The organism is Zymomonas mobilis subsp. mobilis ATCC 10988 (assembly GCF_000175255.2).
GTDB classification, from domain to species: Bacteria; Pseudomonadota; Alphaproteobacteria; order Sphingomonadales; family Sphingomonadaceae; genus Zymomonas; species Zymomonas mobilis.
In genome coordinates this window covers 1,038,087-1,095,757 of sequence record NC_017262.1, presented here as the reverse complement: position 1 = coordinate 1,095,757, position 57,671 = coordinate 1,038,087, and the positions used below count along the sequence as shown (strand labels likewise).

At 46.2% G+C, this 57,671-nt stretch carries 44 protein-coding genes and 1 tRNA gene (2 of these 45 cut by a window edge); 8 read left to right on the top strand and 37 right to left on the bottom strand.

Translation table 11 applies throughout. From position 1 onward, the window contains the following. The 10 genes from ZMOB_RS04800 to ZMOB_RS04755 form a co-directional block, all read right to left on the bottom strand. Window positions 1–116: the beginning of a phage adaptor protein gene (locus ZMOB_RS04800; RefSeq protein ID WP_014500785.1), read on the bottom strand. It extends 544 nt beyond the left edge of the window; only the first 116 of its 660 coding nucleotides appear in the window; the start codon lies at window positions 114–116; its stop codon lies off the left edge, out of view. A 9-nt stretch (window positions 117–125) separates the two neighbouring features. Beyond that, complete coding sequence (locus ZMOB_RS04795; RefSeq protein ID WP_224452989.1) at window positions 126–455, bottom strand: hypothetical protein; 330 nt, start codon at window positions 453–455, stop codon at window positions 126–128. Between the two features lie 150 nt (window positions 456–605). Next, window positions 606–1,496, bottom strand: a complete 891-nt coding sequence (locus ZMOB_RS04790) for a DUF5309 domain-containing protein (protein ID WP_260432240.1) — start codon at window positions 1,494–1,496, stop codon at window positions 606–608. 356 nt (window positions 1,497–1,852) lie between these two features. Next, complete coding sequence (locus ZMOB_RS04785; protein ID WP_011240303.1) at window positions 1,853–1,960, bottom strand: hypothetical protein; 108 nt, start codon at window positions 1,958–1,960, stop codon at window positions 1,853–1,855. Window positions 1,961–1,985: 25 nt separating this feature from the next. Next, the gene (locus tag ZMOB_RS04780; protein ID WP_012817348.1) at window positions 1,986–2,837 is read right to left on the bottom strand and encodes a hypothetical protein; all 852 of its coding nucleotides are present in this window, start codon (window positions 2,835–2,837) and stop codon (window positions 1,986–1,988) included. 122 nt (window positions 2,838–2,959) lie between these two features. After that, complete coding sequence (locus ZMOB_RS04775; protein ID WP_011240301.1) at window positions 2,960–3,259, bottom strand: hypothetical protein; 300 nt, start codon at window positions 3,257–3,259, stop codon at window positions 2,960–2,962. Then, on the bottom strand, window positions 3,259–5,448 hold the full coding sequence (locus ZMOB_RS04770; protein ID WP_014500782.1) for a portal protein: 2,190 nt from the start codon (window positions 5,446–5,448) through the stop codon (window positions 3,259–3,261). Before ZMOB_RS04770 ends, ZMOB_RS04775 begins: the two co-directional genes overlap by 1 nt. A gap of 42 nt (window positions 5,449–5,490) precedes the next feature. Then, window positions 5,491–6,777, bottom strand: coding sequence for a PBSX family phage terminase large subunit (locus ZMOB_RS04765; RefSeq protein ID WP_014500781.1), 1,287 nt, complete (start codon window positions 6,775–6,777; stop codon window positions 5,491–5,493). Further along, a complete protein-coding gene (locus ZMOB_RS04760) occupies window positions 6,777–7,283 on the bottom strand; it encodes a helix-turn-helix domain-containing protein (protein ID WP_014500780.1) in 507 nt (168 codons plus the stop codon). Before ZMOB_RS04760 ends, ZMOB_RS04765 begins: the two co-directional genes overlap by 1 nt. An 83-nt stretch (window positions 7,284–7,366) precedes the next feature. Further along, window positions 7,367–7,987: a DNA-3-methyladenine glycosylase family protein gene (locus ZMOB_RS04755; RefSeq protein ID WP_014500779.1), complete on the bottom strand. Its 621-nt coding sequence runs from the start codon at window positions 7,985–7,987 to the stop codon at window positions 7,367–7,369. Between the two features lie 195 nt (window positions 7,988–8,182). On the opposite strand from ZMOB_RS04755, the gene lon reads away from it, so the two are divergent. Then, window positions 8,183–10,609, top strand: a complete 2,427-nt coding sequence (lon, locus tag ZMOB_RS04750) for an endopeptidase La (protein WP_014500778.1) — start codon at window positions 8,183–8,185, stop codon at window positions 10,607–10,609. 127 nt (window positions 10,610–10,736) lie between these two features. After that, window positions 10,737–10,811: transfer RNA gene (locus tag ZMOB_RS04745), tRNA-Val, on the top strand. A gap of 88 nt (window positions 10,812–10,899) precedes the next feature. On the opposite strand, the gene ZMOB_RS04740 is transcribed toward ZMOB_RS04745, so the two are convergent. Together ZMOB_RS04740 and ZMOB_RS04735 are read right to left on the bottom strand one after the other, a co-directional pair. Beyond that, window positions 10,900–12,141, bottom strand: coding sequence for a glycoside hydrolase family 68 protein (locus tag ZMOB_RS04740; protein WP_012817354.1), 1,242 nt, complete (start codon window positions 12,139–12,141; stop codon window positions 10,900–10,902). 155 nt (window positions 12,142–12,296) lie between these two features. Beyond that, window positions 12,297–13,568, bottom strand: a complete 1,272-nt coding sequence (locus ZMOB_RS04735; protein ID WP_011240294.1) for a glycoside hydrolase family 68 protein — start codon at window positions 13,566–13,568, stop codon at window positions 12,297–12,299. A gap of 856 nt (window positions 13,569–14,424) precedes the next feature. Here ZMOB_RS04735 and ZMOB_RS04730 point away from each other — a divergent pair. Then, window positions 14,425–14,778: a hypothetical protein gene (locus ZMOB_RS04730; protein WP_011240293.1), complete on the top strand. Its 354-nt coding sequence runs from the start codon at window positions 14,425–14,427 to the stop codon at window positions 14,776–14,778. On the opposite strand, the gene ZMOB_RS04725 is transcribed toward ZMOB_RS04730, so the two are convergent. Next, window positions 14,775–15,236 (bottom strand): Lrp/AsnC family transcriptional regulator, encoded by a 462-nt coding sequence (locus ZMOB_RS04725; protein WP_012817356.1) that lies wholly within the window; start codon window positions 15,234–15,236, stop codon window positions 14,775–14,777. The two genes, ZMOB_RS04730 and ZMOB_RS04725, sit on opposite strands and share 4 nt — an antisense overlap. Before the next feature lie 171 nt (window positions 15,237–15,407). Here ZMOB_RS04725 and ZMOB_RS04720 point away from each other — a divergent pair, with 171 nt between their 5' ends. Then, on the top strand, window positions 15,408–16,097 hold the full coding sequence (locus ZMOB_RS04720) for an aspartate/glutamate racemase family protein (RefSeq protein WP_011240291.1): 690 nt from the start codon (window positions 15,408–15,410) through the stop codon (window positions 16,095–16,097). A gap of 502 nt (window positions 16,098–16,599) precedes the next feature. Here the strand turns inward: ZMOB_RS04720 and glk are convergent. The 6 genes from glk to tgt all read right to left on the bottom strand — a co-directional run bounded on the left by glk (window position 16,600) and on the right by tgt (window position 26,349). Further along, window positions 16,600–17,574 carry a glucokinase gene (gene glk, locus ZMOB_RS04715; protein ID WP_011240290.1) on the bottom strand — a complete coding sequence of 325 codons (975 nt, stop codon included), beginning with the start codon at window positions 17,572–17,574 and terminating at the stop codon, window positions 16,600–16,602. Between the two features lie 132 nt (window positions 17,575–17,706). After that, window positions 17,707–19,530, bottom strand: a complete 1,824-nt coding sequence (gene edd / locus ZMOB_RS04710; RefSeq protein ID WP_011240289.1) for a phosphogluconate dehydratase — start codon at window positions 19,528–19,530, stop codon at window positions 17,707–17,709. Beyond that, the gene (gene zwf / locus ZMOB_RS04705; protein ID WP_011240288.1) at window positions 19,523–20,980 is read right to left on the bottom strand and encodes a glucose-6-phosphate dehydrogenase; all 1,458 of its coding nucleotides are present in this window, start codon (window positions 20,978–20,980) and stop codon (window positions 19,523–19,525) included. The genes edd and zwf overlap by 8 nt, the downstream gene beginning before the upstream one ends. A 145-nt stretch (window positions 20,981–21,125) precedes the next feature. Then, window positions 21,126–22,547, bottom strand: coding sequence for a sugar porter family MFS transporter (locus ZMOB_RS04700; protein ID WP_011240287.1), 1,422 nt, complete (start codon window positions 22,545–22,547; stop codon window positions 21,126–21,128). Between the two features lie 372 nt (window positions 22,548–22,919). Beyond that, window positions 22,920–25,115 (bottom strand): NAD-dependent DNA ligase LigA, encoded by a 2,196-nt coding sequence (ligA, locus tag ZMOB_RS04695; RefSeq protein WP_014500776.1) that lies wholly within the window; start codon window positions 25,113–25,115, stop codon window positions 22,920–22,922. 46 nt (window positions 25,116–25,161) lie between these two features. Continuing rightward, a complete protein-coding gene (gene tgt, locus ZMOB_RS04690) occupies window positions 25,162–26,349 on the bottom strand; it encodes a tRNA guanosine(34) transglycosylase Tgt (protein ID WP_014500775.1) in 1,188 nt (395 codons plus the stop codon). A gap of 291 nt (window positions 26,350–26,640) precedes the next feature. Between tgt and ZMOB_RS09855 the strand changes: the two genes are divergently transcribed. Then, window positions 26,641–27,404 (top strand): IS5 family transposase gene (locus tag ZMOB_RS09855; protein ID WP_099045773.1). Its coding sequence is split into 2 segments (ribosomal slippage): window positions 26,641–26,974 and window positions 26,974–27,404, totalling 765 coding nucleotides; the frame shifts between segments, so codons are not numbered across the junction. Here ZMOB_RS09855 and uvrB read toward each other — a convergent pair. From uvrB to ZMOB_RS04650, 8 genes are all read right to left on the bottom strand, one after another. Continuing rightward, a complete protein-coding gene (uvrB, locus tag ZMOB_RS04680) occupies window positions 27,389–29,566 on the bottom strand; it encodes an excinuclease ABC subunit UvrB (protein ID WP_041573375.1) in 2,178 nt (725 codons plus the stop codon). The genes ZMOB_RS09855 and uvrB overlap by 16 nt on opposite strands. A 97-nt stretch (window positions 29,567–29,663) precedes the next feature. Then, complete coding sequence (locus tag ZMOB_RS10490) at window positions 29,664–29,795, bottom strand: hypothetical protein (RefSeq protein ID WP_260432218.1); 132 nt, start codon at window positions 29,793–29,795, stop codon at window positions 29,664–29,666. A 108-nt stretch (window positions 29,796–29,903) separates the two neighbouring features. Then, on the bottom strand, window positions 29,904–30,638 hold the full coding sequence (locus tag ZMOB_RS04675) for a hypothetical protein (RefSeq protein WP_252507247.1): 735 nt from the start codon (window positions 30,636–30,638) through the stop codon (window positions 29,904–29,906). Between the two features lie 625 nt (window positions 30,639–31,263). Continuing rightward, complete coding sequence (gene rodA, locus ZMOB_RS04670; protein WP_012817362.1) at window positions 31,264–32,370, bottom strand: rod shape-determining protein RodA; 1,107 nt, start codon at window positions 32,368–32,370, stop codon at window positions 31,264–31,266. An 11-nt stretch (window positions 32,371–32,381) separates the two neighbouring features. Beyond that, window positions 32,382–34,313, bottom strand: coding sequence for a penicillin-binding protein 2 (mrdA, locus tag ZMOB_RS04665; protein ID WP_014500774.1), 1,932 nt, complete (start codon window positions 34,311–34,313; stop codon window positions 32,382–32,384). Between the two features lie 127 nt (window positions 34,314–34,440). Further along, a complete protein-coding gene (locus ZMOB_RS04660; RefSeq protein ID WP_014500773.1) occupies window positions 34,441–34,992 on the bottom strand; it encodes a hypothetical protein in 552 nt (183 codons plus the stop codon). Window positions 34,993–35,005: 13 nt separating this feature from the next. Continuing rightward, window positions 35,006–36,025, bottom strand: coding sequence for a rod shape-determining protein MreC (gene mreC, locus ZMOB_RS04655; RefSeq protein WP_014500772.1), 1,020 nt, complete (start codon window positions 36,023–36,025; stop codon window positions 35,006–35,008). Between the two features lie 30 nt (window positions 36,026–36,055). Continuing rightward, complete coding sequence (locus ZMOB_RS04650; RefSeq protein ID WP_011240278.1) at window positions 36,056–37,102, bottom strand: rod shape-determining protein; 1,047 nt, start codon at window positions 37,100–37,102, stop codon at window positions 36,056–36,058. 257 nt (window positions 37,103–37,359) lie between these two features. Here ZMOB_RS04650 and mutL point away from each other — a divergent pair, with 257 nt between their 5' ends. Beyond that, window positions 37,360–39,201 carry a DNA mismatch repair endonuclease MutL gene (gene mutL, locus ZMOB_RS04645; protein ID WP_014500771.1) on the top strand — a complete coding sequence of 614 codons (1,842 nt, stop codon included), beginning with the start codon at window positions 37,360–37,362 and terminating at the stop codon, window positions 39,199–39,201. A gap of 149 nt (window positions 39,202–39,350) precedes the next feature. Here mutL and ZMOB_RS04640 read toward each other — a convergent pair whose 3' ends face one another. From ZMOB_RS04640 to tldD, 10 genes are all read right to left on the bottom strand, one after another. Further along, window positions 39,351–40,694, bottom strand: coding sequence for a bifunctional cytidylyltransferase/SDR family oxidoreductase (locus ZMOB_RS04640; RefSeq protein WP_014500770.1), 1,344 nt, complete (start codon window positions 40,692–40,694; stop codon window positions 39,351–39,353). A 44-nt stretch (window positions 40,695–40,738) separates the two neighbouring features. After that, on the bottom strand, window positions 40,739–42,313 hold the full coding sequence (locus ZMOB_RS04635) for a hypothetical protein (protein ID WP_014500769.1): 1,575 nt from the start codon (window positions 42,311–42,313) through the stop codon (window positions 40,739–40,741). A 158-nt stretch (window positions 42,314–42,471) separates the two neighbouring features. Continuing rightward, complete coding sequence (gene proA / locus ZMOB_RS04630) at window positions 42,472–47,673, bottom strand: anti-phage protein ProA (RefSeq protein WP_014500768.1); 5,202 nt, start codon at window positions 47,671–47,673, stop codon at window positions 42,472–42,474. Between the two features lie 222 nt (window positions 47,674–47,895). Further along, window positions 47,896–48,522: a ParB-like protein gene (locus tag ZMOB_RS04625; protein WP_011240273.1), complete on the bottom strand. Its 627-nt coding sequence runs from the start codon at window positions 48,520–48,522 to the stop codon at window positions 47,896–47,898. 139 nt (window positions 48,523–48,661) lie between these two features. Beyond that, a complete protein-coding gene (locus tag ZMOB_RS04620; protein WP_014500767.1) occupies window positions 48,662–49,228 on the bottom strand; it encodes a YqgE/AlgH family protein in 567 nt (188 codons plus the stop codon). Between the two features lie 20 nt (window positions 49,229–49,248). Beyond that, window positions 49,249–50,631, bottom strand: coding sequence for a GTPase HflX (gene hflX / locus ZMOB_RS04615; protein WP_012817372.1), 1,383 nt, complete (start codon window positions 50,629–50,631; stop codon window positions 49,249–49,251). Then, a complete protein-coding gene (gene hfq, locus ZMOB_RS04610; RefSeq protein ID WP_011240270.1) occupies window positions 50,628–51,113 on the bottom strand; it encodes an RNA chaperone Hfq in 486 nt (161 codons plus the stop codon). Before hfq ends, hflX begins: the two co-directional genes overlap by 4 nt. Before the next feature lie 394 nt (window positions 51,114–51,507). Next, window positions 51,508–52,857: an ammonium transporter gene (locus ZMOB_RS04605; RefSeq protein ID WP_012817373.1), complete on the bottom strand. Its 1,350-nt coding sequence runs from the start codon at window positions 52,855–52,857 to the stop codon at window positions 51,508–51,510. 200 nt (window positions 52,858–53,057) lie between these two features. Then, entirely contained in the window at window positions 53,058–53,777 is a 720-nt protein-coding gene (locus ZMOB_RS04600) for an endonuclease/exonuclease/phosphatase family protein (RefSeq protein ID WP_011240268.1), read from the bottom strand. 288 nt (window positions 53,778–54,065) lie between these two features. Continuing rightward, a complete protein-coding gene (tldD, locus tag ZMOB_RS04595) occupies window positions 54,066–55,508 on the bottom strand; it encodes a metalloprotease TldD (RefSeq protein ID WP_012817374.1) in 1,443 nt (480 codons plus the stop codon). Between the two features lie 302 nt (window positions 55,509–55,810). Here tldD and ZMOB_RS04590 point away from each other — a divergent pair, with 302 nt between their 5' ends. After that, a complete protein-coding gene (locus tag ZMOB_RS04590; protein WP_014500766.1) occupies window positions 55,811–56,482 on the top strand; it encodes an aminotransferase class IV in 672 nt (223 codons plus the stop codon). Window positions 56,483–56,604: 122 nt separating this feature from the next. Beyond that, window positions 56,605–57,671, top strand: partial view of a pyridoxal phosphate-dependent aminotransferase gene (locus ZMOB_RS04585; protein ID WP_011240265.1) — the 5' portion only. The gene runs 136 nt beyond the window's last position; the window shows 1,067 of its 1,203 coding nt (coding positions 1–1,067); the start codon lies at window positions 56,605–56,607; its stop codon lies off the right edge, out of view.

Here is a 57,671-nt window from a genome sequence, read left to right as displayed (position 1 = left end):
AAATAAGGGATTTCGTCGGCCAGATCATCGCGTTCCAACCACAAGGCAATCGCCTTTAAGAGGCCATCATAACGGGTGAGACTGTCCAGATTTTGGGCATCAATAAAAAGAGCCATCAGCCATGCTCACATAATAAAGTGATTAACGCGCAAATAGCGATAATCAGGATGATTGAGTAAACGGCGAACGGCAGGCGCGTGATTTTTGTCCCAATATCGGACACCATATTTCACCAGCCATTCCATCAAAACGACGGCGGGAACATGGGCGGCGTGCCACATCGAAGAACGCCGATCAAAATCTTCATTTTGTGCCTGTTTATTGGCTTCCAAAGCCGCAGAACAATCCTGTTCATAGCGGATATGCCAACTGCCCTGATTCTCCTCTGAAGAGGAGAACCAACTTTTAAGCCCCGTCACCGGATTATAGGATAACAAACGTTCAGCAGCCATCATGGCCTCGAATATCAAAGCCGCATTTCAAGCCCAGCCCGACCTTTTTTTTGAAAAAGGCGACCAAGGCAGAAGAAAAAGCCATGGAATATTCCCTTTCCGAATTTTTACGGGAAGATGCCTTGCAAGAAGACATCCTCCCGATCACGAAAATCAGGCAGCGCTTAAATCTGCCAAAACACCGGAGGTTGCTTCATTATGGCAGCGCAAGGCAATTTCAGTATAAAGGGCATCACGATCAGCCAGCCCCGTTGTTGCCAAAGACCGTTTCTGAATCGGATCTAAGGTCGCAACCGACCAATATTCAGGGTCAATGACCAAAGCGCTGCTATTGTCGCAAAAACGATCAGGTACAAACTGGACTTCGCCGACATCGGAAACATAGATATCCGCACCGGCAATAATACGCGCTTTCTGGTCGCCCGTATCGCGCCGGTTGGAAGCCAACCCCGGAAAGGCTGCTGCCGTCTGTTTCAGTTTCAAAGAGGTAATCACCATATTTGGCTGACCACCACTGACCCAGATATCGCCCAAAACTTCTTTTAACAAAGCCTCGGTATAAAGCCGCGCCTTACCTGCGGTCGCCGCGGTTGTCGGATAACCGCTGCCATTATCGCCACCGGACATCACCGGATTAGCACCGCCGTCGCCACGATGGGCATTACTGCGCAGCCATGCCAAAGCTCCTGCTGTTTCACGCGCGACGACTGCCCCATCTCCGGGAATGGCTGCAAAATTACCGGTAAAGCGCGCCTCAATATCGCGTTTCAATTCCTGACCAGCACGTGCCAACTGATAGGCATGTTCATCACCGCGTCCGGCATTATGCACCGCCCGATCGGTCGTCGATGTCCCGACAACTTTGGTCATGATCTGGGTATAATTGCCGACCCGGACCGTTGGCTGACGGCTTTCATTGGCAAGATCAGCCCCTTCGACCTGTTTATTCTGGGCATTAGCGCTGGCAAGATTGTCGGTCTGCCATTCGGTATAGGTATTTTTGGCTGTCGTTTGACCGATAGCTGTTACAAAAGGTGTTTCCAGATTGTTACCGCAAAGGCTCTTTATCCCTTGCTTCCTTACATTCCTGCAAGGCTCAGACTATATCATCGCTTTCGCGGGCGGCACTCGTGTCAGCATTACTGCCATGGACAAAAAAGACTGAAATATTTCTTCCGAAATTTCCGGCATTTTCAGTAAAAATGAAAAGAATCATACCCGCTTCTTTTTCAGAAATAACGGCATCAGTTTTATCGTTTTTTGTCGGTAGGCTCGGCTGTTAGTCGTTACACCTTCAAGAGATTTTCACCTCAAGCTTGGCTCGGGATTATCCTCGTCTATGACGGTTGGACGTCCCCCGAATTCACCGCCTTTTCATTTAATGCAGCGTATAAACTACATTAACGGACCAAGACTCCAGTCGGGCTGATATTATAAATAATATCGGAAAGATCTTCACGAATACCGACACGCGAATAGGTTTGGACGGTATTAGAGGCAACAGACATAATTCAAAATTCCTTGAAAAGTAGATTATTTAAAAAGGGCGTTCATCGCCGCGGCGGCTGACCGGACATCACCAGTTTCGCGAAGCTGCCCCAATGATTCATTCAGTTTCCGGCTTTTGGCCGCGCCATAAGGCTGGGACGTTCCTGGAACTGCGGTTTTTCTCGATGTTTTGGCTGATTTGATAGCCGCCGCCTTACCCTGTTGTAGGGCATCCCATTTTTCGGATTTTCTTCGCCATTCATGGGCTTTTTTCAAAGCCATAATGTCGTTGGAATCAGCCTCGGCCAAAACATGATCTGGATAACCGAGATGCCGTCCCGTTTCTTCAAAAGCCGCCAAGATAGCCGGTCTCTGATTATCATCGCCCCATTCAGGCAAAAGCGATATCAAACGCTGATGTTCGCCCTGCGCCCATGCTCTTCTGGCAGCCAGTTCAGCCATTTCATTCTGGCGAGAAATCTGGATAACTTCCTGAACAATTTGGTCACGCTTGGCCGTTAAGTCTTCATAACTTGCCAATTGTGCGGCATAGCTTGCCGGATCACTGACCAATAACTGCGGATCAGGTTTTTTCGGGGTAATCGCTTCGGCATATTTAGCAAGCTGGTCGGCATAATGGTAATGCAAGGCTCGACAATGTTCTTGCCAAGCCGCACTCATGTCTGGCTGACCATTTCCTTGATTGGCACCATTTCCTGCTGCCGTTGCGCCCATGTTGCTCTGATCCTCGGATGCCTGATCGGATGGCGGCATATCCGCATTATTTCCAGCCATCGGATCATCCTGATCCGGTGCCAAATTGGCTTGCAATGCTTCGGCAGCTTCCTGAATAGACCGACGAGGTCGCCTCAAGGCTGCGCCTTTTATATTTGTCATTATCAATATTCCTGAATGTCCAACCGGTAAAATGGGCGCAGAAGATCACTCCGGTGACTCTCTTTCCAGCCACCCAGCCGGTTTTTTCTCAATAAATAGAATGAAGACCTTGATAGCTCGGCCTACAGCCAGCGACGTTTTCGCTCGGGTAAATTCTCTATTTTTCGGGCATGTTCTTTGGCCTGATCAGCCAATTGCCCATCTGCAATAATCACTTGAATCAAGTTATCAATTTGCCCCACAATTCGATTAGCCATCGCCAAACGTAATAATTTTCGGTCAGCTTCGGCTTCCCATGGGGCAATCTCGGACATACGCTGGATATAACGGGTGCCGATTTCTTGCAAAATAGCTTTCAACCCGCCCTTTTCTTCATAAAAGGCTTTCCAACGCCTTGCCCGCAAAATGGGATCTTGCTCCATTATTTATCCAATGCGCCCCCTGCTTTGTTTTGCGGCACCCTATCCCCCTTTTTATCCGCTGGAATATTTTTTCCAGCTTCTGCCAATTTCAAAGCGATCTGGTAATTACGATCGGCCGTTTCCTTGGCAAGCGAGGCTTCAAAATCGGAACGTTGCCTTGCTAAAATGGCCTCTTCTTCGGCTTTTTCGCGCACCAAGGCCAAACGCTGTTTATGCTCTTCCTGTTGCATCGCCAGCTTGGCCTCGGTTTCCTGCTTTTTCAAAGCAAATTCGGCCATACTCCGTTCCTGATCAGCAGCCATTTTCTGCCCTTGAAGATTGATATCTTGTCGGGCTTTCAACTCTGTATAATCGGGATTATTTCCTACACTGCCAGAAGAATTTTGCGCTGCAGCCGAATTATTATTCACAGGATTTTCAGCCTGATTACCTGCCAAGCGAATATCAGGATCAATCAAATAATCAGTCGGATTACCCAAACCACAATCTCGGATCATCGCGGCGATATTATTATAAATCTGCTTGGAACCGGTTAAACCAACGGCCAACGCCTGTTGCTGAATAGATAACAACTGCTGACGATAGGCCAAACGCTGATCTTTTCGCCCCGATCCCAATCCGACCGTGACACGCACGCGCATATCCGGCGGCCACAAAGCCGGATCAACCGTTTTATACAGACCTTCAACCTTGATCGCCATCGGATCGCCCGATGCAATCATCAGCCATAATTTCTTTTGGAATAACCGCCCAAGACTTTGTGCAAAATTGCGGGCAACATATTCTTCCATTTGCTGCCCTTGCGCCTGAAGCAAGGCCTGACCAGTCGCGGTTTTATTAAGACTGTCAGCATCCAATCCCTGATTAAGACGGGTAATCCCCGTCCGGCTTTCCTGAGCCGACTGCATATACTCGATCATACCCAAAGATTTTTGGATATCGAAACCGGCATTTAACGGCGTTGGTGGAATGCCACCCCGATAACGGACAATCGCCCCGGGTCTAATTGTCAATAAATCGTCAAAAGTATCTTCGGTTAAACCATCGACATTTACCGCCATACGGGGCGCATTGGTCTGGTAAACCCCATCCAAAGCCTGACGCATCAGCACTGACTTAACCCGCTGGATATCCATAACCTTCTCGGCCAAAGAATTACCAATCATCCGATGGGCGCGCGGGAAAGGTGTCCAAACGACAAAGGGCGCTTCGTCTACTTCTTCAATCGAAAGTAAGACATCTTTTACCCGAAAAATCTGCAATAATTCAGCAATGCCGTCGCCATCCCGATCGATGCGGACATATTCTTCATATAAGAGAACTTCGCGATTGGCTTGATCGCTGCTGCCAGACAGAAAGGATTCATCCCGCCATCTGGCATCAGAACGGCCATCGCTATTGGGAAAACTCTTATCACTTGGTAGGCTCTCAACAATATCGCGATCGAACCCCATCGAAATAAGATCAGACAGCGTTTTATAACTGACATGCGCCTGATAATCAGCATCATCTTCATGGCGGGTTCTGGCCGAAACGCGATATTCTTCGGACGGAATCGGCATATCGACATAGCGTTTTTGAAGCTGATAACGGGTAACGGTTACCTCATATTGGCCGCTACCATTGTCACTATTCAAGGTAATCTGAATATCGGGATTATCCTCGGCCTCCATCAACAGAGCTGCCAAGGCATCATCATCGACAGTAATATGACGGATTGTAGCACGTCTTTCCGATAGGACCGCGGTTTTGATAATGCCTATTTTTTCAATCAATCCCGACTGTATCCAGTCATGCAAGATTTTATAGCCGTCCTGTCCATGCATAAAAGCATAGCTGACCGCCTCGGTCGCATCGTCGGCATCTTGCGCTTGCTCGGCGGCTATCGGCTCGAATTCAATCACGCGATCGCCTGACACAATCGTCCGTAACAGGCTGATCGTCATATAATCGACTACCTCGGCGACATCGGGACTAACGACCTGACTCCGACCGTCCTCTTCATCCCCAAAGGGTCGCGCTTCATAAAAATCGATAGCATTGGCCTGATCTTCAGCCAGTAAACTATTATGCCAGCTTTCTGCTTGATCGGCTTTTTCGCGCAAGACCGCTAATAACTCATGGTTAGAAAGTAAGAAATCCGCCTGTTTTTCTTTCAAATCTATATTGCTATCAATATCCAAAGACATAGCGCCCCCTTCGGGGCAGAAAGCTCTTTTCAGCCCGTTTCATTAAAATATTCCTTTATTGCTATAGGTGATTTTCCGGCTCGTTACGGGCGGTTCCCAAGCAATAGCCGCCAAACCGAAAGCATCCGCGGAATGGCTTGACCAATCATGATCGGGTCCTAACCCTATCCCTCGTATTTCGTCCCGTTTTTCGTGATACCATCCAAGGGCTTCCAAACCGCCACGGCAGTGATTTTCATCAAACCACATCTGGGGAAATAACCGACGAGCTGCTTCAATCCGCTGCATTGCGGCTCCGGCTCCCTGATTAGGAATAACCCGCACCGAAAATCCGGCTTCACGCAACGCGCCTTCATAGGTTGTCGAGGCGATTTTATCATGCTGCGCGCCATCATGAGGTAGGATACATAAAGCCCCGCCATAATCATGCGAACGCAACCAATGAAGATGGGCAGATAAAGGCTGCCCTTGCGCTTCATAATGATCGAGGAAACGGATTTCCCGTCCGACATATTGGACAATCCATATCGCGGTAGCATCGGCTTTGGCACCCGTGCCGCCGATATCCCAAACCGCCCGCAAGGTCATTAACGGGTCAGCGGCAACGACAGCTATCCGTTTTTCAGATCGGGCTTTGGCCAAGGCTTGGGCATAATAAGCCCCCTCGGTTATCTCCGCATATCCCCCTTCCCATATATGGCGGTATTTATCAGGATCATTCGCCAGGCAATCCCGCCTTTCCTGATCCAACGGCGAGGGGAACCACGGGTTATTTTCCCAATTAGCCTGAACCACAACAGCACCGGTCGGTGGCGTTTCGCCGCGCAACATCCGGTCAACCGGATCAGTTTTGAAACGAGGATTCCACGAAAACCATAATTCTGAATCAATCGTTCTGATGGTTGGCCTTAAAAGCTCCAAAGATCGTTGGGACAGGGTCTGCGCTTCTTCGACCCATGCCCGTGAGAATCCTTCCAAAGACTTGATACTTTCGGCGGTATGGTCTTGCATCCCTTGAAAGATGATAATGCCATTGCCGGGGGTTTGGATGTGGTCACGAAAAACCCGAAAACCGACATTGCTTCCCAAATGATATGCCGATAATTTCGCCTCGATCAGCCTTTTCGCTGAATCCTTCAGGGATTTTTGGACTTCTCGAATACAGACAGCCCGCAATCCCGGAAGGCGAAGACAATCTTCAACCAACATTTCCGCGAAAAAATGGGATTTACCGGAACCTCTTCCACCATAAGCGCCTTTATAGCGTGCCGGTTTTAATAAAGGTCTAAAGACTTTGGCGGTCGGAATTCTTAAAGCCGGAAAAGACATCACATCTTTCCCATATCAACAGGATCGTTATCCCATTCCGAAGAGGATATAGGCCGATCAGATCCGCTATGCCCTTCGCCGACAATGACGCGTTCTATACGCGCCAAAATAGGCGCACCATTCTGGCCGGTTATTTCTGCCGTTTGTTTTTCCCGCCATTGTTTAGGACGGCGGTTCCGTAACCAAAAACTACAGGCTGTAATATCGGGCGGAAGATGCTCGACAAATTCCACGACTTCAGGCTTACCGGAAACCATCAGCACTTTTTGGCAATCGTAACTATAGCCTACGGCTCTTTGATAGAGCGAAGCCTCAACCCGATTGTCCGCCGCCGCTTTCCCAATTCTGACAGCATTGGCAAAATCGGGATATTTTAAAACCCAACGATTGATCGTGCGTTCGCTCACACCAAAAAAATCGGCAATATCGCGATTGGTTGCCCCTAATTTGGCAAGGTTGCGCGCCTGTATGATATATTCAATTTTAAAAGTAGAAGAAGCAGTCATGCAAATTCTATTAAAACAGAATTTACAACAACAAAGAGTGGGCAGAAATAAAGAGATTAGAAAAAATTGAAGTTAAAATAAAATCAGCAGAAATTTTTATTTCGATATTGATGCCATAAAAACAAAGCCATTATACTTCTATAAGGACGGAATATATCCCCAAGCCCACGGGTTTCTTTCATATCAGGCCGATAGGATAATTGATAAAGATATCCGGTGGCAATTCTTATCCCTAAATCAGCCGCAGGCCAAATATCCAAACGCCCTTCGGCAAAGATCAGATAATTTTCAGCCGTCCAACGACCAATCCCATGCACGGACATCAAAAGATCGACCGCATCATCATCTCCTTCGGGCAAAGCGAACAAATCCAACCCCGAGACAGAGCGCATCGCCAAATCTTTCAAATAAGCAATCTTAGACGGTGACAATCCACATTGCCGCAAAATCGCCGCGTCAACAGACAAAAGACGATCAGCCGTAATGTCTCCGATAGAACAGACTAGTTTTTGCCATATCCCATCCGCGACTTTGGTATGAAGCTGTTGCCCGACAATCACCCGAGCCAGACTGGAAACGCCTCTTTCGACGGCTTGATAAAGTGGATAACCAAATTGATGCAGCCCTTGTTGTATCAAGTGATTTCCGGCGGCCCATTGATCCAGCTTCTGTTCAATATTCTGTTGGCACAAAGATTGTTTCATCTTATCCAATCACGATATTTCTATCATCAGTAGAAATTTTTATTGTTACTCATGCACAAAGTTTTATTCTATGTTATTTTAAATTCTTTTCCCAAATAAGTTATTTTCCTGATAGACCCCCGTGATTGAACCCAGAAAGATCGACACCATATCTATGAAAAGGTGTGAGCATTTTGCCGCCCCAGTGGAGTTGTGATGAAAGAAACCCTTCCCGTTTTACCGCTGCGCGACATCGTCGTATTTCCTCATATGATCGCGCCGCTTTTTGTCGGTCGTGAAAAATCGGTAGCAGCGCTTGAAAGCGTGATGGCAGCAGAGAAGACTATTTTTCTCGTTTCCCAACGCGACCCGGCTGAAGAAGACCCTAATCGTGAAGCGCTTTATGACATTGGCGTGGTCGCGAATGTGTTACAACTTCTTAAATTACCCGACGGCACCGTGCGGGTGTTGGTAGAAGGCCGGAAACGCGCCAAAATAAGCGACATGGACGATTCCAGTGGCCATCTCATCGCCGAAGTAGAACCCCTTGAGGATACCTCCGTCGAAAATGACGAGGTCGAGGCTCTGATGCGCTCGGTCAAGGATCAGTTCGAACATTACGCTAAACTCAATCGCAAATTACCGGGCGATATTGCCCATGAAATCAAAGAGATTGATGCCCCATCTCGACTGGCTGATGCGATCGCTGTTAATTTGGCTGTCAAAGTAGCCGACAAACAGCCGCTTCTTGAAGAGCTGAACCCCTTTAAAAGACTGGAAATGACGTTTGGCCTGATGGAAGGCGAACTTGGCGTTTTACAGGTTGAACGCAAGATCAGAAGCCGCGTCAAACGCCAGATGGAAAAAAACCAGCGGGAATATTACCTCAATGAACAGCTCAAAGCTATTCAGAGAGAACTTTCCACAGGCGAAAGCAGCGGGAATGGCGAAGAAGAAGAGGACGGCGACGAACTCTCTGAATTCACGCAAAAGCTGAATAACCCGAAACTTCCGAAAGAGGTGAAGGCCAAGGCCACTTCGGAATTAAAAAAATTGCGGACGATGGGCGCTATGTCTGCCGAAGCAACGGTGGTGCGTTCTTATCTTGAAACCTTGTTGAATATGCCATGGGGCAAGAAAACACGGGTTAAAAAGGATATCATCGCCGCTGAAAAAATTCTTGGTGAAGAACATTTCGGCCTTGATAAGGTTAAAGAACGAATTGTCGAATATATCGCGGTTCAGGCTCGTACGAACAAGTTGAAAGGGCCTATCCTTTGCCTCGTTGGGCCTCCGGGTGTGGGTAAAACCTCCTTGGCACGCTCTATCGCCAAGGCCACGGGTCGTAACTTTGTCAGACAATCGCTTGGCGGCGTTCGTGATGAGGCCGAAATACGCGGCCATCGTCGGACTTATATTGGCTCGCTTCCGGGTAAAATCGTCACCAATATCAAAAAAGCAGAAAGCTTTAATCCGCTCTTTCTGCTCGATGAAATTGACAAATTGGGACAGGATTCCCGTGGTGATCCGGCATCCGCCTTGCTTGAGGTTTTAGACCCCGAACAGAATAATAAATTTCAGGATCATTATCTTGAAACCGATATTGATCTTTCGGATGTCATGTTTGTGGCAACGGCCAATTCTTTGAATTTGCCTGCCCCTCTAATCGACCGCATGGAAATCATCCGTCTTGAAGGTTATACCGAAGACGAAAAAATCGAGATTGCGACCAGCCATCTTTTACCGCGCCAAATAAAATCCCATGGTTTGAAAAAAGGCGAATTTACGGTTGAGACAGACGCTATCCGTGATCTTATCCGCTATTATACCCGTGAATCGGGTGTTCGTGCGCTGGAACGTGAACTGGCTAAAATTGCCCGTAAAGCCTTGCGGCGTATTCTTGAAAAGAAAGCCAAAACGATCACGATCACGGCTAAAAATCTGAGCGATTTTTCGGGCGTCCGGCGGTATAAATTTGGTATTTCCGAAAAAGAAGATCAGGTCGGTGTCGTCACGGGTCTGGCATGGACAGAGGTCGGGGGAGAATTGCTGACGATCGAAAGTGTCACTGTCCCAGGTAGAGGCAATATCCGCACGACGGGTAAACTTGGCGATGTGATGAAGGAGTCCATTCAAGCGGCGTTGTCCTTCGTCAAATCACGTGCACCCTTCTATGGCATTAAACCCAGTATCTTTACTCGGAAAGATGTCCATATCCATTTGCCGGAAGGTGCTGTTCCAAAAGATGGACCTTCAGCGGGTATCGGTATTGTGACAGCGATTACGTCGGTTCTGACAGGTGTCCCAGTGCACCGCGATGTCGCTATGACCGGTGAAGTCACCTTAAGAGGTCGCGTCCTGCCGATTGGTGGATTGAAAGAGAAACTTCTTGCCGCCCTAAGAGGCGGGATCAAAACGGTGTTGATTCCGGAAGAAAATCAGAAAGACCTGATTGAATTACCGGAAAACATTAAAAAGGGTCTCAAGATTATTCCGGTATCGCATGTTGATGAGGTTCTGGTACTCGCTTTGACTGAAAAGCTTGATCCTATCGACTGGAGCGAAGCCGATGATCTGGCCGCTTTCCCGCCGACGGCTTTGAACCATCATGCGTCAGATGGTGTCAGCCCTGTGCATCATTGATAAAAAACACTTACCCCGTATCCCTGCTAGTCAAACCGGCTGGCAGGGATATTTTTATAATTTATCCTGCTATTTGAAAAAACTCTGGACAAAGCTTCGGGTTTTTCTTACTGCTTCGCAGCATATAGGGCGCGTAGCTCAGTGGTAGAGCACTGTGTTCACATCGCAGTGGCCGCTGGTTCAATCCCAGCCGCGCCCACCATCTCCCACTTCATCTGAAAATGGACAACCGGTTTTATATCTTCCGGTATGATTGGCGTTATTTCAGCGCAATTTTTTGTCGTCAAAAATTATTTGCGACGATCAGGGAAAGGCCATACCGGCCAAGCATAAGATGCGGGAATATAGCCATAATCAAAGACTTCGGTTGCGAAAGTCTCATGTCCCTGTAATTCAACGCGAACCGTCGGTGCCAAGCTACCGCCCGCAATGACTTTGCCGCTTTTGGGATCAATGATTTCATTGATAAAAGATTCAACCAAGCCATTATTCATGATGTAATGAGCATAGGCTTCGGTCGGCTGTGACGCGGGGCCACCGAGAACAAGGCCAGAACCATTCAGCGGCTCATAGGGGCCAAAAATACCATTTTCGGAAACAAAGCCATAAAGACCATCGGAACCGGTTAAGCCATCGGCATAAGTCGAATCATGGCTGATCGTAAAGAGATAGGTCAAACCATTCTGGAAAATGACATGAGGCCGTTCCATCTGGTCATTGACACCAAAGGCTGTCAACAAAGGCGGTAACAGCTCCCATTCGGTGCGATCCGGCGACAAACAACGCGCAATACCAATAGAGGCCGAGCATAAATTGGCATCTTTTGGAACGACCGTATTGGCCGGAACAGGACCAATTTCATCCTCGCCTATATCGTCTTCTCCACGGACAGTGGCAACATTGGCTTCGAACAAAGCATAGGTCTCACCATCCTCAGGATTGATGAAAACATGAGGATCACGGAAATTCCAGAGATTATTTTCTGCATAATTTTGATAAAACAGACCATCAGCCTGAAACAAATCCGTTGACTGGTCAAAACCCTTGAACCAAACGCCTTCACTATCCGCATAAATGCGGCCTTTCGTGACAGCAGCAACGGCTTCTCTGACGCCATTCTTGTCGAATAAAGTCGAGGTAAAGAAGGTTTCGACCTGATTACGGGAACCCGGTGCCATAATCGTGCCGCCGGACCATTCTGCCGTGCGGGTATTGGCCGATTCTTGCAATAGATGGCCACCATAAACCCAGCTTTTACCATCTTTGGAATAGAAATAGCCGATGCGGGCATGAGAATGGCGATCATTCCACGGAATATTGCGGTCAGCGACCAAAGAGAAAATAACATTCCAGCCTTTAAAGCTGACAGGATTGCCATTGATATCCCGTAATGGCCAAGTATCCCACAGCCACAAGTCATCACGCATAATGGGAAAATCAGTGCCGATTTCCGGCATAGAGGTCGTCAAATCAAATTTATTCACTTTCATCGCTTGGGCTCGCGTCCAGCGACTGGCATTAAAATTAAACATTTAAAGTAATATACACTTTCTTGAAATTATTATTAGGAATAGGAAGGGTGTCATCAGGGCAAAATGCCCTGATGACCCTTAAGTTGAAATAAACTCAAAAGATGATAATGCTTTATTCAAGCATAATCAGAAACGTCATTTACAATGAATAAATCTTATTTATTCAATAAAGACAGGGCTGCCGCAGAATTAGAAGATTCATCTTCTGCCAACCACTCGATCTGTGGCGGAATATAGCCATAACCCTTCACTTCGGTAACGAAGCTGCGATGGCCAACCAATTCCAATTTGATGGTCGGTGCCAAGGTGCCACCATAACGATAGACATTCGGGTCAGAACTCGGAATGGTATCAATGAAGGAGGTCACCAGCCCATTTGTCATCACATAATGGGAATAAGCCTGATAAGGCTGTGAAGAGGGGTTACCGAGAACCAAACCGGAACCATTCAGCGGTTCATAAGGGCCAAAAATGCCGTTTTCAGAAACAAAGCCATAAACCCCATCAGGACCCGACAAACCATCGGCATAAGTCGAATGATGACTGATCGTAAAGAGATAGGTCAAGCCATTCTGGAAAACGACATGAGGCCGCTCCGTCTGGTCATTGACACCAAAGGCGGTTACCAAAGGCGGTAACAATTTCCATTCGGTGCGGGCTTCATTAAGGGCCTGTGCAATACCAATGGCAGCAGCACAATAGCGAGCGCCATCAGGCGTTTCGGTTTTTGGTGGAACAGGGCCAATTTCCTCTTCGCCAACAGCGACCGTACCGCGCTCCATGGCAACATTACCTTCAAACAAGGCATATGTTTTGCCATCTTCGGGGTTAATGAAGACATGCGGATCGCGGAAATCCCAGAAATTATTTTCTGCATAATCAGCATAATAAAGGCCATCTGCCTGAAACAGATCGGTCACTTTATCAAAACCGTCAAACCATACCGATTTATCATCGGCATAGATGTAGCCCTTGCACTGGGCAGGAACGGATTCTGACGGCGTATCATTGACAGACGTAAAGAATACTTCGACAGAATTGGCCGTACCCGGTGCCATAATCGTGCAACCAGACCATTCCCAAGAACGCGGATTGGCACCATCTTTCAGAAGATGACCACCAAAAATCCAGTTGCTTCCACCACGTGAATAGAAATAACCAATTCTGGCGCCATCATTGCGATTATGCCAACCATATTTGGTGCGATCAGCGACCAAAGCAAAGATCACCGACCAACCTTGGAAGCTGACAACCTGACCGTTAATATCGCGTAAGGGCCAAGTGTCCCAAACCCAATATTTATCAGTCATGACAGGAAAGTCATAATCAATGGTAGGCATGGTTGCCGTGGGATCATCGGTATGCACTTTCATAGCATCCGCACGAGTCCACAAGCTCGGCTCTGCAATGCCTGCTTTATTCAACATAAGAACTATCCTAATAAATGATGAAATAAAGCCGAAAAAAGATTAATTCTTGTTCTCGACTTTCAAAAAGGCAGAAATATTGAAATAGGCTGCCTTTTCGAAAGACACGCTTCGACATTTCAAGCGAAGTCACATTTTTTTCGGAAGTTTTTACTTAAAACTAAATTTATATTTATATTTATATTTATATTCTAAAATAAATTGAATAATTATACCAAAAACGCCCAAACATGTTTGGTTTATCAATATTGAATTGTCTCAATATATTTCAGATATATGAGAAAAGAGACTAAAATTCCAAAAACAAATCTTTTGCAACCATATAAATCTCCAATTTTAAAATAAATATTACATAAATTTTAATAAATATTATTTTACAACAAGTAAAAATATTTTTTAATATAATGTTTTTTAAAAAATTATTTAACCTGATAAATCATTGTATATTTTTTAATTTACAACATAAAAATAGATTTTTTATTTTTTCTCTATTTTTTTAAAAAATTTGCCCGAGGCGGCTGTAAAATACCCATTTTTTCAAAGGTTATTAGAAACCGTCTTGCTGTAGACCTATCAAAAATATGGCAGTCACGTGCCAATTTTCCTAAAGAGACAGGGCCATATTGTCTCCAATATTCCAGAATTTCTTTACGGCGTTTTGTTAGCTTTCCACTTGGCCTTCCCAAGTGTTTTGAGTGATAGTTCATAATATATTTCTTGTTATCTATCCAATAGCCTTAATATTCTGAATATTATTACAACAAAACAATATCATTTTTATAAAATTTAACATTTTGTTTATATACTCATTTATATAAAGATTACCTTCAGCCTCACTTATTACTGAGATAAGGTGATGAGACAAAAAGAGATTATTGCCAAATGGCTTTACAGCATCCGAGATAAAATGGATGTAAGCTGGGCAGAATTAGCACGTAGAGCTAATATAAAGGCCGCGACAACGCTTTCACGCGCCGTCGATATGAATCATCATTCGGTGATGTCTGTCAAAAATCTTGAAGCTATAGCGCAAGCGGCTGGCATGCCTTCTATTCTTGATTTCTTACTATACCAAAGCCAACAATCCCAAATTTCAGAAAATAAGATAGATCAAATTATCGCTTTTTTACAAGAAATTGATATAGGTAAAAAAAATCTTAGCCAAGATGACGAATTATTTAATAAAATTTTAGAAGAAAATTCTTTTTAAATATAATTTGTCGGTAAAGCAGGTGATATTTTTACTGTCTCCATAGAAATATAGGCAGACATATCATAGAAGGCGACATGTTTTAGTATCTGTTTATAAATAACATCATAATATTCGACATTCGGCAAAGCTAATTTTAAAATATAATCAAAATTTCCAGTGAGCCTATGGACTTCGACGATTTCAGGAATGGCACTCACGGCTGCATGAAATTGCTCAAGATAATTTCCTGTGTGCAATCCCGTTTTGACAAGAAGGAAAATAGTTGTCGGAAGATTGATCTTCTTTCTATCCAAAAGAGCAATAGTGCCTTTTATATAGCCTTCCTCACGCAATCGCGCGACACGACGAGAACAAGCCGAAACAGATAGAGCAACCCGTTCCGCAATCTCGGCCAATGGCATTTCTGCGTTAGCTTGTAATAAAGATAATATATGCCGGTCTCGGTAGTCGATCATCGAAAAATGATACACCGACTCTTCTATAAGAACAATATTTTTGCATTTATTCCTAATAATAAGAAAATAATTTGCAGTTTTACCCTTAAATTCCTCAAAAAAAGCGCGTTTTTTTTACAAAAGGCATGGCATTCTTAGGGCTATTAACAATCAGTTTCGTGAGATTGGCATATGAAAAAAATCGGCCTTATTGGCGGTATGAGTTGGGAATCCACGGTCACTTATTACCAGATTATCAATGAAGCTATCCGTGATGCACGCGGTGGATTAGTCTCAGCAGATCTGCTTATGCATTCTTTGAACTTTGCAGAGGTTGTTGCGCTTCAAAAGGCTGACCGCTGGGATGACGCTGCCAAGCTTCTCGGTGCCGCTGGGGCAGGCTTAGCAAAGGCTGGAGCCGATTGTGTCCTCATTTGCACTAACACGATGCATCTCGTCGCTGATGCCGTCGCTGAGATATCAGCTGTCCCTCTTATCAATATTGTTGATGAGACAGCTAAAGCCTTAAAGAAAGATGGTCGTAAACGCCCTCTCCTCTTGGCAACGCGCTATACGATGGAACATGGCTTCTATACTGACCGCATGAAAAATCAGGGTCTTGATGTGATTACACCGGAAGACGAAGATAGAGGCTTCGTCCATGATGTGATTTTTGATGAACTTTGTCAGGGTGAAGTCAAAGAGTCATCACGGCAGGGTTATCTTAAGATAATTGAGAAAGCCCGTGCAGAAGGTGTTGATTCCGTCATCCTCGGATGTACTGAAATCCCTCTGCTGATCAAGCAAGATATGCTTGATTTGCCCTGCTATGACTCCACACAAATTCATGCAGAAGCTGCTGTCAAATTCGCACTGGCGTAAGTTATCTTGAACGCGATGTTCTTCTTGAAAGAGTAGAAGAGCATACAGGATAATTTAATTTAGAATGGCTATCCTCGATCGAATTTCTATAATTTCGGTCGGATAGTCGTTTATATGATATACGGTGTATATATATTAATTCGACTCCAATAGCCGATGGCCTCTTCTTAATATTCATTAATTTCTAAGATGAATCTAGATAGAATTAAATCAATAATTCTAAATATTATCTCATTTTTCTACACAAACCCCTAAATATCACGTCAATTTTATTAAAAAAATATTATAAAAAATATTTAAAATATAGGATATTAGACAAAATTTATCAAAAATAATTCTTTACCAAGAAGAACTAATACAAAATATATCACAAGTTAATAATAATATTATTCTTACTTAAGAATTTTTTGTCTTCATTTTTTAGTAAAAAATATAAAAAAGGCCACCTCCCGATTTTATCGGAAGGCAGCCTCTTAAATTCAGTTCATAATATTAAAAAATATTATTCAACTTCAGAATATTTGTTGGCATAGGCAGCTGCCGCACCCAACAGTCCAGGCTGCGGATAAGTAATCAACTTAACCGGAATCTTGGACATGACGCGTTCAAAGCGTCCTTTTGAAACAAAGCGCTGACGGAAGCCAGATTCCGGCAAATGGGAAGCGATACGAAGACCGACACCACCGCCAATAACAACACTGGTTGCACCCTGTGCCAAAGCAAGATCACCAGCGATAGCGCCAAGGCTCAAGCAGAAGCGATCCAAAGCGGCTTCAGCAAGGTTGTCTTTACCTTCCAAAGCCATCTGCCATAATTTAATATCATCCAGCAAGCTGAACGGAACGCCTTCAATGGCAGCCAGTGCTTCGTAGATATTACCAAGACCCGGGCCAGAAATAATGCGTTCGATAGAAACGCGGCGGAAACGTTCACGTAAACGTGCCAGAATTTTGTCTTCAAGTCTGTCAAGCGGAGCAAAGTCGATATGACCGCCTTCAGTTTCGATGACGAAATAACGGCCTTCGGTACGCAACAGATGGGCAACACCCAAGCCCGTTCCCGGACCAAGAATAGTGATAACACCATCGCTAGGAAGCGCTTCATCAGGACCACAAATATGATCCAGATAAGAAGAATCCATATGCGCAACCGCGTGGGCAACCGCACCGAAGTCATTGATCAGAACATGCGTATCGATGTCCAGCTTTTCATTCAGAGTAGCTGGTCTTAATACCCAAGGGTTATTGGTAAGTTTTAAAACTTCACCATGAACCGGGCCAGCCCATGCAATAGCTGCGGCACGTGGCAGAGGACGACCCAGTTTTTCACCGAAACGTTCCCAAGCTAACTGCAAGCTAGCATGTTCTGCCGTTTTAAAAGTCGTTTCTTCTCCAAGAGAAAGAACCCGACCATTGCTTACTTCCGCAATAGAGAAACGCGCATGCGTTCCACCGATGTCAATCGCAACAATTTCCATAATAATTCCTTTCTAAAATCAGAAGGCTACCCAACAGGTAAAATAAGTCTGATTTCAGTTCTGGTATAGGGATACCCCTATACCAGAAAATAAGATTACAAAGTCCAAGTCTACAATTTTTCGCTGGAAAAATTAGATACCGGCACCTGCATATATTGCGACTGCACCGTCTTCAGCTTTAGCAGCGTTCTGACGGAAGATATCAAACAATTCGCGTCCGGTTCCCGGACGGAAAGCCGGTTTTTCAGCATGCGGACGAGCATTCCACTCATCAGCTGGAACCAAAGCTTCAAGTTTGCCTTCTTCAACCGAGATACGGACGATATCGCCATCACGTAATTTACCGATGGCACCACCGCCAAGAGCTTCTGGGCTGACATGCAAAGCAACCGGAACTTTACCGGTAGCACCGGACATACGACCATCAGTTACCAAAGCAACTTTGTAGCCATTATCCTGCAGAACACCCAAAGCCGGGGTCAGCTTATGCAATTCAGGCATACCGTTTGCGCGCGGGCCCTGGAAACGAACAACAACGATAACGTCTTTGTTCAATTCGCCAGCCTTGAAAGCTTTCTGAACATCGTCTTGGTCAGAGAAGACGCGAACAGGTGCTTCAATGGTCCAGAATTTAGGATCAACAGCACTGGCCTTGTACATTGCACGTCCAAGGTTACCTTCCAAGAGACGCAGACCGCCATCTTTTGCGAAAGGATTAGAAACCGGACGCAGAATGGTGTCATCACCAGGTTCGCCAGCTGGCTTCCATACCAATTCGCCAGCATCATTTAATGCCGGAGCCTTGGCGTATTCTTCGATACCGCCCTTGGCAATGGTCGTGACGTCACGGTTCAACAGATTAGCAGAAAGCAGTTCTTTAATGACATAAGCCATGCCGCCTGCATTCTGGAATTCATTGATGTCGCGCGGGCCATTCGGGTAAATGCGGGCAATCAACGGAACAACTTCAGAAAGATCATGGAAGTCATTCCAGTTAACGATAACACCAGCAGCACGAGCAATGGCCGGAATATGCATGGTATGGTTGGTGGAACCACCGGTTGCCAACAGACCAACAATAGCATTGACGATTGATTTTTCATCAATGATCTTACCAAGCGGACGATAATCGTCGCCCTTCCAACCCAATTCAGCAACGCGATGCACAGCAGCACGGGTCAGAGCCTGACGGAGCGGGGTACCCGGGGTAACAAATGCCGAACCTGGCATATGAAGACCGAGGACTTCCATAACCATCTGGTTGGTGTTTGCCGTACCATAGAAGGTGCAGGTACCTTCAGCATGGTAGCAAGCCGCTTCCATATCCAGAAGTTCTTTCTGGCCGATTTTACCCTGAGCATAGAGCTGACGGATGCGGATTTTTTCTTTGTTCGGGATACCGGTCGTCATCGGGCCTGATGGGACCAGAATGGTCGGCAGGTGACCGAAGCGCAGAGCGCCCATCAACAGACCAGGGACAATCTTGTCACAGATACCGAGAAGGGCAGCCCCTTCAAACATACCATGAGACAAAGAAACGCTGGTAGCCAAAGCGATGACATCGCGGCTAAACAGGGATTCTTCCATGCCCGGCTGACCTTGGGTCACACCATCGCACATAGCAGGCACGCCACCGGCGACCTGAACCGTTGCGCCAACTTCGCGAGCAAATACTTTCATCTGCTCCGGATAGCGATAATATGGTTCATGAGCCGACAACATATCGTTGTAGGAAGTCACGACGCCGATATTCATGCGGTTGAAGTCGCGCAAAGCTGGCTTGTCACCATTCATAGCCGCAAAGCCATGAGCAAGGTTACTACAGGACAGGTTTGGACGGTCTACGCCTTTTTCCCGCTCATACTGGATCAAATCCAGATAAGCCTTACGGGTTTCCCGCGAGCGTTCAATAACGCGCGCGGTAACCTTTTCTACCGTTGAATGCAGATCAGTCATACCAAGTTACTCCATCACGTTCGGCCAGAGCTATAGCAGTTGAAGGCCCCCATGTACCAGAGACATAGGTTTTTGGCTTCATACTGTTGGCTTTCCAGCCTTCACGAATTCCGTCAATCCAAACCCACTGCGCCTCAACTTCGTCACGACGCACAAATAAAGTAGCATCGCCTTCGATAAGATCAAGCATCAGGCGTTCATAAGCGATACGACGTTTACGGTCTTTAAACACATCCGTGAGGGAAAGATCCAGCCAAACTTCACGCATATGCGCACCGTTACGGTCAAGACCCGGTTCTTTCACCATCATAGAAATCTGGATGGTTTCATCAGGCTGTAAGACAATACGCAGCTTGTTCGGCTGCAAGATACCACCTGAAGAAGAGAAAATCGAATGCGGAACAGGTTTAAACTGCACCACGATTTCAGAACGACGTGCAGGTAAACGCTTACCAGTGCGGATATAGAACGGAACACCCTGCCAACGCCAGTTATCAACATGCGCTTTGATAGCAACAAAGGTTTCGGTATCGGAAGGCTGACCCAGTTCGTCAATGTAACCGGCAACTTCTTTACCACCAGAAACACCGGCACCATATTGACCGGTAACGGTATGCGTAAAGACGGTGTCGTTATTGATCGGACGCAGAGCGCGGAAAACTTTTACCTTTTCGTCACGAACAGCGTTGGCTTCCATATGAGCCGGCGGTTCCATTGCAACCAAAGCGACCAACTGAAGGATATGGCTTTGAACCATATCGCGCAAGCTGCCAGAACCGTCGAAATAACCGATACGACCTTCAAGACCAACCGTTTCAGCAACGCTGATCTGAACGTGGTCAATGCCTTTTGAATTCCAAAGCGGTTCAAACAAAGCATTACCAAAACGCAGGGTCAGAAGATTCTGAACCGTTTCTTTACCCAGATAATGGTCAATACGATAAACTTGCTTTTCAGAGAAAACTTTCAAAACCGCATCATTAATATGATCGGAAGAAGCAAGATCCTGACCTAAAGGTTTTTCAAGCGCCAGGCGAGAAGTTGGACCAGCCAGACCAGCCTGTTTCAGGCCAGCGATTGCCCCTTCAAACAAAGAAGGCGCAGTCGAAAGATAAATGGCGATACCTTTTTCGACCGGGCCACAAAGGTCAGCTAATTTTCCGAATTGGGTCGGATCCGTAATATCGACCGTCGCGTAGAAAAGCTTGTTAAGGAATTTAGCTTTAGCGTCATCATTTAACCGGTCAGAAGCGACAAAGCGATCTAAAGCTTTTTCTGCAAAATCACGGAAACCATCTGTGTCGTATTCGCTACGAGAGGTGCAGACGATACGCAGATCATCTGCAAGCAAACCATCGGCATCAAGACCATAAAGCGACGGCAACAGCATACGCTGTGAAAGGTCGCCAGTCGAGCCAAACAATATCATCGTCGAAACGGTATTTGTCATTATTCTCGTCCTTAAAACAGAGGCCGAATCCTTTTAGCCTGTTTTTAGCCTGTCCGCCCGCTTTATACCATCGTTGTAAACAAAAAGTATAATTGGTTAAGACTTATCTAAAAAAGACAAAAGGATTCAGCCAAAGCAAGTTTAACTACTTCTGGGAGCGCCACATCTCCTCGATTTCATCCAGGCTCCGACCTTTGGTTTCCGGCACGAAGCGAGCAACAATCAAGCCACCTAAGATACTTAATGCTGCGAAAACGAGATAGGAGAAACCGTGGTTGAAAGTCTGATTCAATGCTGGAGAACCATCAGCAACCTTAAACAGGAAGTTAACCAAGATATTAGCTAACCATTGTCCGGTAACAGCGATAGGCATAGCTGCGCCCTTGATGGAACTCGGGAACATTTCTGACAGAACAACCCAGCAGACAGGGCCCCATGACATGCCAAAGACTGCAATATAAAGAAGCACAGAAGCCAAAGGCAAAACACCACCGACTTTGAACCAGAAACAGCAGCCTAAAACAGCCATCATTGCAGCCATACCGAGAGCACCCCAAATAAGCAGAGGTTTACGGCCGAAGCGGTCAACAACACGGGAAGCAATCATGGTGAAGATGAAGTTCACAACACCGATAGAGATGGTCTGCAATAATGCCGTATCAGCTCCAAAACCTAAATTCTGGAACATCTGCGGTGCATAATACAGCACGGCGTTAATACCGACCAACTGCTGGAAGGCAGCAACGGATACCCCGGCAAAAACAACGGTGATACCAAAAGCAAACAAACCTGCGCTGCTTTTGTCCATGGCTTTATCAAAGCCAGCTTTAATCTTTTGAATCGTCAGATTAGGATCGGCTTGCGGTTCCAGACGAGCAAGGATTTTGCTAGCCTCGGAATGACGTCCCTTCATCACCAACCAATGCGGCGTATCCGGTGCGGTTAACAGCAGCAATAAGAAGGCAATACCGATCAGGCCTTCTGAAGCCGGAGACCAGCACCAACCACTGGCATTAACCCAATCGATAGAACCGAAATGAGCCAGTAACCAGGTAAAGATATAACCGGTTAAAGCACCCGTCACAATGGCCATCTGCTGACCAGAAACCATCTGACCACGTTTGTCTGGCGGAGCAATTTCAGCAATATAGGTTGGGGTCAAGGTTGAAACGACACCGATACCTAAACCGGCAAGAAACCGGAAAAAGCAAAAAATTTGTAAAGCCGAACCACCGGTTCCAAATAATTTTTCGGTTAACGCAGCACCAAAACCGGCGGCGACGAAACAAATGGAACTCATCAACAATCCGCCGCGACGACCGAAGCGAATACCAATCCAGCCAGACAGCAAAGAACCGGTAACACAACCGACCAAAACAGCAACAACGACCATCCCAGAAAGGGAAGCCGCAGCCGTAGCAGACAGGTGACGAGGGGCAATAAAATGGATATCAACCGGTGTACCGATTGCAGCGATAACCGCTGAATCGTAACCGAAAAGCAAGCCGCCTATAGCAGCGATTAGGGCTAGTCGCGTGACTAGACCCTGACTACTTTCAGAACTCATGGCGATTCCTCTCCCGCCTTAATCTGTAAATCTTACAATCGCCGAGTATCGGCAATGTTAAACATTGGTCTTATTTTAGTTTCTGACCAAAAATAACATCACAAACCGAATCCTTGGCGATAAACTGAATACGGATTACTCCTATTGAACCGATTTTGGAACCTCCTTATCATTATTGGAACAATATTTGCGTCGATCATCTACGATTATTTTTTTACTTATCCTTGATTGATGACAACGCAAGTAAAACAAAATTTTCTAATAAGAAGGCAACATAAGTGTTTAAAAAAACAGTTTTCTTTTTAAAAAATATCAAAAGCCAATAAAATTTGGAAAAACCTATATAAATTTCAAGAAATTACTCAAGCATTATTAGATTTTTATACTGTCTTGCCCGTCATTTTCTACGATACGATGCCATCTATCCTCATCTATAATGGAAATATCCAGCTCTTTCGCTTTTGAAAGCTTAGAACCTGCGGCCTCTCCCGCGACAACAAGATTAGTCTTTTTTGAAACGGATGAAGCCACTTTAGCGCCCAGATTTTCAGCTTGTCGCTTAGCCTCGTCTCTCGTTATTTTTTGCAGACTTCCAGTAAAAACAATAATCTTTCCTGACAAAGGCGAAGAGGCCAGCTCAAAATAAAGAGGCTCAATTTGAACTTCCTGTAAAAGATCAGAAACAACATCGGAATTATGGGTTTCAGCAAAAAAATCCAGAAGGCTTCGAATGATTTTACCACCCATATTAGGAATATGGAAAAAAGAGATAAGCTCTTTATCTACCCTTTTTTGATACTTTTCTTCAGACTCTTCACTTGAAGGCTGTAATATAGTCCGTAGATGAGCCGCCTCATCAATGGCCGCTTTAAAATTATCCCATGTTTGATAAGATTTAGCTAAATCTCGCGCTGTTACAGCACCTACATGGCGAATACCCAAGGCAAAAAGAAAACGATCAAACGGGACTTTTCGCCGTTTGTCGATAGCCGATATTAAATTATCGACAGAAAGTTCACCCCAACCTTCCCTCTCGATCAAAAGCTGACGTTTTTGAAACAACCGAAAAATATCGGCAGGTGTTTCAATCAATTTATCGGCAAAAAAACTTTCGATATGGCTTTTTCCTAAGCCCTCAATTTCAAAGGCAGTGCGCGAAACGAAATGGCACAAGCGCTCAACGCGTTGCGCTGGACAGATCAAACCTCCGGTGCAACGCCAGGCGACTTCCCCTTCTTCCCTTCTAGCAACAGAGTCACAAACTGGACAGCGATGCGGGAAATGCCAAATCGGACGATCGACATCAGAGGTTAGATTTTCGACTATCTGGGGAATAACATCTCCAGCACGTTGAACCAGAACCCGATCTCCAGGACGGGCACCCAAACGCTCAATTTCATCAGAGTTATGGAGGGTCGCAGAAGAGACAACGACCCCTCCAACCGTTACAGGCTCTAATTTAGCCACGGGTGTCAAAACACCCGTACGCCCGACCTGTATCTCGATATCTAAAAGCGTTGTTTGCGCTTTTTCTGCTGGGAATTTATGCGCCAAGGCAAAACGTGGGGCGCGCGCTGAAAATCCAAATCTTTGCTGCCAATCAAGCTGATCTAATTTATAAACGACACCATCAATATCAAAATCTAAATCAGCCCGTTCGGCCTCTATTTTCTGATAGAAATCGAGCATCTGCCCAATATTGTCAGCACGAGCCAGCAGATTACTGACAGACAAGCCATAGCTTTCTATCATTTTCATCATGCCGTATTGGGTATCGGCAGGTAGAGATGTAGCCTCGCCCCAACCATGCGCCAAAAAGCGAAGAGAACGTCTTGCGGTAATATTCGGGTCTAGCTGCCGCAAAGACCCAGCCGCAGCATTGCGAGGATTGGCAAAAAGCTTTTTATTTTCTTCTGTCTGACGAGCATTCAAAGCAGCAAAATCGCTTTTTGCCATGTAAACTTCGCCACGAATTTCAATAATTTCTGGCCAATTATCGCCTTTTAATGTTTTGGGGATGTCATCAATAACGCGGACATTAGGCGTAACATCCTCACCAATAACCCCGTCTCCTCGCGTAACGGCCTGAGTTAAAATGCCCTTTTCATAACGCAACGAGCAAGAGAGACCGTCAATTTTCGGTTCAACAGTGCAAATGACGGCCTGATTTTCTTTTAAATTGAAAAAACGGCGGACCCGACCCAAAAAATCTTCAACATCCTGATCCAGAAAACCATTATCAAGACTAAGCATCGCTGCCCGATGTGCAATTTTGGGCAAACGTGAATTAGGACGACTACCGACTTTTTTACTTGGAGAATCCGGCCGGATTAAGTCAGGAAAAAACTGTTCAATCCGACGGTTTCGCAAGACCAAGGCATCATATTCGCTATCAGGAACAGCCGGATTATCCTTATCATGATAAAGATGATCGTAATGGCTGATCAAATTTGCCAAGCGTTCCAATTCAATAACCGCTTGTTCACGAGATAAATCTTTCGGAGCCAGAGCTGACAAATCCTGTTTTTCAGGATTCAGATAAGAAAAAAGGTCAATATCCGCATTCATTCTGCCAAGCTCCAGCCTTGCTGCCTCATCTATACAATCACAATTTCTAGCTATTCCGTGCGAAATAGCGCGCTCTGAAATCCTGAGCAAATTGCGAAAAACGCCCCTCCGAAATAGAGTCCCGTATTTTTTGCATAAGCTGCTGATAAAAGGCGATATTATGCTCTGTCATCAGCATAGCCCCCAAGATCTCACCCGCCCGAATTAAATGATGGATATAGGCGCGGCTCCATTTCTGGCAAACGGCACAATGACATTCACTATCCAACGGCTTCAAATCTTCTGAAAAACGAGCATTTCTGATATTGATAGGCCCATCCCATGTAAAGGCTTGCCCATTCCGACCGGAACGTGTCGGCAAGACGCAATCGAACATATCAATGCCGCGTTCAACTGCTCCAACGATATCATCAGGCTTGCCAACGCCCATCAAATAATGGGGTTTGTCATCGGGCAGCATCGGCACAGAAAAATCAAGGACGCGGAACATTTCATCCTGTCCTTCACCCACAGCCAATCCCCCAACAGCATAGCCATCAAAGCCGATTTCAGCCAGAGCATCCGCCGATTGTTGCCGCAGATTTTCAAAAACAGAGCCTTGCTGAATTCCGAACAAAGCCGCATTTTCGGCCTGTTCTTTTCGGCTATCAAAGGCATCCCGTGATCTTTTCGCCCACCGCATCGAGCGTTCCATTGACGAAGCCGCGCGCGAAGGCGTTGCCGGATAAGGCGTGCATTCGTCAAAGGCCATTACGATATCACTGCCTAGTAAATGCTGGATTTCGATAGAACGTTCCGGCGACAGCATATGGCGGGAACCGTCAAGGTGACTTTTAAAGGTAACGCCCTCTTCGCTCTGCTTCGTCAAAGAAGACAGGCTCATCACCTGATACCCGCCGCTATCCGTCAAAATAGGCCGATCCCACCCCATAAAAGAATGTAATCCGCCCAGCTTAGCTATCCGTTCGGCACCCGGACGAAGCATCAGATGATAGGTATTCCCCAAGATAATATCAGCGCCAGTTGCCCGAACTGTTTCCGGCTTCAAAGCCTTTACGGTAGCTGCCGTTCCAACCGGCATAAAGGCAGGGGTTCGGATAACGCCCCGCTTCATTTCGATAGTGCCGGTGCGGGATTTTCCTTCCCTTGCCGCGATTGAAAAAGAAAAACGCGGACGATCGGTCTCTTGCGCTGTTGCTTCTACCACATTTCTTCCTTTGACTGCCGTCATCATTTCCAAGCTCATCCCTATCGAGAGAAAAGCAACGTCTGACAACAGGTTTTACGAAATAAGGGTATAGCAAAAAATAAAAATTTTGAGGTCTCGGCCTTTTTCAAGATTGTATACTTCAAGGCAGAGACCTCACCCTATTCCCCAATCAATGCCCTCGCGATCTCAATAATTTTTCACCGGCTTCTTGCTTGACGCGCTTAGAAGCCTTGGCTTCTCTAGGCTCAGGACCTGTTAATTTCTTGAGTTGAGCGGGCTGTTGTGATTCACAGGTTTACCGATGGAGGTGAAGCTGTGAGTGACGTGTTTTTGCTGTCTGAGCACCAGATGGAACGGATTAAGCCGTTTTTTCCACTGGCGCATGGTGTGCCGCGTGTCGATGACCGTCGTGTCCTGAGCGGGATCGTTTACGTGATCCGCAACGGCCTTCAGTGGAAAGACGCCCCGAAAGCGTATGGCCCGCACAAGACTTTATACAACCGGTTTATCCGGTGGAGCCGCCTGGGTGTCTTTGACCGGATCTTCGTCGCCCTGACGGAGCAGGCAGGCCGTTCAAAGCGTCTGATGATCGATGCAACACATCTGAAAGCACACCGGACAGCGGCCTCCCTGCTCAAAAAGGGGCTTTTCCCCGCCATATCGGACGCACGAAAGGCGGACTGAACTCAAAGCTTCACGCTGTATGCGATAGTCAGGGCCGCCCTGTCCGGCTGCATCTGACCGCAGGTCAGGTCAGTGACTTCAAAGGCGCGGATGTTCTGCTGGCAAATCTGCCGGAAGAAACACAAGAAATTCTCGGGGACCGGGGATACGACAGTAATAAAATCAGACAGTCTCTCGCAGACCGGAATATCACCGCCTGTATTCCGCCGAAGAAGAACCGGAAATCAAAGCCGCCTTACGACTGGCATCTGTATAAAAAGCGTCACCTCATCGAAAATATGTTCGCAAAGCTCAAAGACTGGCGGCGTGTCGCAACACGATACGACCGGTGCGCTCACACATTCATGTCAGCAATCCATATCGCAGCAAGTTTCATCTTCTATCTCAAAGAATGAGTCCTGAGCCTAGCTTTGTCACTTCTGGTTTTTCGAGTGCCGGGACGTCCGGCTTCAGACCGACCTTGGATCTCAGACGACTTTTCAGGAGGCAGTCCCAATTCCTGTCTTTTCAACTGGTGCAAGACATCTCTTAATTGTGCCGCTTTTTCAAATTCCAAATTAGCGGCGGCTTCTAACATCTCTTTTTCAGTCTCGGAAATAGAACGTGCCAAAACCTTCGGATCATGATTTTCGATGGTAGCGGCGGCCTCACTACTGTCGATAACACCGAAATGACCGACAATATCATCGACCTGCCGCTTAACCGTTGCAGGTGTAATATTATGCGCTTTATTCCAGGCAATCTGCTTAATCCGGCGGCGTTCAGTTTCTGCCATAGCCCGCGCCATCGAACCGGTTATCTTGTCACCATACAAAATAACACGCCCTTCGGCATTACGCGCAGCTCGACCGATCGTCTGAATCAGTGAAGTTTCAGACCGCAAAAAGCCTTCTTTATCAGCATCTAATACGGCCACTAATCCACATTCTGGGATATCCAAGCCTTCTCGCAACAGGTTGATACCGATCAAGACGTCATAAACGCCTAATCTCAAATCCCGAATAAGCTCGATGCGTTCGATCGTTTCGACATCGGAATGCATGTAACGGACTTTCAACCCCGCTTCATACATATATTCAGTCAAATCCTCAGCCATTCTCTTGGTCAAGGTCGTCACCAAAGAACGCCATCCGGCCGCCGCCGTTTTCTTGGCTTCAAAGATCAGATTATCAACCTGCTCTTCAATCGGTCGAACTTCGATTGCAGGATCAACCAGCCCCGTCGGTCGAATAATCTGTTCGACAAAAACGCCGCCAGTTTGCTCCAATTCCCACGGTCCCGGCGTTGCAGAAACATAGACGGTTTGCGGACGCATCGCATTCCATTCTTCAAACCGAAGAGGTCGGTTATCAATACAGGAAGGCAAGCGGAAGCCATAATCAGCCAAAGTCGTTTTACGGCGATAATCACCCCGTGACATACCGTTAATTTGCGGAATCGTCTGATGGCTTTCATCCACAAATAACAAAGCATTATCAGGCAAATATTCAAATAAAGTAGGCGGAGGTTCTCCGGGGGCGCGTCCGGTCAGAAAGCGGGAATAATTTTCAATACCGGAACAAGCACCGGTTGCAGCCATCATTTCCAGATCGAATTCGGTGCGCTCTTCCAATCGCTGCGCTTCCAGTAATTTACCTTCAGCTTTGAATTCCCGCAAACGGTTGTCCAACTCGCGCCGGATCGCATTATTAGCAGCCTTCAAAGTCGGTTCTGGTGTCACATAATGAGAATTAGCATAAATTTTAATCTGGTCGAGTTTAGCGATCTTCACCCCAGTCAAAGGATCGAATTCAGAAATTTCTTCGATTTCATCCCCGAAAAAGCTGATACGCCAAGCCATATCTTCATAATGGGATGGAAATATCTCAAGGGTATCGCCTTTGACACGGAAAGAACCTCGTCCAAAGGCAACCTCATTGCGCTTATACTGTAAAGCAACCAAACGGCGAATAATTTCCCGCTGATCGACTAATTGACCTTTCAATAAACGAAAGGTCATGGATGAATAGGTATCAACCGAACCGATACCATAAAGACAAGAAACCGAGGCCACGATAATAACATCTTCGCGCTCTAATAAAGAACGCGTTGCCGCATGGCGCATCCGGTCTATCGCTTCATTGATGGCGCTATCTTTTTCGATATAGGTATCTGTCCTCGGCACATAGGCTTCCGGCTGATAATAATCGTAATAGCTCACGAAAAATTCGACCGCATTTTCAGGAAAAAAGCGTTTAAACTCACCATAAAGCTGGGCAGCCAGAATTTTATTAGGCGCCAATATCAAACTAGGCCGCTGTAATTTCTCAATGACTTTTGCCATGGTAAAGGTCTTACCGGATCCGGTTACCCCTAACAGAACCTGATCCCGCTCGCCTTTTTGAATATCTTTACACAAGGCGCTAATGGCCTGCGGCTGATCACCCGCTGGCTCGTAATCGGAAACAAGACGAAACGGTTTTGACGGCTCTGTTTTTTCAGGGCGGCTGGGGCGATGAGGCACAAAATCGAAATGATTTTCTGGCTCATCAAGCGTCGTGCGGATCGCGATAGTCATATCTTGGATATGATAAACCCCAGCGCCGGAAACAAGCGTAGAAAGCGGTTAAATTTTATATTCAAAACCATTATGGATTGGGTAATATAAAAAGTGACTAGAAAACCATATCAAAAGCGACCTGTCCTGACAGGCTTTCAGTCGTATTTCTGCCCCAGAAAGGCGTAGAAACACCGGCGATAATACCATAGCGAGCTGACCAGTTATATTCGACAGCCGGGGCAACCACCCAAGCACCGGATCCCTGCCCTTTCTTTTCAACATAATCAACGGCATTATTATAACCCTTGACCTTGGAACCATAAGACCAATCACGGGCAACGTCACAGGCCAGAACTCAACGTTGATTGATACCATATTCAACGGAAATACCGCCCTCGCCACTCGTGCCGGTTTCCGCATGACCAATAAAATCTTTACTGGTTCCATAGCTACTAATGCCATGGATTTCAGCATCACGGACAGATTTACGGATATTAGCCCATCCACGAACCCGCAAAGCATGACCCGCAATACGATAAGTCGATTGGGTTACCAAAGCAGCGCGGAAAACATAGTTACCATTACCACCGGCATTGGTTTTATCAGAATTCAAATGGTCATAACGACCTGTCGGGAAAGAGATACCACTCTGAAGCATCACAGCCGGAATAAGACGACTTTCATTCGGATCAACAAAACGCCAAATGAAATCAAGCGGTAAATCGCCGACCCGAGGCTGACCACCCCCGTTCCCATAAGTGGAACGCCATTTATAAAAAAATTGAGGATGAAGCTGAACGCTCAAATGGTTGGTAATGCCATATTTAACGAGTGTTGTATTAACAATGCTTTGGGTGCCACCGTAGATAGGACCTTTGTGGCCAAAAGCATCCACACTATCTATAGGACGATTATAAGATATATACGGTTCGATTGTGACACCGCCCTGACGCAATGCGCCGGATGGTGATAAAAGCGAACCTGTGTACCATTGCTGGTAATTAGAAGATAAACTGCTTTGAGTAGCAAAAACGGAAGAGGGTACAAGGAATAATCCAAATGTTATTCCAAAATTACAGATTAACTTCATGTATATCTTTATTTCCATTCATAGTTTTGAAGTATAAAGATCTGAAAATAAATATCTTATAATCAGTCATACTTTTTCTATGTGAATTGATATCAATAGCGGAAATATCTAAGGCTTTACTATACACCCCCCTTAAAAAACTAGCTAACAAGAAAGGGGTAAAACAAAGAAAACGATAAGTAAATTAAAAAAAAATTCAGAAAAATAGAAATAATTTGTTATTTTTACACTTTAAATTATATAATTATTTCAAATATAATAAATATAACCGTAATTTAGAATTATAATGCATCACTATATTTTATATATTCACTTCGCTAAAATTTTTTAAAATATAATTTAAAGAAACCGCGATCTATTATTATTTATTTTTATAAAAAGCTATTTATATGAAAAATTTATTCTAAAAATCATTCAAGACAACCTATAAATTTCAAAGGACATTCTTACCAAGAATAAAATCAATAAAAATTTATATACTAAAAAATGAAATAATAAAATATTTTTATATTTTAAAATAATCATAATAACAAAAATAAGACCTTATAACTTTCTTTGAAAAATCTTCAGACAATAGGTTGGCTCAATCGAGTATGCCAAAATACTCTATGGGCTCAAGGCCAGATCAAAATCCTTTTTTGGGATAGCGTGTCCAACGATCAATCGCCATGAGCAGCCCTAAACAAATCATCACATTCATCATTGCCGAGCCACCATTAGAGACTAAAGGCAGTGGAATGCCCACTACGGGTGCCATCCCCATAACCATAGCTAGATTGATCGCAACATAGAAAAAAATAGTCGAAGATAGGCCTGCTGCCGTTAATTTGGCGAAACGTGACGGCGCATTTAATGCCACCTTCATGCCCCAGCTGATGATAATCATAAAACTGACAATAATGAACAGCCCTCCGATCAGTCCCCATTCCTCGGCCATTGTTGCAAAAACAAAATCGGTGTGACGTTCAGGCAAGTAATCGAGATGGCTCTGAGTGCCATTCAAAAATCCCTTGCCAAAAATACCACCTGAACCAATCGCGATTTTGGACTGACTGATATGATATCCTCGCCCCAAAGGGTCACTTTCAGGCGTTAAAAAGATCAAAACCCGATTGCGCTGATAATCATGCAATAGAAAAAAGAAAGCGAGCGGCGCAATCGCCGCCAAGGACACACCGCCCCCGATAAATAGCCATAAGGGCAATCCAGCCAAAAAACAGACAATTACCCCCCCCGCGACAATCATCAATGCCGTTCCAAGGTCAGGCTGAACTGCAACAAGAAGCGCCGGAACCAAAATTAAAACAGCCGCAGGCCACATAGCGGAAAAGGTTCTAATCTCACCCGCAGGCAGCAAATCATAAAAACGGGAAATCGCAAGGACAATCGCCAACTTCATCAATTCCGAAGGCTGAAGGGTCATAATCCCCAGATTAAGCCATCGCCGACTACCGCCACCTACAAAGCCAAATAGCTCGACAAAAATAAGGAGGAGCAATAACCCGCCGTAAAGCGGCCAAGAAATTTGCTTCAAACTGCCCTGATCTATACGGCTGATAGCAATCGCGACAAAAATAAAGAAAACGAAACGCAGCCCTTGATTCAACGCCCAAGGATGCAGCCCACCTCCAGCCGAATATAAAACAACCAATCCAAAACTGCCAACAGCCATAACCAGAAGCAAAAGCTTCCACGGCAACTGCCGAATAGGAGCAGGTACTAAGGACAACATCCCGATTTCGCCTAAGTCATATTGGGTTTAGATGGAGCTTTCGAGGCATTTTCCGACCGCATACGCATACGGCTCGCAAGATCCCCACCCCACGACACTTCCAAAGCGTTCAAACTGGCCATAGCACGATCGGGATCAAACAAATAGGTCAGGACATCGCGTGCAATAGCCGGTCCATCCGTAGCGGAGTCAATATGTCCACCATGTTCGACAACAACCGAGGCGGCATAACGTGGGTTATCTGTCGGTGCAAAGCAAACAAACAAGGCATGATCGCGCATCCGCCAAGCCAATTGTGAATTTTTCAACACACCGCGCCCACGTTCAGCCATTGAAATACGCCGAACCTGCGCCGTTCCGGTTTTCCCCGCCAATTCAACACCGGGAACATATAATCTTGCAGCACCACCGGTGCCCCCCCCATTCACCACATCCCGCATGGCCTGCCGAATAAAATCAAGATGGGATTCTTTGGCGTTCAATTTGGCGGGCATAGGGATTTCTTTTGAGCGGATCAGCCGAGGCGTAATCTGTTTTCCCGAAGCCAATCGCGCCGCCATCACAGCCAATTGCAACGGATTGGCCAAAACATCCCCCTGCCCGATCGAGGCATTCAAAGTATCTGCCGCCGTCCAATTGCGATGATATTTTTTCAATTTCCATGCAGGGTCAGGAACCGTGCCATAATGTTCTGATCCCAAAGGCAGATGGTAACTGGCACCCAGTCCTAATTGACGCATCATATCTGCCAAAGGCTCCATACCAACCCGATGCGCCATAGCGTAAAAATAGACGTCACAACTTTGCGTGATTGCCGTATGCATATTGACGGGGCCATGACCTTGCCGCCGCCAACAATGGAATAAACTACTGCCCAATTGATAACTGCCAGTGCAATTGACCGTTTCATAAGGATCAATGCCCAATTCCAGCAAAGCCAGCGCATTCATCGGCTTGACTGTCGAGCCGGGGGGGTAAAGACCCGCAATCGTTTTATCGATCAAGGGATGGTGGTCATCTTGAGACAGACTTTGCCATTCTCGATGACTGATACCATCGGCAAAATCATTGGGATCAAAACAGGGCATGGATACTTGCGCCAAAATATCCCCATTTTCGGTATCAATCACAACAACGGCTGCGCTGTTATCTCCAATGCGCCGCGCCGCATAATCCTGTAAACCAGCATCAATTGTTAAAGGCAGCTTTTTACCGGGCTGATCAGGCTTATTCTCCAGATCACGCACTAACCGTCCGCGCGCCGTCACTTCGGAACGCTTGGCACCCGGAACCCCTCTTAGATAATTATCAAAAGTTTTTTCTAACCCTTGTTTCCCAATTTTAAATCCGGGTGTAATTAACAAAGGATCGTGATTTTTCTTATAATCATCAGTTGTCGCTGCGCCGACATAACCGATTAAATGTCCGACTGCAGAGCCATTTGGATAATAACGGGCATAACTTCTTTGTGGCGCTACTCCGGCCATTTCAGGCAAACGGACAGAGATCGCAGCAAAATGCTCGTAATCAAGATGCTCGGCAATCGGGACAGGCTGATAACCGGCGGCTTTATTCAAATCTTCCCGAATCCGATCGACATCATCTGGAGAGAGATTGAGTAGCTCGGCCAAAGTAATAATCACCCGTTCCCGATCCTGTATTTGATCGGGAATAATATCGACACGAAAATCAGTATGATTGATCGCCATTGGCCGATTATGACGATCAACAATCCATCCCCGTCTTGGCGGTATCAAGACAGTCTGCACCCGATTATCTTCAGCCATTAGACTATAATGTTCGTTTTCCGCGACAGATAGCCAAGCCATCCGCATGGCTAACAAACTGCCGGTTGCCAATTGCAGTCCGCCAAAAAGCATAGCACGGCGGGAAAAACTATAGCCGAGCGAATGTTGGGTAATAAGATGACTACGCTTTTTCACAGAAAAATAATCCGGCAAGTATTACGCAATAGAAAGAGGGCGCGTGCAGAAAATATGGATAATCCTACAAAAAACAAGCCGGCCTAATAGCTGTCCTGCTTTCAATGATGACTATTTTAGTCTTATTTTATAAAGCTAACCGCCAGCGATCCACAAGTGAACAAAAAAATTCAACCACCGGAAACAGCAAGATAGAGACGAGAATCCTTGGCATATCGGCCACAAGCGCGATAGCGAAATGCCCTTTAAAACCGCAAGACATACATAAAGCCAGCAAGCTAGAAGAAAAAACAGCCACCGCTGCCAAAATCCAGTCCTGCCAATAATTCCGCCATACCAACCGATTATCGACAATATCCATCATAAGAAAGCAAGCCGTCCATGTAATCATAGAAGTCGCTGGCGGCTGACCATTGATAATATCATTAGCCATGCCCAAAGGCAGCCCCATCCATGCTTGCCATAATTCAGGGCGTAACAATCGCCATCCCAAAGCCGTTAAAAATCCTAAAGAAGGCCAGAAGGATAATACCCCGACAAAAGGCTCGGTCTCCAAAAGGCTTGCCAACAAAACCATAATAATCGGGGTAATCTTGGCTTTTATTGGCAAAAATCCCAAATCCTGATCTTTGGCAATAATAGGCTTTACCGCAGGAGGCGTCACTGGTGTCAAAGCCATAACCGCTTTCCTTTCATCGGGATTTATTGGATACCGGTGATGCGCTGTTGCTGTTCACAGGGTTATCGGCGGCCTGCCCTGCCAAAGGTTGGGTGACAGCTCTCGCCGTTGGATTATTTTTGGCCGCTTTCTTGCGGGACAATTTTTGAGAAGGCATTTTATCCGCAAGGGAAGGTTCCGGCGGGGCATCAGGCTCAAATATTTTTTCAACCATAATATAATCCACCGAAGCCGGATTAACGACGGGCAAAGCAACCGCACCGTCATTATTCAAAGCCGTAACAAAAGCGACGGGAATATCAGGTGGATAGATTCCTCCAGTGCCGGAAGTCACCAAAAGATCACCTTTTTGGAAAGGTGATTGCCCTGCAATCAATGGCCGGACATCCAAAGGGCCATCACCCCGCCCCGCGGCCAAGGCAGCCACACCGGAACGGGCAATTTTGACGGGTAAAGTATTGGAAGGATCAATCAGCAACAGAATGCGCGCCGAAAAATGCCCCGTCGCTAAAACACGCCCAACCAAACCCTCAGCAGCCAAAACAGGCATACCACTTGTGACCCCTGAGGAAGAACCAATATCAATAATCGCCGTCCGACGATTACTCGTTGCCAAGGGGGAACCGATGATATGCCCGACAGCTATTTTTTCTGGCGTATGATCGACCAGATTTAACAAGCGTTTCAGCTTGCCATTATCCGCCTTCAAAAGCTGTAATTGCACAAGGTCAGATTGCCGATGCTCCAATTCTTTTTTCAAACGGATATTTTCACTACCCGCCTTGATATAGCCCGCAACATTATCCCGGCTATTATCTAACAGGGTGACAACCCCGTGGCCTAAACGCGGCCACGGGCTGGTGCAATCAGTGATAAAACCAATGACGCTATTGTAACTGGCGGGATAGAGATTGGCCAAGATCAACATGACCAAGGCCACAACAATCCCTCCGACAGCCACGACATAACTTGCAAATAAGCCTAGTTGCGCCCGCCTTGAAAAACCAAAATTACGTGAGCGCGGCGGTGCCATGCTTCAAAAGATCCTTTACCTGCTCAAAAATCAGGCTGTTTGCAGAACAGCTCTAAAGGTAGGATCTTCCAAAGCCCGTCCGGTTCCCATCGCCACACAGGTTAAAGGATCGTCGGCAATCGTTACCGGCAAAGAAGTTTCCTCGCGCAAAACCGTATCCAGACCGGATAACAAAGCGCCCCCACCTGTCAGGACAATACCCTGATCGACAATATCGGCGGCCAATTCCGGTGCCGTATTTTCCAAAGCCAGACGGACGCCTTCAACAATAGAGGCCACAGGTTCAGACAAAGCTTCAGCAATCATCGCCTGATTGATCTGAATTTCTTTTGGCACCCCGTTTACCAAATCGCGGCCTTTGATGCTGATCGTCATCCCGATGCCATCATCTGGCATTCTTGCCGTGCCCATTTCCTTTTTGATGCGCTCGGCTGTCGCTTCACCGATCAAAAGGTTAAAATTCCGGCGGACATAGGAACCGATTGCCTCATCCATTTTGTCACCACCGACACGGACAGAGGTGGTATAGGCCAGACCCCGCAAAGACAGAACCGCCACTTCGGTGGTGCCGCCGCCAATATCAACGACCATCGAACCGATAGGCTCAGTTACTGGCATTTCAGCCCCGATAGCCGCTGCCATTGGTTCGTCAATCAGAAAGACCTGACTGGCACCCGCATTAGAAGCCGCATCGCGAATAGCGCGTCTTTCAACCGATGTAGAACCGGACGGGACACAAACCACAATTTCAGGAAAACGCCAAGGCCGTGCTTTACCGCCATGCACTTTCTGGATAAAATGCTTTATCATCTGTTCGGCAACGTCAATATCAGCGATCACGCCATCACGCATAGGACGGATAGCCTGAATACTATCCGGCGTTTTGCCCATCATCAGCTTGGCATCATTCCCGACGGCGCGCACCCGTTTGACGCCATTCAGGGTTTCGATTGCCACAACCGAGGGTTCATTCAATACAATGCCACGGCCGCGAAGATAAACGACGGTGTTCGCCGTGCCGAGGTCAATCGCCATGTCATGCGACATAAATTTAAACAGGCGGGTAAAAAGAGACATTCAAGCATCCGTCCGCTAACAAGGGGCTTTAGGAAAGAAGCCAGAAAAGCTATAAACTTTCCCGACCAAAAAGAAACCGGTATATTACGCATATACCGATATTAAAGGGATAGATCAGGACTATTAATTTATCGACCCTATATCGATCCTGAACATCCTATACTATGACTTTAAAAGGTTAAAAAAAAGCCATTTTCCGGTTTTATATGAATATTGAACCGGAAAGCCAGAGAACCGCTTGGGGCAGGGTTAGAAATATGTCAATACGCCGTCTGCCAGAAGACGTCATAAATCGTATCGCTGCGGGCGAAGTTGTCGAAAGACCGGCCAGTGCTTTAAAAGAACTGGTTGAAAATGCCATTGATGCCCAATCAACCCGCATCCTTATTCGCTTGCTAAAAGGCGGCTTAGACGGGATTGAAGTCATTGATAACGGCATCGGTATTCCTGCGGACGAAATGCGGCTGGCCTTGGAACGCCATGCGACTTCGAAACTCCCTGATAATGATGCCATCGAAGCCGTCACTACCTTGGGTTTTCGTGGCGAAGCGCTCCCTTCAATCGCCAGCGTTGCCCGCCTGACATTGGAAAGCCGAACAGCCGACAGCGATAGTGGCTGGAAAATTATCGTCGATAATGGACATTTCGAGAAGGAAGGCATCGCTCCCCTGCCCAAAGGGACAAGAATAAAGGTTGATTCCCTTTTCGCCCGTATTCCAGCCCGTCGGAAATTCATGCGCAGCGCCAAAAGCGAATATATGGCCTGCCATGATGTCGTCAGACGGCTGGCAATGACACGCCCCGATATTGCTTTTTCGCTGGAACATGATGGCAGACGTATTTTTTCTTTAAATGGCGGTGAAAGTCGACAAAGAAGGGTCGCCGCTCTGATTGACCGGACATTGAAAGACAATAGCGTCACGGTTGAATATCAGCGCGACCAGATGCAGCTTGAAGGGGTAGCTAGCCTACCGACTTTTCACCGTGGTCTGGCCGATCATCAATATTTGTTTGTCAATGGCCGCCCTGTTAAAGACCGCTTGCTTATCGGTTCAGTTCGGGCAGCCTATCATGACCTACTGGCAAAAGACCGCCATCCGGTTTTGGCACTATTTCTGACACTGCCTAATAGCGATGTCGATATCAATGTTCATCCTGCGAAGGGCGAAGTGCGTTTCAGGGATTCTCAAGCGGTGCGTAGTCTTATTGTCGGCGCTCTTCGGGAAAGTCTTGACCTATCCGGTTTCAGAAGCGCGCAACCCGCTGATGTTCAAGCCATGGGAAAATGGCGAAAAAGCAGCGATTTACCTATCTCGACAAATCCAGCTGCGATTCACGAAGAAAAATCCGCCCTTTCCGATTCCGGTCTTCTTTTTAAAAGCCGCCCAACAGAAGCCCCCAAAGCCCCTTCGGCACAAGCACATCAAAGAACAGCTGACGACTTGTGGAGTGCCGCCACAAAATCGCCCATCCCCCCCATGGGACGGAATACCTCTACAGATAGTTCGGAACAGAGTGATTTTCCTCTAGGACTGGCAAGAGGCCAAATCGCTGCCACTTATATTATAGCGGAATCCAAAGACGGATTGGTCATTGTCGATCAGCATGCCGCGCATGAAAGACTGGTTATGGAACGGATGCGACGTGCCTTGGAAAATGGCCAAGTAGCCAGTCAAAGGCTACTGATGCCGGATGTTGTCGAAATGGATGAAGTCTCTTGCGACCTGTTCGAACAAAGACAAGATGAATTTGCAGCGATGGGACTTGAAACCGAACGCTTCGGCCATGAAGCCATCTTGGTGCGGGCAACCCCTGCAATGCTTGGCAATTGCGAAGTCAAAGCGATGATAAAAGACCTCGCGGCTGAAATCACCGCCTATGATCAGAGCCTCCTGTTAAAAGAAAAATTTGACCATATTGTTGCAACCATGGCCTGTCACGGATCAGTCAGGGCGGGTCGTTTACTTTCGATCGCGGAAATGAACGCTTTACTGCGGGAAATGGAAATCACGCCCCATAGTGGCCAATGCAATCACGGCCGCCCGACATGGGTTAAGTTGGGTCATAAGGATATCGAAAAATTATTCGGTCGGAGCTAAGCCATATCGTTTTTTGGGAATAGAGGATTGGAAACGGCTATCCGTTTAACCCCCATCCCTATGCACCCAAATAAGCTGCGATATTTTGCAATAGTCTTTAAAATTTTTACAGGGCTGCCAGATATTTTCTGGCAGCCGAGATGTAAAATTCAATAAATATGTTTGATTAAACCTGTCTGGGAATGTTCCAACATCGCAACGACTTGCTGGCTAACAATATCGGGATCAAGGCAAATCGCTGGATCTTCATGCGGGAAAGCTTTTCTTCGCATCGGTGTATTGGCACGTCTTGGGGCAATGCAAGAAACCGCAATATTATCCTCTGCCCATTCTTCAGAAAGCGCTTGCGTTAAATTAACTACCGCCGCTTTGGAAGATGAATAAACCGCTGAATTAGCACGCCCGCGAAAATAACTACTGGAGCTAACCATCAATAAATGACCAGATGACTTCTTCAAATAGGGGAAAGAAGCCAAGGCCACATTTAATGAACCGATCAAATTGACATCTATCATTTGACGGATTTCTTCACGGCTCATTTCTGTAATCTTGCCGGTTTTCAAAACACCGGAGAAAACTGCAACCGCGTCAATTTCAGATGTTTTAGAGGCTACTTCCTTAAAAAAACCATTCACCTGTTCAGGATCACAAATATCGACCCCCGTGCTACGCGAAGCGGCAAAGACTTGCCAGCCTTTGGCTTCCATAGCTTTAGCGGCCGCCGCGCCCAATCCTGATGAAGCGCCAAAAAGAACCACGGACTTCTGGCTTTTTTCCTCGGAAACCACTGATCGGCTAGCCGCCTGCCCTGAATAGAGGATTTGTTCAGCCAAAAAGAAATCTATCGGTGTCGTAATTTTGATATTTTTATCATCACCGGTGACCACACCGATATCAGCATCAGGATTTTGATAAAGAAATACACCGCAATCATCGGAAAAACGGTCAAGAATTTCAGGATCTATCGCCCGATAAGCAGCCGCCAGAGAATCGCCCCAGAAACCTTGCGGCGTTTGTCCACGGCGTAGCAGACTACGTTTGGGGATAGACAGTAAATGATCCTGCGCCTCATTCAAAGAAACGATAGTATCGGCCGTTGGAATAACAACATCAACGGCCTGATGCCGATCAAGAGCAACCAAACTATCGCTGATGATATCATGGGAAACAAAAGGGCGAACCGCATCATGAAATAAAATCTTAACATGACGATCACCCGCCGCAGCCAAAGCCGCCATGGTTGTTTCCATGCGGGAAGCACCCCCCGCCACCAAATGGATCGGTTTTTTAGAAAAAGGCGCGGTTATCTTTGCAATCTCTTTCCGGTATTCAACCGGATAGGTCACAATAATTTCATCAATCGCCGGATGAGAATAAAAGGCCTCCAAGGTATATTGGATGATCGGCTTTCCACCTAATACCTTGAATTGCTTGGGTAGCGGATCACCAAAACGGGTGCCTTTCCCGCCTCCCAAAATAACGGCAACAGCCATAATCTTCTCCGGCCTATTAAATCAAAATTACAGGGATTGAGGTTTTATAAGGCAATATTTGCCTGAATATCATCCACAATCCGTTCAGCCGCTTTCCCTGGCCAAGGCATCATCATATCAAAATTTTCTTTTCGAATATCGGCCAAGGGATCATTCCCTTTTTGACGATAAGAATCGACAATTTCCCGTGCCGCCTGAATAGTGGTTGCATTATAGGTGCCACGCATAATTTTTTCACCCACTGCATTAAATCCACGATGACGTTGGCTATCCAAAAAGATCAACGGTTTATCATGGAATATCTGATATTCAGCAAGGAAGCTGACTCCCTCGGTAATCATTGCATCAGAAGCCGCTAATAAAGGACCATACTCCCCACCTTCACTCAAAGCGGTATTCGGCAAACGGTTCCATAATTTCTTGAATTGCTCGACCTGCTGCTCATTAAATAGCTTATAAAATAGCAGGGAATTAAACAGCAAGGGATGTGGCCGCAAAACAAATTCGATATCTTGCGCATCTTCTGCCCATTGCAACATATCGCCGAAAGTCTGTGGAAAAATACCAAAATCAAGCCAACCATTCCCAATGGTGTGATGAGGCGCCCATATCAGACGGAATTTCTTCTCACCTTCCGATTTGATCGGCCATTCCGGATTTTTGCGGGATTCCCATAGACGGTCAAGCTTGGGATGACCGCTCACCACGATATTATCACCGCCGCGCAAGGATTTTTCTTTCATGCGCTGATACAGTGGCTCATTCTCGCAATACATCCGCCAACACATACGATGAAAATACTGGTCAGCAGAAAAATCTTGCTCGTTTTCTTCCGCCGTCAATTTTTCCAGAATGTTCAAGCCATAATAAGGGACATAGCACAGGCGAGCAAAATTGAGATGCTGCGTCTGGAAAGGTTCCGGCGTATTCACTTCCCAAGGCATCTGACGGAAAATGACATCCGGTGCGATCGCTTTTATAACCTGTAATGCTGACTCAAAATCATCTTTAAAGCGGATATGGGGAATAGATTGCTGTTCTAAACCCTGATGCACCTCATCTTCTGCCTGATAATCCTGCGTTGCCGGAAAATAACGAGGCGAAGTCGCGACAATAACCTCATAATTATCACGCGCAGCCATAAGCGCATAGACATCCCGCAAGCTATCCCACAACGCCATATTATGAATCAGGAATAACACTTTTATTTTAGAAGAAGAGCGACTGCTACGCTGCGAAACCAGATTCATCGTATCGCGCATATGATCAAGTTTGCGCTCTAAAATCATTAAAGCGGGCGTCAAATCAGGTGCAGGCGCGACAGCAGGAACAGAAGCAGCCCCTGTCTCAAACAGAATAAAACGGGCTTTATTATTGCCATCCTTTGCTGATTGCCCAAAAAAAGCAAAAAGATCGCTATGCTCCAAACAGCAAGCAAAAATAATTGAGGGCGTTTTATGCTCGTTGGTCAAAACAATCTGCGTGCCGACAACAGACCAATATTGGCGATCAAAATGTTGGACACCCAAGACCCGACCATCTTCCTGAAAACGGATATTTTTTTCAAGAAGACTGCCATCTTCCTGAAAAAGGTCAAAAGTCTTTTCTGTCAATTTCATTTTGCACTCCATCGGTCTTTTCCAGAGGCTATTACCCCCTTCATTAAAAGGCCGCATCTATATTGATAAAAACGCGCGCTATAGGAAAGAGAACGACTTTTACATCCATAAGTTAAAATAAATCATGGCGGCTGTCGGATTTTCTCCCTTTGCTGATATCAGCTTGCAGGCAAAGCCATTTTATTCTTGCGCCGATCTTCTTCTAAAATCGCGACCAGGGCGTTATGAAGATGCTCGGCTGCGCCTTCTTTATCAACCCACCAATCGGTTGACCAAACCCGAACCAGCTTCCATCCTAGTTCGGACAATATCGCTTCTCTGACTTTATCCCGATCCCGCGCCGTTGCTGCACTATGATAAGTGGCACCATCACATTCGACACCGGCTAGATAATCACCGGGGCGATCAGGATGAACAACCCCCAAATCAATTCTGAAACGGGAAACCCCTATTTGGGAAGCGACTTGCCAGCCCCGATGCATCAATTCCGCAGCCACCGCCTCTTCAAAAGGTGAATCATATCCACCCAAAGACCCATGGACGGCTTCGGCAAAGGCTTGCGGGCCCCGATCAGCAAATTCGATGAAATGTTTCAGATCAATAACCGCCCGTGAAGTTGTCCGGTTTAAATCAATCATTTCAGGGCCAAAGGAGGTAAATAAAATCATTTCCTGTCTGGCGCGGGTCAAGGCGACATTCAGCCGCCGCCATCCGCCTTCAGCAGACAGAGGGCCAAAGGACATCAGCATTGTCGGTGAACCGGGTTCTGTCGGGCCAAAACCAATCCCGATAATCACCAAATCGCGTTCGATACCCTGTACCGTTTCCAGATTACGAACCGTAACAGGTTCTGGCAGTAAATCGCTGAAATGGGATTCAATTTCAGGATGATCTCGACGCGCTTTATCCAGCAAATCTTCAACCAATCTTTGCTGGTCGCTATTCAAGGTAATAATGCCCAAAGACCAGCCTTGCCGGTTAAATTCGGGATCAGTCAAACGGGCTACAGCCTCATCCACCATGGCTTGGGCTTCAATAGCATTCACGCGATTCCGGCCACGACTATAAACCCCGTTCACTCGCCGCCAATGTACCGCCGTTTCTTTCCTGACTGGAGCTGGAAATGTAATCAGACTGCCATCATAATAACTATGGTTTGAAAAGGCGATCAGGCTTTCATGACGGCTGCGGTAATGGAAATTCAAAGAATGCATCGGGATACCCGCGCTTAAACATTCATCAAGAATACTTTCCATGTCGCGTTCGGTATCAGCCACCAAATCATCATTTTGCACCGAACGATTAAAAAAGCTGGTCGGCGGCATCTGACGTGGATCACCGGCAACAATAACCTGCTTTCCTCTCGCCATTGCGCCGATCGCATCCCAAGGCGCGATTTGCGAAGCCTCATCAAAAATAACCAGATCAAATAACGCATGATCGGGCGGTAAAAACTGGGCAACTGATAATGGACTCATCAGCATACAAGGTGCCAAGCGTCCGAAATCATCACCCATTTCGCTAATCAACTGCCGGATAGGCATAGGATGCTTTAATTGAAGCTGTCTTTTCAAAATGGCATAACCAGCAGGCAAACCGTTATTTTCATCAACCGCAATATTTTTAGCTAATTGCGCCCGAATATATTGCACTGATAATTCAGACACACGGTCATCAACTTTTCGGAAAGCCGCAATATCAGCCATCTGCATAGCCGAAGAGAAACGCCGCAATCGCGGTTCAGCATCAATCAGATTACTGGCAAACCAGCGCGCATAACCGGCTTCAAAGGCAGAAGCCACCTGATCGCTTGGGATCGCATGACTTTCGATCGCATCGACCAAAGGTTTTAGTCCCGCTGATACTGCTTCATACCGAATCCGTTGCCAATTCGCCCAAGCCTGCAAACGGTTTTCATAGCTGATAATGGTTTCAGCCAATTCCAGCCATGCCTTTGGGTCATTGGGCATATCGGAATCAGCCAAAGAAACAAAACTATCCTTGGCTCTATCCAATATTTGCAAAGCACTTTTCAGCCGCCGCGCTGCAATCATTAAAGGCGAAGCAGGGTCTAATAGCGCATTCGCCTCCATAACCAGATTTTTGACAGCTTGCCGTAATTCGATCAAATGGGCGGGGTTAGCTGCCTGCGCTGTAACCGCAGCTTCCAATTCTTCGGCAAAGCTGCATTCATCTGCAATCATCGTCAGATTGCTGCTAATACCTTTCCAGCCAGAAAAATATTTCAAGGCAGGCATTGTTTTTCTTAAGTGATAGAGCTTTTCATAGAATCGCCCCATCATCACCAGACGAGGCAAATCATGCGCGGCATCAATCCGGCCTTTGGTGCGTCCAGCTTTAGCCAAATGCTTGATAATTTTTTTCTTTTCAAAAACAGAAAAGAACCAGAAGCGCTGGTCAGCTTTTTCCCACTCCTGCCATAATCGGCGTGGATGTGTGCGTAGCCGTCTTAGAATATCGCGATCATAGCGGACAGACAGACCGGAAGCCTCTTTGCGATAGCTTTTTAGAATAGAAATAAGCTGATAAGCGGCCTCGATAATTTTATTTTTTTCAGGTGAGAAAGCCAGATAACAATTCCGGCCATAGGCTTTTCCCAACAAATGGATAAAATGACTTAATTGCTCCAATCCGTCGCGACTATCGGCCATAATCGGCAAATTAGAAGCCTCAATAATAGCCTCTTTGGCGGCAATCACTTCTAAAACAGCATTTTTTAACTTCTTGGCTGCTGCAACAATGGATTCCTGCCAACCATTCGACCATTCGCTTACCGTTACTGCATCGAAATCCTGCGGGATATCTTCAACTTCCTGCCAAGCCAGCCCTAAACGCTGCGCCAGATCACGAAAATGAGCAAGGTCTTGCTCACTATGTTGCAGCGGATGATAAAAATTCAGACGAGGCACCGCACGGCCACCATCCCGAACCACAACCCCGATTGCTTGATAGAGCGTTAGCCCATTCGGCTGACGCTGATGCAACAAATGAACGACTTCATTAAGGTTGTCGCGCAACTGCCGCAGCTTTTCAGCTTCACTTTTCCAGTCAGCTTCGGGAATATCCTTACTCGCTGCCCAAGCTCGATTGAGCTGTTTAATAACTTCGCTACGGGTCGCCTTGCTGGAATGAAGTTCCAGACAGAAATCGCCTAATCCATTGGCATTTAAACGCCGCTGAACGACATCGAGTGCGGCTTTTTTCTCTGCTACGAATAAAACGCGCCGCCCCAAAGCCAGATTATGGGCAATAATATTGGCGATAGTCTGGGATTTCCCTGTCCCCGGAGGACCATCCAGAACAAAATCACAGCCTTTAGCCGAGGCCACAATCGCCGCTAATTGAGAGCTATCCGCAGGTAAAGGGGTAAATAATTCGCCTGGATTAACGGTTTTATCGAGCGTTTCAGCAGTGGGAAAATGCTTATTTTTAGGTAAATTCTCTTTTGTCCGGTCTAACAGATAATGAACAAGAGGACTTTCTTTTAACTGATCAGAACGATCGGTTAAATCTTTCCACATCAAATATTTGACAAAGGAAAAAGTGCTTAAACTGACTTCGGGGATTAGCTCGAAACCTTTAATATCCCGAATAGCGTGACGGATAATATTCCATATCGCTGCAATATCAACAAGCCCGTCTTGCTCTGGCAAAGCCTTATTCAATTCTGGTATTGTCAGGCTAAAATCATGCCGCAACATTTCCAGAAGTGTTAGATTGAAACGGATTTCATCTTCATGCCTGACCAGAACCAGACCTGACAGGGCATTTTTCCGTTCCAAAGTCACCGGTAACAGCACCAGAGGCGCGTAATATTCCCGCGTTTCTTCAGGATGCCGCTTCCATTTCAGAAAACCGATTGCCAAAAACAGGGTATTCGCCCCGCCCTCGTCAATATCGCTTCTGGCTTTCCGGTAAAGATCAATCAGAGCCGCTTCCAAAGCATTCGCCGAAAGTGAAGACATAATTTCACCTTTCGCCATAGCCGCTTCTGCCATTTCTTGAAGCAAATCACTCTGATTTTGTGAGGCATACAGTTCTTTATCGCGCCCATTGGCCGAAAAATCCGGCATCGCTACGATTTTCAGCTTTTTACCGTCGCTCAACCCAATTTCTAGCTTCATCGGGTCTGAACAGATCAAAGGCACCTGTTTGCTTTTGGCAGGTAAATTTAACAACCGATTGCGCGGCGTTAATTCCAATAATTTGCGCTGCCAACTGGTTAGCCGATCTTTTGCGATGGCATCACTTTCCGGCCTTTCAACATCAAAAGCGGGTAATACCGGCGCAGTTTCAAAGGCTTCAGCCGCTTCCCATTCAGATGGCGAAAATGCTTCACCATTCCCCGACAAGCTATTTAAAGGCCGGATTTTTTGTAAACGCGCCCGATGGATATCAATCGCCATAACAAAATCGGCGGCACGCTCTTCGGCAATTTTTTTCAGAGCCTCTCGCTCGGCAACAGACAAAGCAGAGGGTATCAGCTGCAATAAAAGCCGAGAATCCAGTAACAGCATATCTTTTAAATCGACCCGCCGCCTCAAGGCCGCCGCTTCATCGGTAATAAGAGAGGCAAATTCAATCGGCTGTAACCAGACCCCCACCAAAACGGTCTCTCGTAACAAAACGACCAAAGCGTTTAATCCGGATTTTTCTAACACTGCGGCCAAAAGCAAGGCCGCATCAAGGCTATTGGCGATCTGCCCTGATATAATGCGTTCAGGCGTCCGTATTTTCTGACCATTTTCAGCATATTGGTCAGGCATCGGGGCTTCAGATAGATGCAAGCCGCAAAGTGCCGACCAAATGGCAGAGGTTATTTCCCAAACCCGTTCCCGCGACTGTGACTGGTAACCTTCAATCGAAGCCAATCTTCCAGCTTTTTCCAAAACATCAGAAGCCGATTTCAAGACGGAATCAATGACCGGATCATTCGGCATAGCAAAGGCGGGCAGCAATTCCGACATCGTCTTATAACCACCCCATTGGTCATAAGACAGCAGCTCAACCGGCAAGACAGTTTCGGCCAGAATAGTATCGCCTTTGACAAGCGAGAAAGTCAGATGAGTTGTCAGATTTTCGTTTAAATCATGCAGAAAACCAGCGTCTAAAATCACCGGCTGCAAAGCAAGCTGATAGCTTTCTTCTTTTTTTAAAAGAGGAATTCTCCAACGGACTTCTTCAATAAAGGGTAAATCCGCTTTCAGGATCAAGGTCAAATCCTGAAAATCTTCCGAGGTCGGATTGGTTATTTCCAAATCGTGAATTAACGGGACCGCATTCTGATGAGAAGCAAAACCAATTTTACTGGCGACAGAAACGCCAATTTTGATACGCATGCACAATAATCCCGAACCTCGCGCATGGACAGACGCTTGGTTATCCTCACCCGAAAACAACAGCCAATATAAGGCAAGCCTTGCCCAAATACCCTATAGAACTTGATAGCAAGCGTTATTCAATCGCTTTTTCATCATAAAGCCTGAAAAAAGGCAAAAAAAGATAATTTACTGAAAATACATAGGGATATTGGAGAAAACAAGATCAGGGAAATATCATGTCTAGACATGCTTTACTTGCGGCGCACACCATCCGGGCAAATAGGAAGCCTTTTTGTCATGAGCAAGAATCAAGGCTTTTTCCAAAAAATCATTGAAATTATGTGCAATATCGGCTCCGTTAAATTGCCGCCGCAAATAATCTGCCCATAAAAATTCACTAAAAGGTGTCACGTCTTTGGCATATCCTCCGGCACGACGCAAAGAACCGGCCAGAGAACGATAAGGATCATCTTTCATCTCGGTCAGACTATCGGGAATATCCTGATAACTACGGCGGATGCCCTTTTCATCGAAAGGATGCATCCAGCGCTGACTATCCATAACAAACCAGAAATGATCTTTTTCCAAAGAAGAAAGATCGGCCATCACGGATAAGGCAACTTTAGTCACCCCTTCTTCTAAAAGCGCGCGACATAGATGGTGATGATCAACAACAAAAGGCTGACTCTGATCCCCCAGAACCACCGGAATTAAATGGCTACCAAGATAAAGAGATTTTTTATCATCCTCTTTTTCGCGCCAATTTTCGCGTTTATTTTCGACTTCCCGCATACCGACCGAAATCTGGGTAGGATGCAAATCAGTCAAAGCGGCTGTCAACAGCACAGGTTCGCGGATATCAGCCATATTCTCTCCTTTATCGGGATAAATGAGACATGCATCCAATCGGTGGGATCATTCTTTCAGCTTCTAGAAAGTAATATTCTTGAAAAATATTTTCTTCTACAAAAGAAATATATCAAAGAATGAAAGACATTATCTATCGTCAAGCCTGCCCTATTTTTGTCGCCAAACGATAAAAATCGACACCAGCCTGTTGATATCCCTGCTGCCAACGATTTTCTGCCGGACAAGAAAAGAGTAATTGGTCATCCACTTTGGAAAGAAACCAATCCGCCTGTTTCATTTCCTGATCCAGTTGACCAGCGCCCCAGCCAGCATAGCCTAAGGCAACCAGCCAATGCTGCGGGCCTTCTCCTCGACTAAGCGCATGAAGCACGTCCAGAGTACAGGTCAAAGCCCAATCCTGCCCAACCATCATGCTATCAGGACTATGCCAATCGCGACTATGCAATACCATCCCACGCTGGGGTTCACAGGGGCCACCATCATGAACAGGTCGATCAGGAACAAGGCCGGGCTGAATACCCAATTGATGCATCAAAGAATGCAACGTCACATCGGGAATAATGCGACCAATATTCAGCCCCAAAGCCCCTTTTTCATTAAAGGCACATAAAGCGATAACCGCTTTTTGAAATTCGACATCCCTTATATTGGGCAAAGCCAAAAGCAATAATCCGCTTAGCTCTGGACAAGGATCAGTAACCATAAGAAAGGGTCATAGTCTTCTTACAAAGACGGATGCAAGTCTTCGGATTCATCTTCAGAAGAAGACATATCCTGATACAAGAAACCGAAGCGTTCGATAAAACGTCCCCAATTTTCATCCGACATTCTGACGTCGAATTCCATTTTTCCGGTCTCGTCATTCATCACGTCACTGACAACATCGCCATGAGCATAAAGCCAAGCCATAGCCTGACCTTCCGTCACCGGAATATCAATATGACGCAGGCGATGGGCTTCTGAAAGTCTCTGGGAAACCAACTCCCGTAAGTCTTCGATGCCTTCCCCTGTCCATGCTGATATCAAGGCAACATCATCACGACGCGCAGCTTCAGCGGCAAGGCTTTCATGAGCTTCTTCGGATAAAAGATCACTTTTATTCCAAGCCTCAATAACCGGAATAGCAAATTCTCCGCCGTCTTCGACAGGCGCAATCCCGATTTCAGCCAAAACACGCTCAACATCTTCGCGTTCGGATTCACTATCTTCTTGGGCGATATCGCGGACATGCAGAATAAGATCAGCCGCGGTAACTTCTTCCAAGGTCGCCCGAAAGGCCGCAACCAACTGGGTCGGCAAATCGGAAACAAAACCCACCGTATCTGACAAAATAGCCTTATCAATACCGGGTAAAGCAATCTGGCGCATCGTTGGATCAAGGGTTGCGAAAAGCAAATCCTTGGCCATGACATCGGCTCCGGTCATACGGTTAAACAGGGTCGATTTTCCAGCATTGGTATAACCGACCAAGGCCACCACCGGCCAAGGTGCTTTTTTCCGTCTTGCCCGATGCAATCCACGTGTCCGCGTAACTTGTGCCAAATCACGCCGTAATTTTGCCATGCGGTCACGGATCATGCGGCGATCGGCTTCAATTTGGGTTTCACCCGGGCCGCCCAAAAATCCGAAGCCCCCTCTTTGACGCTCCAAATGGGTCCATGTCCGAACCAAACGCCCCGCTTGATAATCCAAATGGGCGAGCTCGACCTGCAAACGCCCTTCAGCAGTTGCTGCACGCGCACCGAAAATTTCAAGGATAAGACCGGTTCGGTCGATGACTTTTACATCCAAAGAAGTCTCAAGATTGCGCTGCTGAATCGGCGTCAAAGGGCCATCGACAATGACCAGATCGACTTCTTCATCTCTTGCTGCGGTGACAATCTGCTCAACCTGCCCCGGGCCAAACAAAGTCGAGGCTTTTGGGGCGCGCAAATGAAAAGCTAATTTGGAAACAACATCCAACCCGATGGCACAGGCTAGACCAGTTGCCTCTTCCAATCGGGCTTCGGTCGAACGCTTGTTATTATCTTCCAGTTCAGGAAGAACGATCAATACGCGGGCGCCATGTGAAACGCCATCGGCTTCGGAACGGACAAAACCACTCAATCCTCGTCTCGCCTTTCTGTCATTGTCAAATCTACAGATTTCACAGGCTGCACTGTTGAAACCGCATGTTTATAAACCAGCTGTGCGTCGTCATTACGGGTTAACAAGACGCAGAATAAATCGAAGGCGGCAATTTCACCTTGCAACATGACCCCGTTTATCAAAAACATTGTCACCGGTTCTTGCTGCTGCATAATCGCCGATAAAAAGACATCCTGAAGCAAACTGGATTTACGTTCAGCCATCAAACTGCGGCTTTCGCGCAGCTGTTCCAGCGGATGCGCCGGAATAATGGTAGAAATAGCGTGTTTATAGACCAGCTGTGACTGACCATCTCTCCGCAGCAGAATAGAAAAATTGTCAAACCAGGTGATAACGCCCTGTAATTTGACACCTTTTACCAAAAACATCGTCACCGGTGTGCGGGTCTTGCGCAAGGTATTAAGGAAAAAATCCTGAAGATTGTTGACCTTTTCGGCCATTGTCCGGTTCTCCGGTTTGTTGGCTGGACAAAATCATTACAAAACATCCACGTCCAGCAAATATGGATGCACGCCTATGTGAAGAGTCTCTCAAGAGATGATAATATAGTTTAAAATTTCAAATGTCACAGAAACAATTTACTAGGCCAATCCATTTTTCTATCCTTTATTACAAAGGACAATGAAATATTATTCAATTATCATAGAATTGTAAAAGAAAAGAAAAACGCCATCGGGATTTTGTTAAAATAGTCCCTCTCCGATGATTTTCAAGTCAATAAAGAAGTACAGGCTCTTTCCGGCGCGATAAAAAAAGCCGGATCCAGTTTCCTAGATCCGGCTTCATTCTTTTTTCGGCTAGAGGTCTTTCAAAAGAAAACCAGCATCCAAGCCTTTATAGCGAGTTCATATTATAAGCCCGCTCGTCATGCTCGCTGATATCCAGCCCCATCGCTTCTTCTTCCTTGGTAACGCGCAAACCAACCAGTTTATCAACGATGTAAAAGGCAATAGCAGAACCAATAGCTGACCAAATAACGGCAACGACCACGGCAAAAATCTGCAAGAAGAGCTGATGCCCAATCATATAATCGGCTTTACCAGGGCCACCTAATAATGGTGAACAAAACAAACCCGTCGCAATGGAACCGATAATACCCCCAACGCCATGAACACCAAAAGCATCAAGCGCATCATCAAATTTCAATTTGGGTTTGACATAGACGACCATCCAGAAGCAGCCGAAAGAAGCCAAAGCGCCAATAGCGATAGCACCCATCGGGCCCGCATTACCGGCGGCAGGGGTAATGGCAACCAAACCGGCAATAGCACCGGAACAAGCCCCCAGCAGCGACGGCTTACGACCAACGAGAGCCTCGGTTGCGATCCAGACAAGGATGGCTGCTGCCGTCGCAACAAAGCTGTTTATCATCGCTAAACCAGCAGAAGCATTGGCACCCAAGGCTGAACCTGCGTTAAAGCCAAACCAACCAACCCATAACAATCCGGTTCCGATCAGGGTCATCATCATGGAATGGGGTGCCATCAGTTCTTTGCCATAGCCGCTCCGTTTACCGATCATCAAGCAGCCAACCAAAGCCGCAATACCCGCATTGATATGAACGACCGTCCCGCCGGCGAAATCCAGAACGCCCATTTTGAAGAAATAACCGTCAGAAGACCAAACCATATGGGCGAGTGGCAAATAAACCAAGACCAGCCAAAGCGGGGTGAAAAGCATTACTGCCCGAAATTTAATTCTTTCCGCAAAACCGCCCAAAGCCAAAGCTGCCGTAATTGCGGCAAAAGTCATCTGATAACAGACAAAGACATATTCTGGTATCGTGCCATTGATGCTGTCCGGCGTTACCTTTTTCAAAAAGGCATTGGTCAAGTTACCAAAGAAAGGGGATGATCCGCTAAAGGCCAGAGAATATCCAATCAAAGGCCATAAAACCATGACAAGAGCGGTCATGCACAACATCTGGGTCAAAAGAGAAAGCGCATTTTTCGCCCGAACCATGCCGACATAGAATAATGCCAAGCCCGGGATAATCATCAACAACACAAGCGCTGTTGATATCAACATCCAGGCGGTATCCCCGCTATTTACAGCGGCCGGCGTTTCAGCCAGAGCCGGAACGGCACAAGATAACAAGGGTAGTGCAATTAATTTTTTACAAAACCCTATCGAATTAGCCATAGAGCGCAAAAGAACAGGCGCCTTTAATGAAAATCTCTGCATTCCCCGATATATCCCTCAAGACTCTGAACGAGCCGGCGTCATGAAAATTAATAAAGCCGAGATAACTTTTATATTTCAAAAAATTAACGCAGACACAGAAGACTATACAATAAAAATTACTTAGTCAGCTATTTTCCACAGGATTTATGCGGCAAAAATGACATAAAAATTCATAAAAACTGATTTTTTTGATAAAAATTTTAAAAATCTGGAGATAAAGCCAATTTCGCCCAAACAGGCAAATGATCGGAAGCCTGCCTTGCAAGCGGCGTATTGTGAACACCACATTCCAAATATCTAATTTGGGGGGCTATAATAATACGATCTAATCCGACTAAAGGATGCTGGGCAGGAAAACTGGCACCAGTTGGTAAAACAGAGAAATCATCCGGCAATAATCGCAGACATCCATCCCGCCTGCGCCATTGATTAAAATCGCCCATAATCACAGTCGGCAAATCGCGCTGCAAATTTCTTAATCTATCAACAATAAAGGCAACTTGTCGCCGCCGGAACAGACCCGATAAATCGAGATGCGAACCTATCAATCGCCAAACACGACCTCGAATTTTAATATCGCAGATAATCGCGCCTCTGGGTTCCAAACGAGGTAGTCTGACTCGCTCATATGCAACACAGCTGGCGAAATCGCGTAATAGCAGGGCATTACCATGCCATCCAAGGCTACAAGAGCGCAAAGATAATGGCACATAGCTATAACCATGCGCAGCCAAGGCATCAAAAGGCAGAATAGCGCGTCTTTTCCCCAGACGATGATCGGCTTCTTGCAAGACGACACAATCCGCATCGATTTCATCCAGAACAGATAAAATCCGTTCTGGGTCGCGCCGTTTATCAGCACCGATTGCTTTGTGAATATTATAAGAGGCCACTTTTATCGTATAATCAGGCATAGTCACTTTTACGGGCCTCTCCTCACATTATTATACCCGTTTTACACCCCGCTATAAGAAAGCCGTCTATCGACTTTTTATACGCTTATAAAACTATCAGTTTCGATTTTTTATTTCAAAAAACTATTCTGATTTAAAAAAGATATATCTAAAAATTACCTCACCCAAAAGCCATTTAAAAACAAAAAAACTTTTTAAGTATAAAAATTATTTTTAGGATTCTGTCTTCTTTATTTAAAAAAAAGCGGAGCCTAAAAAGCCCCGCTTTTCTTTCTTTATCACAAGTCAGTCAGTTTATTCAGTGGCCGTTCCGCCAACCGTCAAACCTTCAACTAACAAAGTAGGCTGTCCAACACCCGCAGGCACAGACTGACCACCTTTTCCGCAAATACCGACCCCTTCATCCAAAGCCAGATCATTACCAATTGCGGCAATTTTATTCAGAACGGTCGGGCCGTCACCGATCAAAGTCGCCCCTTTAATAGGGGCTGCAATACGACCATTTTCAATCATATAGGCTTCAGTGCAAGAAAAGACGAATTTACCGCTGGTAATATCGACTTGGCCGCCGCCAAAATTCTTGGCAAAAATGCCTTTTTTGACGCGGGACATAATTTCGGCAGGGTCATCCTGTCCAGCCGCCATAAAGGTATTCGTCATTCTCGGAATCGGGGCATGGACATAGCTTTCACGCCGTCCGTTACCCGTTGGTTTCATACCCATTAAACGCGCATTCAATCTATCCTGCATATAGGATTTCAGAATACCGTTTTCGATCAGAACCGTGCGACTAGTCGGGGTGCCTTCATCATCAATGCTCAAAGAACCACGCCGGTTCGGGATAGAGCCATCATCAATAACCGTGACCCCTTCAGACGCGACTTTTTCACCAATCCGGCCAGAGAAAACAGAAGAACCCTTCCGGTTAAAATCGCCTTCCAACCCATGACCGACAGCTTCATGGAGCAATACACCAGGCCATCCCGGGCCTAAAACAACGGGCATTTCTCCAGCGGGTGCAGGTATCGCTTCTAAATTAACCAAAGCCGAGGCTAAGGCCATATCAATACCCTTTTGCCATGCCGATTCTTCAAAAAGGGGATCGTAAAGATAGCGGCCACCGAAACCGTAAAATCCGGATTCGCGTCGTCCGTTCTTTTCAACGACAACCGAAATATTCAACCGCACCAAAGGCCGGATATCCTGAGCCACAAAACCATCAGGACGGACAATTTCAATCACGCTCCATGAAGCCGACAGTCCGACAGAGACCTGACAAACATGCGGATCTCTGGCGCGCGCGGCTGCATCAATTTTCTGACACAAGGCTACTTTTTCAGCAAAAGGCTTCAAAGTGAGCGGATTAGCCTCGGTATAAAGATGCCGATTGGTATGAAGCGGAGACGAAGGATGGTTACCCTTTTGAGGGTCTAATAACTGCAAGGTTTCCCCTGCCCGCCTGATCGCATCAGCAGAAATCTCGCTTGCATGAGCAAAGGCAGTCGCTTCACCGGATAATCCCCGCAGACCAAAACCTGCCTGATTATCATAGCTCGCATTTTTCAGGCGGCCATCATCAAAAGAGAAACTTTCGGAAACACTATATTGTAAATAAAGCTCCCCATCATCACAGCCGTGAAGTGTTTGTGATGTCAAACGCTTGGCATCATCCGGGGTCAGCAGCCCGGGGCGATAGAGAAAATGGCGAGGCGCATCAGCTATGTCAGCAATAGTCATAGACTATTAGTTATAACGCTCTGGCAATCGGTGCAATCACTGAACGCATAGCGAGGCAGAATAATTCCTAAAGGAGCAGGGCAAATAGGCTCAAAAAAAGGCGGATTTCAGCCTATTTCAGGACAGGCTTCTCTCAACCACCACCAAAAGTGATTAAATTCATTTAATTTCTTTGGTGGCATAAATATATTAAAAGAGTAATAAGAAGTTACCTTTTTCTCTTATTCTTGCGAAATAGCAATTTTATTACGCAATCAATCTTTTCAAGTTATTGAATGGTATAGTTAATCGGCCTTACTTTTATGAAAGAAACCCCTACAATAAAAGAAAGGCTAAAATTGATTGAGCCGCACCCTATCCAGATAGCAAAAGAGTCAAAAGCGCTGGTAGAAACAATGCGTTTTGAACCTTTGGGGGGCATCGCCAATCTGGAAGAACATCTGGCACGGCTTGAAAATTCAACTCAAACACTGGGCTTCACTTATAATCGCCATGCTGTTCGCAATATGCTTCATATGGCCTGTTTTCCTCTGATAAAGCCTCATTTTATTCGGTTGGTTATCAATTATAATGGCCGAATTGCCGTTGAAATTGCTCCACCAGAAAATGCACCCGAAAAAATAATTGAATGTTTTCCCGTTCAACGATCTTGTCCGGCCAATGATGAAAGACTTTATCATGCGCTGCTACCACGGGTAGCCAATGATATTTCAGGCAAGAATACTAATATTTGGCTTGCTATTGATCCATCCGGCCATGTGACAGAAACAGCCTTAGGCAATATTTTTATTCAGGATAACGATAGGCTGTTAACGCCACCGCGCTCATTGGGGCTTCTTCCCGGTCTCCTACGCGAGCGCTTATTATCAAGCGGCAACGCCAAAGAATCGCTGTTATCTCTACAGGATTTAAAATCCGGATTTCTCATCGGCCATGACCTGTTCGGGCTAGTCAAGGCAAAATTACTTCGCTAAAAACCGCCGCCATGGCCAGTAAAGTAAAAGATATATTTTGCTTTCTTACCTGACTGACACAAGGATTATATTTCAAAAGACGGATATTTTTCTGTCCGCCGCTTTTCCTGAGAGGAAAAAAGATGGTTCACATTTCCGCTGCCCTTTCCCGTATCCAGCCTTCCCCGACCATTGCCGTGACCAGTCGAGTGATCGAGCTCAAATCAAAAGGGGTCGATATTATTACACTCGGGGCAGGTGAACCGGATTTCGAAACCCCCGAATTTATTAAAGAAGCCGCTATCCAAGCCATCCATGATGGGAAAACCCGTTATACCAATGTTGATGGGACGGCAGAATTAAAAGAAGCCATCGTTGGAAAATTCCGCCGCGACAACCATCTTGAATATCGGACAGATCAGATATCCGTCGGTTCCGGCGGCAAGCATGTGTTATTCAATGCTCTGACGGCGACGATTGACCAAGGCGATGAAGTCATTATCCCTGCCCCTTATTGGGTCAGCTATCCTGATATCGTGCGTTTTTGTGGTGGGACGCCAGTCTTCATTCAGGCCACTATTGACCAAGATTACAAAATCACCGCCGAACAGCTTGAAAAAGCCATTACGCCAAAAACGCGCTGGTTTATCTTTAACTCTCCCAGCAACCCGACTGGTGCCGCCTATAGCGCGGATGAAATCAAAAGCCTCGCCGAAGTTTTACGCCGGCATCCTCATGTCTGGATTTTGTCAGATGATATTTATGAACATATCGTCTTCGACAATTTCCGCTTTGCAACCATCGCCGAAGTAGCACCGGATCTCTTCGATCGCACTTTGACCGCGAATGGCTGTTCAAAAGCCTATGCTATGACCGGATGGCGTATTGGTTTTGCCGGTGGCCCCACCCCACTTATCAAAGCCATGGCCAAGCTCCAGTCACAATCAACCTCCAATCCATGCTCAATTTCACAGGCAGCCGCTGTTGCTGCTCTGAACGGGCCACAGGATTTCTTGCAAGGCTGGTCTGACGATTTTGCGCGCCGCCGCAATCTGGTGGTTGATGGTCTGAATGCGATTGAAGGTATTTCCTGCCCGAAACCGCAAGGTGCCTTCTATGTCTATCCGGGCATTTCCGAGCTTATTGGCAAGAAAACCCCATCAGGTAAAGTCATTGAAAAAGACTTGGATTTCTCAAGCTATCTGATTGA

Excerpts from the sequence above, each read along its gene's own strand:
- ZMOB_RS04795 (WP_224452989.1), bottom strand. The coding sequence starts at position 455 with ATGATGGCTGCTGAACGTTTGTTATCCTATAATCCGGTGACGGGGCTT.
- ZMOB_RS04785 (WP_011240303.1), bottom strand. The coding sequence starts at position 1,960 with ATGTCTGTTGCCTCTAATACCGTCCAAACCTATTCGCGTGTCGGTATT.
- ZMOB_RS04780 (WP_012817348.1), bottom strand. The coding sequence starts at position 2,837 with ATGACAAATATAAAAGGCGCAGCCTTGAGGCGACCTCGTCGGTCTATT.
- ZMOB_RS04775 (WP_011240301.1), bottom strand. The coding sequence starts at position 3,259 with ATGGAGCAAGATCCCATTTTGCGGGCAAGGCGTTGGAAAGCCTTTTAT.
- ZMOB_RS04770 (WP_014500782.1), bottom strand. The coding sequence starts at position 5,448 with ATGTCTTTGGATATTGATAGCAATATAGATTTGAAAGAAAAACAGGCG.
- ZMOB_RS04765 (WP_014500781.1), bottom strand. The coding sequence starts at position 6,777 with ATGTCTTTTCCGGCTTTAAGAATTCCGACCGCCAAAGTCTTTAGACCT.
- ZMOB_RS04760 (WP_014500780.1), bottom strand. The coding sequence starts at position 7,283 with ATGACTGCTTCTTCTACTTTTAAAATTGAATATATCATACAGGCGCGC.
- ZMOB_RS04755 (WP_014500779.1), bottom strand. The coding sequence starts at position 7,987 with ATGAAACAATCTTTGTGCCAACAGAATATTGAACAGAAGCTGGATCAA.
- lon (WP_014500778.1), top strand. The coding sequence starts at position 8,183 with ATGAAAGAAACCCTTCCCGTTTTACCGCTGCGCGACATCGTCGTATTT.
- ZMOB_RS04740 (WP_012817354.1), bottom strand. The coding sequence starts at position 12,141 with ATGTTTAATTTTAATGCCAGTCGCTGGACGCGAGCCCAAGCGATGAAA.
- ZMOB_RS04735 (WP_011240294.1), bottom strand. The coding sequence starts at position 13,568 with ATGTTGAATAAAGCAGGCATTGCAGAGCCGAGCTTGTGGACTCGTGCG.
- ZMOB_RS04730 (WP_011240293.1), top strand. The coding sequence starts at position 14,425 with ATGAGACAAAAAGAGATTATTGCCAAATGGCTTTACAGCATCCGAGAT.
- ZMOB_RS04725 (WP_012817356.1), bottom strand. The coding sequence starts at position 15,236 with ATGATCGACTACCGAGACCGGCATATATTATCTTTATTACAAGCTAAC.
- ZMOB_RS04720 (WP_011240291.1), top strand. The coding sequence starts at position 15,408 with ATGAAAAAAATCGGCCTTATTGGCGGTATGAGTTGGGAATCCACGGTC.
- glk (WP_011240290.1), bottom strand. The coding sequence starts at position 17,574 with ATGGAAATTGTTGCGATTGACATCGGTGGAACGCATGCGCGTTTCTCT.
- edd (WP_011240289.1), bottom strand. The coding sequence starts at position 19,530 with ATGACTGATCTGCATTCAACGGTAGAAAAGGTTACCGCGCGCGTTATT.
- zwf (WP_011240288.1), bottom strand. The coding sequence starts at position 20,980 with ATGACAAATACCGTTTCGACGATGATATTGTTTGGCTCGACTGGCGAC.
- ZMOB_RS04700 (WP_011240287.1), bottom strand. The coding sequence starts at position 22,547 with ATGAGTTCTGAAAGTAGTCAGGGTCTAGTCACGCGACTAGCCCTAATC.
- ligA (WP_014500776.1), bottom strand. The coding sequence starts at position 25,115 with ATGAATGCGGATATTGACCTTTTTTCTTATCTGAATCCTGAAAAACAG.
- tgt (WP_014500775.1), bottom strand. The coding sequence starts at position 26,349 with ATGATGACGGCAGTCAAAGGAAGAAATGTGGTAGAAGCAACAGCGCAA.
- uvrB (WP_041573375.1), bottom strand. The coding sequence starts at position 29,566 with ATGACTATCGCGATCCGCACGACGCTTGATGAGCCAGAAAATCATTTC.
- ZMOB_RS04675 (WP_252507247.1), bottom strand. The coding sequence starts at position 30,638 with ATGAAGTTAATCTGTAATTTTGGAATAACATTTGGATTATTCCTTGTA.
- rodA (WP_012817362.1), bottom strand. The coding sequence starts at position 32,370 with ATGTTGTCCTTAGTACCTGCTCCTATTCGGCAGTTGCCGTGGAAGCTT.
- ZMOB_RS04660 (WP_014500773.1), bottom strand. The coding sequence starts at position 34,992 with ATGGCTTTGACACCAGTGACGCCTCCTGCGGTAAAGCCTATTATTGCC.
- mreC (WP_014500772.1), bottom strand. The coding sequence starts at position 36,025 with ATGGCACCGCCGCGCTCACGTAATTTTGGTTTTTCAAGGCGGGCGCAA.
- ZMOB_RS04650 (WP_011240278.1), bottom strand. The coding sequence starts at position 37,102 with ATGTCTCTTTTTACCCGCCTGTTTAAATTTATGTCGCATGACATGGCG.
- mutL (WP_014500771.1), top strand. The coding sequence starts at position 37,360 with ATGTCAATACGCCGTCTGCCAGAAGACGTCATAAATCGTATCGCTGCG.
- ZMOB_RS04640 (WP_014500770.1), bottom strand. The coding sequence starts at position 40,694 with ATGGCTGTTGCCGTTATTTTGGGAGGCGGGAAAGGCACCCGTTTTGGT.
- ZMOB_RS04635 (WP_014500769.1), bottom strand. The coding sequence starts at position 42,313 with ATGAAATTGACAGAAAAGACTTTTGACCTTTTTCAGGAAGATGGCAGT.
- proA (WP_014500768.1), bottom strand. The coding sequence starts at position 47,673 with ATGCGTATCAAAATTGGCGTTTCTGTCGCCAGTAAAATTGGTTTTGCT.
- ZMOB_RS04625 (WP_011240273.1), bottom strand. The coding sequence starts at position 48,522 with ATGGCTGATATCCGCGAACCTGTGCTGTTGACAGCCGCTTTGACTGAT.
- ZMOB_RS04620 (WP_014500767.1), bottom strand. The coding sequence starts at position 49,228 with ATGGTTACTGATCCTTGTCCAGAGCTAAGCGGATTATTGCTTTTGGCT.
- hfq (WP_011240270.1), bottom strand. The coding sequence starts at position 51,113 with ATGGCCGAAAAGGTCAACAATCTTCAGGATTTTTTCCTTAATACCTTG.
- ZMOB_RS04605 (WP_012817373.1), bottom strand. The coding sequence starts at position 52,857 with ATGCAGAGATTTTCATTAAAGGCGCCTGTTCTTTTGCGCTCTATGGCT.
- tldD (WP_012817374.1), bottom strand. The coding sequence starts at position 55,508 with ATGACTATTGCTGACATAGCTGATGCGCCTCGCCATTTTCTCTATCGC.
- ZMOB_RS04590 (WP_014500766.1), top strand. The coding sequence starts at position 55,811 with ATGAAAGAAACCCCTACAATAAAAGAAAGGCTAAAATTGATTGAGCCG.